Annotated in this window: 45 protein-coding genes and 1 riboswitch (1 of these 46 only partly in view); of the genes, 25 read left to right on the top strand and 20 right to left on the bottom strand. The window is 41.0% G+C overall.

The genetic code is table 11. The features are described from left to right. From KQP93_RS07470 to KQP93_RS07455, 4 genes are all read left to right on the top strand, one after another. Nucleotides 1–1,311 carry the 3' portion of a L,D-transpeptidase family protein gene (locus KQP93_RS07470; protein ID WP_217876513.1) on the top strand. It extends 306 nt beyond the left edge of the window, so 1,311 of the gene's 1,617 nt are visible here — the last part of the coding sequence; its start codon lies off the left edge, out of view; the stop codon is at nt 1,309–1,311. An 8-nt stretch (nt 1,312–1,319) separates the two neighbouring features. Further along, the gene (locus KQP93_RS07465) at nt 1,320–2,183 is read left to right on the top strand and encodes a D-Ala-D-Ala carboxypeptidase family metallohydrolase (protein ID WP_217876512.1); all 864 of its coding nucleotides are present in this window, start codon (nt 1,320–1,322) and stop codon (nt 2,181–2,183) included. A gap of 109 nt (nt 2,184–2,292) precedes the next feature. After that, nucleotides 2,293–3,255 (top strand): alpha/beta hydrolase, encoded by a 963-nt coding sequence (locus KQP93_RS07460; RefSeq protein ID WP_217876511.1) that lies wholly within the window; start codon nt 2,293–2,295, stop codon nt 3,253–3,255. Nucleotides 3,256–3,277: 22 nt separating this feature from the next. Beyond that, nucleotides 3,278–4,720: a serine hydrolase domain-containing protein gene (locus tag KQP93_RS07455; RefSeq protein ID WP_217876510.1), complete on the top strand. Its 1,443-nt coding sequence runs from the start codon at nt 3,278–3,280 to the stop codon at nt 4,718–4,720. 50 nt (nt 4,721–4,770) lie between these two features. On the opposite strand, the gene ribB is transcribed toward KQP93_RS07455, so the two are convergent. Next, the gene (ribB, locus tag KQP93_RS07450) at nt 4,771–5,424 is read right to left on the bottom strand and encodes a 3,4-dihydroxy-2-butanone-4-phosphate synthase (protein WP_105180530.1); all 654 of its coding nucleotides are present in this window, start codon (nt 5,422–5,424) and stop codon (nt 4,771–4,773) included. Between the two features lie 112 nt (nt 5,425–5,536). Next, a riboswitch (FMN riboswitch) is annotated at nt 5,537–5,684 on the bottom strand. A gap of 47 nt (nt 5,685–5,731) precedes the next feature. Then, nucleotides 5,732–6,670, bottom strand: coding sequence for a LysR family transcriptional regulator (locus KQP93_RS07445; RefSeq protein WP_217876509.1), 939 nt, complete (start codon nt 6,668–6,670; stop codon nt 5,732–5,734). Nucleotides 6,671–6,772: 102 nt separating this feature from the next. Here KQP93_RS07445 and KQP93_RS07440 point away from each other — a divergent pair, with 102 nt between their 5' ends. Continuing rightward, nucleotides 6,773–7,429 carry a nitroreductase family protein gene (locus KQP93_RS07440; protein ID WP_217876508.1) on the top strand — a complete coding sequence of 219 codons (657 nt, stop codon included), beginning with the start codon at nt 6,773–6,775 and terminating at the stop codon, nt 7,427–7,429. 36 nt (nt 7,430–7,465) lie between these two features. On the opposite strand, the gene KQP93_RS07435 is transcribed toward KQP93_RS07440, so the two are convergent. From KQP93_RS07435 to dapB, 5 genes are all read right to left on the bottom strand, one after another. Next, nucleotides 7,466–8,509 carry a S66 family peptidase gene (locus KQP93_RS07435; RefSeq protein WP_217876507.1) on the bottom strand — a complete coding sequence of 348 codons (1,044 nt, stop codon included), beginning with the start codon at nt 8,507–8,509 and terminating at the stop codon, nt 7,466–7,468. A gap of 118 nt (nt 8,510–8,627) precedes the next feature. Continuing rightward, complete coding sequence (gene greA / locus KQP93_RS07430) at nt 8,628–9,104, bottom strand: transcription elongation factor GreA (protein WP_054561700.1); 477 nt, start codon at nt 9,102–9,104, stop codon at nt 8,628–8,630. 51 nt (nt 9,105–9,155) lie between these two features. Beyond that, nucleotides 9,156–12,374 carry a carbamoyl-phosphate synthase large subunit gene (carB, locus tag KQP93_RS07425; RefSeq protein ID WP_217876506.1) on the bottom strand — a complete coding sequence of 1,073 codons (3,219 nt, stop codon included), beginning with the start codon at nt 12,372–12,374 and terminating at the stop codon, nt 9,156–9,158. A gap of 16 nt (nt 12,375–12,390) precedes the next feature. After that, on the bottom strand, nt 12,391–13,527 hold the full coding sequence (gene carA, locus KQP93_RS07420) for a glutamine-hydrolyzing carbamoyl-phosphate synthase small subunit (RefSeq protein ID WP_055020805.1): 1,137 nt from the start codon (nt 13,525–13,527) through the stop codon (nt 12,391–12,393). Between the two features lie 207 nt (nt 13,528–13,734). Further along, nucleotides 13,735–14,532: a 4-hydroxy-tetrahydrodipicolinate reductase gene (dapB, locus tag KQP93_RS07415; protein ID WP_217876505.1), complete on the bottom strand. Its 798-nt coding sequence runs from the start codon at nt 14,530–14,532 to the stop codon at nt 13,735–13,737. Nucleotides 14,533–14,812: 280 nt separating this feature from the next. Between dapB and KQP93_RS07410 the strand changes: the two genes are divergently transcribed. After that, complete coding sequence (locus tag KQP93_RS07410) at nt 14,813–16,126, top strand: Na+/H+ antiporter NhaC family protein (protein ID WP_054561704.1); 1,314 nt, start codon at nt 14,813–14,815, stop codon at nt 16,124–16,126. A gap of 92 nt (nt 16,127–16,218) precedes the next feature. Next, entirely contained in the window at nt 16,219–17,001 is a 783-nt protein-coding gene (locus KQP93_RS07405; protein WP_054561705.1) for an outer membrane protein OmpK, read from the top strand. 76 nt (nt 17,002–17,077) lie between these two features. Here KQP93_RS07405 and KQP93_RS07400 read toward each other — a convergent pair whose 3' ends face one another. Both KQP93_RS07400 and KQP93_RS07395 read right to left on the bottom strand, forming a co-directional pair. Then, nucleotides 17,078–18,991, bottom strand: coding sequence for a hypothetical protein (locus KQP93_RS07400; RefSeq protein ID WP_217876504.1), 1,914 nt, complete (start codon nt 18,989–18,991; stop codon nt 17,078–17,080). Nucleotides 18,992–19,072: 81 nt separating this feature from the next. Continuing rightward, nucleotides 19,073–19,870: a M48 family metallopeptidase gene (locus KQP93_RS07395; RefSeq protein WP_217876503.1), complete on the bottom strand. Its 798-nt coding sequence runs from the start codon at nt 19,868–19,870 to the stop codon at nt 19,073–19,075. A gap of 192 nt (nt 19,871–20,062) precedes the next feature. On the opposite strand from KQP93_RS07395, the gene KQP93_RS07390 reads away from it, so the two are divergent. Continuing rightward, the gene (locus KQP93_RS07390; RefSeq protein WP_217876502.1) at nt 20,063–21,253 is read left to right on the top strand and encodes a Bcr/CflA family efflux MFS transporter; all 1,191 of its coding nucleotides are present in this window, start codon (nt 20,063–20,065) and stop codon (nt 21,251–21,253) included. Between the two features lie 66 nt (nt 21,254–21,319). Here KQP93_RS07390 and grpE read toward each other — a convergent pair whose 3' ends face one another. Further along, on the bottom strand, nt 21,320–21,928 hold the full coding sequence (gene grpE / locus KQP93_RS07385; RefSeq protein ID WP_054551515.1) for a nucleotide exchange factor GrpE: 609 nt from the start codon (nt 21,926–21,928) through the stop codon (nt 21,320–21,322). A gap of 58 nt (nt 21,929–21,986) precedes the next feature. Next, nucleotides 21,987–22,931 (bottom strand): HrcA family transcriptional regulator, encoded by a 945-nt coding sequence (locus KQP93_RS07380; RefSeq protein WP_217876501.1) that lies wholly within the window; start codon nt 22,929–22,931, stop codon nt 21,987–21,989. 120 nt (nt 22,932–23,051) lie between these two features. Here KQP93_RS07380 and nadK point away from each other — a divergent pair, with 120 nt between their 5' ends. The 4 genes from nadK (at nt 23,052) to KQP93_RS07360 (ending at nt 26,782) form a co-directional block, all read left to right on the top strand. Further along, nucleotides 23,052–23,936 (top strand): NAD(+) kinase, encoded by an 885-nt coding sequence (gene nadK, locus KQP93_RS07375; protein WP_217876500.1) that lies wholly within the window; start codon nt 23,052–23,054, stop codon nt 23,934–23,936. 94 nt (nt 23,937–24,030) lie between these two features. Next, nucleotides 24,031–24,594 (top strand): hypothetical protein, encoded by a 564-nt coding sequence (locus tag KQP93_RS07370; protein ID WP_217876499.1) that lies wholly within the window; start codon nt 24,031–24,033, stop codon nt 24,592–24,594. Between the two features lie 68 nt (nt 24,595–24,662). Continuing rightward, entirely contained in the window at nt 24,663–26,336 is a 1,674-nt protein-coding gene (gene recN, locus KQP93_RS07365; protein ID WP_217876498.1) for a DNA repair protein RecN, read from the top strand. Between the two features lie 47 nt (nt 26,337–26,383). Continuing rightward, complete coding sequence (locus tag KQP93_RS07360) at nt 26,384–26,782, top strand: hypothetical protein (protein ID WP_217876497.1); 399 nt, start codon at nt 26,384–26,386, stop codon at nt 26,780–26,782. Nucleotides 26,783–26,857: 75 nt separating this feature from the next. Here the strand turns inward: KQP93_RS07360 and KQP93_RS07355 are convergent, their stop codons facing one another. Together KQP93_RS07355 and KQP93_RS07350 are read right to left on the bottom strand one after the other, a co-directional pair. Beyond that, nucleotides 26,858–28,453: a hypothetical protein gene (locus KQP93_RS07355; protein ID WP_217876496.1), complete on the bottom strand. Its 1,596-nt coding sequence runs from the start codon at nt 28,451–28,453 to the stop codon at nt 26,858–26,860. A gap of 333 nt (nt 28,454–28,786) precedes the next feature. Continuing rightward, nucleotides 28,787–30,382, bottom strand: a complete 1,596-nt coding sequence (locus KQP93_RS07350; protein WP_217876495.1) for a hypothetical protein — start codon at nt 30,380–30,382, stop codon at nt 28,787–28,789. A gap of 314 nt (nt 30,383–30,696) precedes the next feature. On the opposite strand from KQP93_RS07350, the gene KQP93_RS07345 reads away from it, so the two are divergent. Beyond that, a complete protein-coding gene (locus KQP93_RS07345) occupies nt 30,697–32,739 on the top strand; it encodes an ATP-binding protein (RefSeq protein ID WP_217876494.1) in 2,043 nt (680 codons plus the stop codon). Nucleotides 32,740–32,805: 66 nt separating this feature from the next. Further along, nucleotides 32,806–33,267, top strand: coding sequence for a hypothetical protein (locus KQP93_RS07340; RefSeq protein ID WP_217876493.1), 462 nt, complete (start codon nt 32,806–32,808; stop codon nt 33,265–33,267). 22 nt (nt 33,268–33,289) lie between these two features. On the opposite strand, the gene KQP93_RS07335 is transcribed toward KQP93_RS07340, so the two are convergent. The 4 genes from KQP93_RS07335 to gltB form a co-directional block, all read right to left on the bottom strand. Further along, the gene (locus KQP93_RS07335) at nt 33,290–33,982 is read right to left on the bottom strand and encodes a response regulator (RefSeq protein ID WP_217876492.1); all 693 of its coding nucleotides are present in this window, start codon (nt 33,980–33,982) and stop codon (nt 33,290–33,292) included. Nucleotides 33,983–33,995: 13 nt separating this feature from the next. Next, a complete protein-coding gene (locus KQP93_RS07330) occupies nt 33,996–34,208 on the bottom strand; it encodes a hypothetical protein (RefSeq protein ID WP_235575464.1) in 213 nt (70 codons plus the stop codon). Between the two features lie 262 nt (nt 34,209–34,470). Then, nucleotides 34,471–35,886: an FAD-dependent oxidoreductase gene (locus tag KQP93_RS07325; protein ID WP_217876491.1), complete on the bottom strand. Its 1,416-nt coding sequence runs from the start codon at nt 35,884–35,886 to the stop codon at nt 34,471–34,473. 9 nt (nt 35,887–35,895) lie between these two features. Beyond that, a complete protein-coding gene (gltB, locus tag KQP93_RS07320) occupies nt 35,896–40,353 on the bottom strand; it encodes a glutamate synthase large subunit (RefSeq protein ID WP_217876490.1) in 4,458 nt (1,485 codons plus the stop codon). 696 nt (nt 40,354–41,049) lie between these two features. On the opposite strand from gltB, the gene KQP93_RS07315 reads away from it, so the two are divergent. From KQP93_RS07315 to KQP93_RS07290, 6 genes are all read left to right on the top strand, one after another. Beyond that, nucleotides 41,050–42,303 (top strand): efflux RND transporter periplasmic adaptor subunit, encoded by a 1,254-nt coding sequence (locus tag KQP93_RS07315; protein WP_217876756.1) that lies wholly within the window; start codon nt 41,050–41,052, stop codon nt 42,301–42,303. Nucleotides 42,304–42,324: 21 nt separating this feature from the next. Then, complete coding sequence (locus KQP93_RS07310) at nt 42,325–43,032, top strand: ABC transporter ATP-binding protein (RefSeq protein WP_054551528.1); 708 nt, start codon at nt 42,325–42,327, stop codon at nt 43,030–43,032. 2 nt (nt 43,033–43,034) lie between these two features. Beyond that, nucleotides 43,035–44,348 (top strand): ABC transporter permease, encoded by a 1,314-nt coding sequence (locus KQP93_RS07305; protein ID WP_217876489.1) that lies wholly within the window; start codon nt 43,035–43,037, stop codon nt 44,346–44,348. An 11-nt stretch (nt 44,349–44,359) separates the two neighbouring features. Continuing rightward, nucleotides 44,360–45,565: an ABC transporter permease gene (locus KQP93_RS07300; protein ID WP_217876488.1), complete on the top strand. Its 1,206-nt coding sequence runs from the start codon at nt 44,360–44,362 to the stop codon at nt 45,563–45,565. 81 nt (nt 45,566–45,646) lie between these two features. Beyond that, nucleotides 45,647–46,975 carry a sigma-54-dependent transcriptional regulator gene (locus KQP93_RS07295; protein WP_217876487.1) on the top strand — a complete coding sequence of 443 codons (1,329 nt, stop codon included), beginning with the start codon at nt 45,647–45,649 and terminating at the stop codon, nt 46,973–46,975. Continuing rightward, nucleotides 46,975–48,267: a sensor histidine kinase gene (locus KQP93_RS07290; RefSeq protein ID WP_217876486.1), complete on the top strand. Its 1,293-nt coding sequence runs from the start codon at nt 46,975–46,977 to the stop codon at nt 48,265–48,267. Before KQP93_RS07295 ends, KQP93_RS07290 begins: the two co-directional genes overlap by 1 nt. Before the next feature lie 55 nt (nt 48,268–48,322). On the opposite strand, the gene KQP93_RS07285 is transcribed toward KQP93_RS07290, so the two are convergent. Then, nucleotides 48,323–48,661, bottom strand: a complete 339-nt coding sequence (locus KQP93_RS07285; RefSeq protein WP_054551536.1) for a Grx4 family monothiol glutaredoxin — start codon at nt 48,659–48,661, stop codon at nt 48,323–48,325. A gap of 264 nt (nt 48,662–48,925) precedes the next feature. On the opposite strand from KQP93_RS07285, the gene KQP93_RS07280 reads away from it, so the two are divergent. The 5 genes from KQP93_RS07280 (at nt 48,926) to KQP93_RS07260 (ending at nt 55,404) form a co-directional block, all read left to right on the top strand. Further along, nucleotides 48,926–49,507 (top strand): superoxide dismutase, encoded by a 582-nt coding sequence (locus tag KQP93_RS07280; RefSeq protein ID WP_054551537.1) that lies wholly within the window; start codon nt 48,926–48,928, stop codon nt 49,505–49,507. A gap of 238 nt (nt 49,508–49,745) precedes the next feature. Next, entirely contained in the window at nt 49,746–51,668 is a 1,923-nt protein-coding gene (locus KQP93_RS07275) for a PrkA family serine protein kinase (protein ID WP_054551538.1), read from the top strand. Between the two features lie 26 nt (nt 51,669–51,694). After that, nucleotides 51,695–52,981 carry a YeaH/YhbH family protein gene (locus tag KQP93_RS07270; protein ID WP_217876485.1) on the top strand — a complete coding sequence of 429 codons (1,287 nt, stop codon included), beginning with the start codon at nt 51,695–51,697 and terminating at the stop codon, nt 52,979–52,981. Between the two features lie 20 nt (nt 52,982–53,001). Next, on the top strand, nt 53,002–54,516 hold the full coding sequence (locus KQP93_RS07265) for a SpoVR family protein (RefSeq protein ID WP_054561728.1): 1,515 nt from the start codon (nt 53,002–53,004) through the stop codon (nt 54,514–54,516). A gap of 6 nt (nt 54,517–54,522) precedes the next feature. Then, nucleotides 54,523–55,404, top strand: coding sequence for a universal stress protein (locus KQP93_RS07260; RefSeq protein WP_217876484.1), 882 nt, complete (start codon nt 54,523–54,525; stop codon nt 55,402–55,404). 218 nt (nt 55,405–55,622) lie between these two features. Here the strand turns inward: KQP93_RS07260 and KQP93_RS07255 are convergent, their stop codons facing one another. Beyond that, on the bottom strand, nt 55,623–56,585 hold the full coding sequence (locus KQP93_RS07255; protein ID WP_054561730.1) for a sensor domain-containing diguanylate cyclase: 963 nt from the start codon (nt 56,583–56,585) through the stop codon (nt 55,623–55,625). Between the two features lie 3 nt (nt 56,586–56,588). Then, on the bottom strand, nt 56,589–57,593 hold the full coding sequence (locus KQP93_RS07250; RefSeq protein WP_054561731.1) for a response regulator: 1,005 nt from the start codon (nt 57,591–57,593) through the stop codon (nt 56,589–56,591). Between the last annotated feature and the right edge of the window lie 78 nt (nt 57,594–57,671).

Here is a 57,671-nt window from a genome sequence, read left to right as displayed (position 1 = left end):
ATAGATAAACGCGGAGCGGATGCCGTCAAAGCCCAGTTTGATGTACTAATGACAGATGCAGTCATGACCTATGCAAAACACTTAATTCGCGGAAAAGTAAACCCAAAACAACTAGCAGCCACATGGAACTATGAACAGTTTGATGTCAGCCCAGATGCCGCAGCGGCCTCATTACTTAAACATGTAAAATCCAAAAGCCTTGATAAGGGACTTGAAAACCTCAAGCCTGTTTTACCTCATTATAAGCGCTTAAAAGACGCCCTCGTGTTTTACCGAGAGCTTGATGCCACTGGCGAGTTACCAGACTTCGCACTGCAAAACAAAGTATTAAAACCCGGCGAATCAGACCCAGCAGTTCCGCTTTTAAGACAAAAGTTAAAACGACTAAAGTATTTTGAAGGCAGTAACAGTGACGCCACGGATTATAACGATGAGCTAGTAGCAGCAGTTAAACGCTTTCAAAATGCGCATCAAGTTGCTGATGACGGTGTGATTGGCAACGCCACTTTAAAACTACTCAATAAAGATTACAGTGAATATGTTGATGATATTTTAGTGAACCTAGAGCGTATTCGTTGGGTTGATAATACCCTTACAGAGCGCTTCTTAGTGGTAAATATCGCAGGCTATTTGCTGTATTTATTTGAAGACAATAAATTAAAATGGCAAACCAATGTAGTTGTAGGCAGAAACTACACCAAAACCCCAATATTTAAAGGGCAAATGAGCTATATCGTGATGAATCCAACGTGGACAGTACCGCGGAGTATTTCAGGTGGCATCATCAAAAAAATGAAAGAAAACCCAAACTACTTAAACGAGAAAGACTTTGTTGTGGTTGATAGTCGCCGTAACCCAGTTGATAGCGAGAGTATTGATTGGCCGAATGCTAGCCGCAAAAACTTCCCGTATTGGTTTGTACAACAGCCTTCAGAGAATAATTCATTAGGGCAAATCAAGTTTATGTTCCCAAATAAATACTCAATCTATTTGCACGATACCCCTGCAAAAAGTTTATTCCAGCAAGACCAACGTGCATTTAGCCACGGCTGTGTCAGAGTTGATGACCCCTTCACCTTAGCTGAGAAAATATTAGAAACATCAGATAATTGGAGCCGTAGTGAAATTGATGACGCCATTGCGGCAAAAGAAACTAAAAAAGTCAGCTTATCAAAACCGCTAGACGTACTTTTAATGTATTGGACCGTTGCGGGTAACGACGAGGGCCTACAATTTTATACCGACGTTTATAATCGTGATGGCGCGTTATTAAAAGCACTCACCACGCCATTAGCAAACAATACAATTTAGAGGTCACTATGTATTTCAGCCGTATTATTTTAAGTGTGTGCTTAGCGTTAACTACATGCTCTGTTGCTGCTATTGAATTAACTGACTCGCTGCACAGCCTAGTACTTGATGCAAAACAAGTGCTAATACTTGATAACACGGCTGATTTTGCTCCAACTGCAGTATCAGATGTTGAGACAGAGCGGTTAGGGCCAAATAGCATTGCCGTTTATGCCCCAGAAAATGCAGGGTTTTATAACCTAGTATTGAGCAACAATATTACCCTCAAACAGGTACTCGTTATAGTAAAAAAGCCATTCAATGCCAACAATAAGCAGTTGAATAATTACCAAATAGGCCTATACCCTGCACCTTATAAAGGCTACACACAATACAGTGCGCCAAACGGGTTTATAGAAATTTTTGAGAAAGACCTAACACGCCAGCTGACTCCTCATGTGCAAGTTAAAAATGTAATTTGTAAGCAAGTGAGTGGCTTTCCAAAGTATCTTTATGTCAACAACGATGGCTTGTTGATGCTCGAAGAGCTGCTCACGTTTGTACAAAATGAAGGGATTAAAGTAAGCAAATTTGCCTTTATCAGCGGCTATAGAACCCCCCATTACAATCGCTCAATTGGTAATGGTAAACACAGCCGACACCAATATGGCGATGCCTTTGACCTTTATATAGACGAAGATGGTGATGGCCGAATGGACGATTTAAATGGCGATGGTAAACTAACGATTGCTGATGTTGATGTGCTTTATAAGGCGTTCGAAAAATTTCAAAAACACAGTCGCTATACTGGCGGTATTGGCCGCTATAAACCCGCCTCCCACCACGGTGGTTTTGTTCACATAGATAATCGTGGATTTACCGCTAGGTGGTAATTGCAAGCTCCATATAACCCTTGAATAAATATTATCCAATTGCATTATTACTGCTTGATTGGTAAGTTGTTGTGATTAATGGAAATACTACAATAACAAAAAGGGAATTATGCGCTTTATCCTCTGCATTTTTTATATTTCAGTCCTCAGTGGTTGTCAGAGTTTTATTGCTTATCAAATCACTCAACCTGTACAAGAGATATCTTACGGTGGCCCTGACGACCCAATGTTGAATACCGTTTACGAAGGCATACCTCACAAAACATGTAACACTACACATGAATGTTTAGCAGGTAGAATATTTTCCCATAATGATTTAATCGAATATTTTGAGCAAGGTGAACAATTTGGCATAACTTTTCAACTTAAATCAAAAGAGGAAATGGAAACATTTGAAACAACTTTGACCTCTATAAATGGTGCCAAACAGAAAAACGATTCAGCGATTATAGTATTCCCAGGTTATGGTGTGAGTAGTTTGATTTATAGTTTTCAAGCTCGTTGGCTAAGCCATTTTACTGGCAAAGATGTCATCCTAATGCCTGCGAGCAATCAGTATAGTGAATTCAAATTTGGTTTAAACAGTCTTGATGTACTAAAGCATTTTTTAAATACCAACCAATACCAACAAATTGATATTTTAAGTTATTCAATGGGCAGTATTGCTGCTATGCAACTTGCAAAGCAAATGCCTAATGTAAATCAACAAATAATGGTTGCACCAATTGTGCATTTTAACACTGCATTAATGTCGGTAGCTAAAAATTATCACCCATCCTTAAGCTACTTTGTCGAAGATGATGATTTTAAAAACGCAGCAAAAGATGTAATTCAAGACAGTGGTATTGATGAGTCACAGCTTGATTTAATCGCCCTACTGAACGGCAAACAATCAGCTAATAGAACAACACTCTACGTTAGTAACGCAGACCCAATAAGCCCCGCTGGTTATTGGCTAGCACTTCAAAATAAGAGTGTATCTGTTGTGCATTACAGTAATTTAGACCACACCAGAATGGTAAGCCTTATCAACCAAGCCATGCGCAATGAGGTTTTACACCGATTAATGTAACCAACAAATAACAAGGACAGCAATGAACATATTCTTTAAGAAATTAAGATTGCTTGTAGTTTTTTATTTACTCGCAATTTCAAGCCTCGCATATAGCCAAAACATGCAAGCGGAGATGGCTGACTTTATTAATGGCTTTCATAACTTCAAGCAGTTTAATGGCAATGTGTTAGTTGCAAAAGATGGAAAAGTACTATTTGAACAAAGCGTTGGCTATGCAAACTTTGAATGGGATTTAAAGCATAGTGATAAAAGTAAATTTAGAATTGGTTCAATTACCAAACAATTTACCGCCATGCTAATCCTACAATTGGCACAAGATGGTAAACTTAAACTCGATGATCACCTTGCAACATATCTCCCTGATTACAGACAAGATATAGCCACTAAAATTACCCTTCGCCAAATACTTAATCACACCTCTGGTCTTGGAAATTATACTCAGGCAAAATCGTTTCGTGATGAGTTCAGCCGAAACCCTTACAGTGTTGATGAATTTATTCGCTTGCTATGTAGTGATGATCTCATGTTCGAACCCGGCACTGAATTTCGTTATAGCAATTCTGGCTACTTTATTTTGGGTGCGGTAATCGAAAAGGTAACAGGTCAAAAATATCAAGACGTATTACAGAAGAATATTTTAGATCCACTCGATATGAAGGATACAGGCTATGATTCTCACAATAAAATCATTAAATTTCGCGTATCGGGTTACGACAATGGCCTAGCAGGTTATAGCAATACTGATTATTTAGATATGTCTATCCCGTATGCTGCTGGGTCTATGTACTCAACAGCACGAGATTTACTAAAATGGGATCAAGCTCTCTACACGGATAAGTTATTGAACAAAGAGTATAAGAAGCAGATGTATCACGTTTCTGAGCAAAGAAATTATGCGCTTGGTTGGGAAGTAACAAACCTTGATAAAAGCACCTACGGAAAACCCCTAACACGTATTCAACATGGCGGTGGTATCAATGGTTTTAATGCATTTATAAGTAGAATAATCGAAGACAAATTACTGGTTATCATTTTAAATAATACAGGTGGTGCGCCACTCACCCCCATGACTAATGGCTTACTTGCAATCTACTATGGCAAACCCTACGAAAATGCGACAGAGCATGTAGATAGTAAACTTTATAACGTATTTAAACGTGAAGGTATTGCTGGACTGAAGAATACCTATCAGCAAATGGTGAGTGAGGGTAATACGCCTAGAGAAAGGTCGCTAAACTACTTTGGCTATGAATTGATGCAGATGAATGAGCTAGACGCGGCAATAACAGTGTTTGAACTCAATAATCAATCTTATCCAAAATCAGCAAATACATTTGACAGTTTAGGTGAAGCATATTTAGCAGCTGGTGATAAACAAAAAGCATTAACAAGTTACAAAAGTGCGTTAAAACTTAATCCTGACAGTGAAAGTGCTAAACAGGCAATTGAGAAATTAAAATAATTAAAGGCCACAAATAGTGGCCTCACTTTTTTACTTTCAGCTTAAAGCTTTTAACACGCCTGTTTTTGCGTTGCTTGGATATAAGCAACTAAATCTTCAATCGAAACAACGGGCATGTTGTGCTCACTGGCAAACTTGCTTACTTCCGGCAAGCGAGCCATTGAACCATCTGGATTCGTTAATTCACAAATAACACCAAACGGTGTTAAACCAGCTAACTGCATTAAATCAACCGATGCCTCAGTATGGCCACGGCGAACTAATACACCACCCGTTTGTGCACGCAGTCCAAACACATGTCCTGGGCGAGATAAATCTTCAGGCTTTGCATTGTCTGCTGTTGCCGCTTTAATGGTGGTTACACGATCAGCTGCTGAAACGCCGGTTGTCACGCCCGTTTTAGCTTCAATGGTCACTGTATACGCTGTTTTGTTCTGGCTGGTGTTATGCTCAACCATTTGTGGTAAATCAAGCTGTTTAACACGCTCATCGCCCATGCAAAGACACACAATACCGCTACCTTCACGGATCATCATGGCCATTTGCTCTGTGGTCAGGTGCTGTGCTGAATACACAAAATCACCTTCGTTTTCACGGTTTTCGTCATCTACTACAAGTACGCCTTCACCTTGCTGCAAGGCAGCAATAGCACGTTCAACGCGTTCAAGTGGTTCGCCAAATTGGCTGAGTAAAGAAGACTGAATCATCATTTTTAATACCTATTAAATTAAATATGAAAAGATTCAGGACATTGAAAGGCACAGCAAAAAAGACCACCCGCAGGCAGCCAATTACTGTTTTATAGATTTTCTACATCATCTTTCTCTTTCATCCGGACTATCACCGTCGGCTCTGGCCTCTCACCAGATCTGCTGACCTTTAACCGAAGTTAAAGCGCTCGCGGGCTCACTTAAATTCAAAGTATACCGCCGGTGGGGAATTTCACCCCGCCCTGAGAATGTTGCTTAATCAATAAGATGAAAAAGCTCAGCTATTCTATACCTAAAATAATTAGTTATCGAGTACCCGCTTATCTAATATGCCTTTTTCAATCAGTTGATTGAGGATCGCCTTGGTTTTTTCTCGGCATATATCACGCACTAGACGAACCGCGGGTGTAATGGATTGTCGACTTGGGCATATAAGCCAAAGCTCTGCACATAAGTGAGGATAATTTTGCATCACTGGCACTACCCGCCCACTTAATAAATCATCACTGATATCAATACATGATTTAACCGCTAGGCCTTTACCAGCCACACACCAACGCCTTACCAAATCGCCATCATTAGAAGCTCGACGGCCTTGCATTTTCACCTTAAAACGCTCGGTTCCATCGGTAAATTCCCAGACATTATTGATGATATCTTGCAGTTGATAAAATAGGCCTTGATACTGATTTAATTCATCTGGATGTGTCGGCGCGCCATGTTCGGCAATGTATTCTGGGGTTGCACATAACAGCCGCGGAACATTACAAATTTTAAAGCCATATAAATTTGAGTCGGATGGCGAGCCATACCTAAGTGCAAAATCAACGGAGTCTCGATAAAAGTCGACATTACTATCGCTAATATGCGGGCGCATACTCAGCTTTGGATACTCATCAAGCAACTCATCTAACCAAGGAATAATAATATTACGGCCTAAGTCTGAAGATAATGCGACTCTTAGCTCCCCTTCGATTTCATCATGCTCACCTTTTAACGCGAGTGTCGCTTGCTCAAGCATCAGCACCGCTTGCTGACACTGAGGCAAAAAGCGCTCTCCTGCCGCAGATAAACGCAAATGACGAGTAGTACGAACAAATAACTCAGCACCCAGCGCTGCTTCAACACGTTTAATAGCAGCGCTGGCGGTAGCGGCTCGCATGTCTAATTTGGCTGCCGCAGTTGTAATGCTACGAAACTCAGCAACCTTGAGGATTAATTTGAGATCTTCAACCAACATATTAACTAAAAATTTTTGATAATGTTTATTCGATTATGCGCTTTATCGCAAAGTATGCAAAGCGTAAACTGCACCTAATTGTTATACATGCGGGAGCAAATCATGACACACCCAATCATTTCTGACTTACAACGCCGTTATACAAGTAAACGTTACGACGCTTCAAAACAAATTAGCCAAGCAGACTTAGCTGTGATTTTAGAAGCATTACGCTTATCGCCATCGTCTATTAATTCTCAGCCATGGAAATTTGTGGTAATTGAATCAGAGCAAGGTAAACAGCGTTTGCATGATAGTTTTGCAAATAAGTTTCAGTTTAATCAAGTTCATGCAAAAGCGGCATCACACACCATTTTATTTGCTTATAACCCAAGCTATAAACGTGATGATTATGAAAAAGTAATTGATGCCGATATTGCTAACGGTCGTACAAAAGCAGAAAACAAAGAGCAAGCATTTGGCGCATTCGCCTTTGTTGATTTAAATACTGATGAGCAAGGTGTTAACGCCGCTTGGACTAAAGCTCAAACCTACATTGCATTAGGTAATACTATGCATACAGTGGCTCGTTTAGGTTTAGATTCAACACCGATGGAAGGTGTCGATAAAGACTTGCTCGGTGAGCTATTCGCTGATGAGTTAGATGGTTATGTATGTGAGGTGGCACTCGCTATTGGTTATCACGAGCCAGAGCAAGATTATAATGCTGCATTACCAAAATCACGTTTAGATAAAGATGCGGTGATTACTGTAGTTTAAAGCCTAAAGATTATGCAGGCTTGGCCTGCATAATTGTTATTTTAGGTCAGTCTTCACAACCACATTACTCGCCATACCTTCACACAAATCTGCTGTTATTGTGGCAACAGCTCCATTTATTAGTGCTAAATTTGGGGCTACGTGGCCAATGTCGGCATCAACGATAACTGGGAATAAATTACCTTTAAATGCGAGCTCTATTGCTTGGTATTCATCAAAGTAGCAGTCGTTATTAATTGCAGGGCTGCGGCCAAATACCACCGCATTTACATCAGTAAAAACATTATTCAACTTTAACGATAACAAACAACGTGCAAGGGCCATCGGACTAAGCTCTGCATTTTCTAGGTATAAAATTAACCCCTCAGGCGCATACTGCTTTTTAAATTCATGCAATGAATAGTAATTTGAGGGTAACAACAGACCTAACGTATCTAAACAGCCGCCAATTAAGCGCCCAGACACTTCAATTTGGCGTTTATCTTTATAGTTAATACAGCGCCATTGGCTTGGAGCGGTATAGTCAAATTGAGCCTCAGGCTTAGCTTTATAATCAATAGGTTTTTGCTGATAAAAAGGCGACGCGACTTGATGCAGTTGCTGTTTTTCTTCAAGTGACATGGCACTGAATATATTTGCTAAATAAACATCGGGATCGTCAGGATGAATTTGCATTAAATTTGCAGCGTGCAAGGTTGCCCAGCCACAACGAGTTGTTAATGCACATGCAAACGTGCTGATATCTGAAAAGCCAACCAACCATTTAGGCCTTGCTTTACTTATGGCATTGAAATCCAGAAGAGGTAAAATTTCCATGGTGAGGTCGCCCCCCCATGGCGGCATGATGGCTGCGATTGAATCATCAGTTAAATACTGCATTAGCTCATCAGCACGTTGCTTTGCACTGTTGTGTGACTGACGTAAGCAGGCACCTTCAATAACAGTAAAACCTTTGGCTGTTAAGCCATTAAGTACTATGTCTAAGCGCTCATGAAAGGCTTTATCAACACCAGATGAAAAAGCACATATGGCTATTTTATCACCTAGCTCAAGCGGTTTAGGATACTGAATTTTCGCCATTATTACTCCTTCATTACGACTGTCTTGTAGCCAACGTACCGAATAAATTCACGCCTGTAAACAGGCATAAAAAAACCGCAGTATGAACTGCGGTTTTTCTCAATGCTTGGTTAAGCTACTAAATATACTCAACTTCAATGATTTCGTACTCTACTTCACCGTTTGGTGTTTTAATGATAACGGCATCATCTACCTCTTTACCAATTAAACCACGCGCGATTGGTGAGTTAACAGAGATCAGATTGTTTTTGATATCTGCTTCGTCATCGCCTACGATTCGGTATTTTACTTCAGCATCGGTTTCAACATTAACGATAGTAACCGTTGTGCCAAAAATAACTTTACCTGTATTAGGCATTTTAGTTACATCAATGATTTGCACATTTGAAAGCTTCGCTTCAATTTCTTGAATACGGCCTTCGCAGAAACCTTGTTGCTCACGAGCAGCATGGTATTCAGCGTTTTCTTTCAAATCACCGTGCTCACGTGCTTCAGCGATATCAGCAACGATTTTTGGACGGGTAACTGTTTTTAATTCGTTAAGTTCTTCGCGCAGTAATGCTGCACCACGAACTGTCATCGGAATTGATTGCATATTATTCTCACTTAATCCCAAGGGCGATTGCCTCGCCCTTGGCACATTTCCTTAGTTCATTCGCTGATGTAGTTCCTGAACTGACGTCACCTTGCTACGGTCGTCTGCTTGGTTTGCAGTACAGTTAGCAAATGCCGCGTTCAGAGTCGTTGTGTAGTTAGTCTTATGCTGTAACGCACCACGACGTAACACCTTCGAATCTTCAATCGCTTGGCGGCCTTCAGTAGTGTTTACAATGTAGCTGTATTCACCATTTTTAATTCTATCAAGAATATGAGGACGACCTTCGTATACTTTATTCACGCGACGAACTGCAATGCCTGCTTCTTCAAGTGCTTTTGCAGTGCCACCTGTCGCATCTAGCTCGAAACCAAGATCAGTCATGGTTTTAGCTAGTTCAACGATACGTGGTTTGTCACTGTTGCGTACCGATAGTAACGCGCGACCACCGCGTGGTAAAGTGTTGCTTGCACCTAATTGTGCTTTAGCGAATGCTTCGGCGAAAGTTTCACCAACACCCATTACCTCACCCGTTGAGCGCATTTCTGGGCCACGGATTGGGTCAACACCTTGGAACTTAGCAAATGGCAGTACCACTTCTTTTACGCTGTAGTAAGGAGGGATTACTTCTTTTGTAATACCTTGGCTTGCTAGCGACTGACCCGCCATACAACGTGCCGCTACTTTAGCAAGTGCGATACCTGTCGCTTTAGAAACAAACGGTACTGTACGCGCAGCACGTGGGTTGACTTCGATTAAGTAAACTTTACCGTCTTTCACAGCAAACTGTGTATTCATTAGACCTACTACGCCAAGCTCTAGTGCCATATCTGTCACTTGCTTACGCATTACGTCTTGTACTTCAGCAGTTAGTGAGTGAGCTGGTAATGAACACGCTGAGTCACCTGAGTGAACACCTGCTTGCTCAATGTGCTCCATGATACCACCGATGATTACTTGCTCACCGTCACAGATAGCATCAACGTCAACTTCGATTGCGTTATCTAAGAAGTGGTCAAGTAGTACAGGCGCTTCATTTGACGCTGATACTGCTTCAGTCATGTAACGACGTAAATCGTCTTCATCATAAACCACTTCCATCGCGCGACCACCTAGTACGTACGAAGGACGTACAACCAGTGGGAAGCCAATTTCAGCAGACTTAACAATCGCTTCTTCCATTGAAGTTACTGTTGCATTCTCTGGCTGAAGAAGGTTTAGACGCTCAACAAGTTGTTGGAAACGCTCACGGTCTTCTGCACGGTCGATTGCATCAGGTGAAGTACCAATAACTGGCACACCATTCGCTTCAAGTTCACGAGCAAGTTTCAGTGGTGTTTGACCACCGTACTGAACGATAACACCTTTTGGCTTTTCAACGCGTACGATTTCTAGTACATCTTCTAGCGTGATTGGCTCGAAGAATAAACGATCAGATGTATCGTAGTCAGTTGAAACAGTTTCAGGGTTACAGTTAACCATGATTGTTTCGTAGCCGTCTTCACGTAAAGCTAATGCTGCGTGAACACAGCAGTAATCGAATTCAATACCTTGACCGATACGGTTAGGGCCACCACCGATTACCATGATTTTATCTTTGTCAGATGGGTTCGCTTCACACTCTTCATCATAAGTTGAGTACATGTAAGCTGTGTCTGAGCTAAATTCGGCAGCACAGGTATCAACGCGCTTGTAAACAGGCACGATATCTAACTGGTGACGCTTCTTACGAATTTCTGCTTCAGAGACACCGGCAATTTCTGCGATACGCGCATCAGCGAAACCTTTACGCTTAAGCTTACGTAAGAACTCAGCATTTAAACCAGCCATACCAACTTCGCTGATTGTTGCTTCGTCTTTTAAGATGTCTTCGATTTGTACTAGGTACCAAGGGTCAATCTTAGTTAGTTCGAAAACTTCTTCTACGCTCATTCCGTGACGCATTGCATCTGCTACATACCAAATACGCTCAGCACCTGGCTCACGTAATTCACGGATGATTTTTTCTTTCGCTTTCGGATCATCAAGGGCAACAATTGGGTTGAAGCCCGTTGCGCCTACTTCAAGGCCACGTAATGCTTTATGCAGTGACTCTTGTTGGTTACGACCAATTGCCATAACTTCACCCACAGATTTCATCTGTGTTGTTAGGCGGTCGTTTGAACCTGCGAATTTTTCGAAGTTAAAACGTGGGATCTTAGTAACAACGTAGTCGATTGACGGCTCGAAAGACGCTGGTGTTTTACCGCCAGTGATGTCGTTTTGTAGCTCATCAAGCGTGTAACCTACAGCTAGTTTTGCTGCGATTTTCGCAATTGGGAAGCCCGTTGCTTTTGATGCGAGTGCAGACGAACGAGATACACGAGGGTTCATCTCGATGATAACCATACGGCCATCAACTGGATTCACACCAAACTGTACGTTTGAACCACCTGTTTCAACACCGATTTCACGAAGTACCGCCATCGATGCATTACGCATGATTTGGTATTCTTTATCAGTTAGTGTTTGCGCTGGTGCAACCGTGATTGAGTCACCTGTGTGAACACCCATAGGATCAAAGTTTTCGATAGAACATACGATGATACAGTTGTCGTTTTTGTCACGAACAACTTCCATTTCGTACTCTTTCCAACCGATTAATGATTCATCGATTAAAAGTTCATTTGTTGGTGATAAATCTAAACCACGCTCACAAATTTCATCAAATTCTTCTTGGTTGTATGCAACACCACCACCGGTACCACCCATAGTGAATGATGGACGAATGATACATGGGAAACCGATGCGGCTAAGTACATCGTGTGCTTCTTCCATTGAGTGAGCGATTTCTGCACGCGGACACTCAAGACCAATGTTCTTCATTGCTACGTCAAAACGCTCACGGTTTTCAGCTTTATCGATTGCATCAGCAGTTGCACCGATTAGCTCAACACCGTGTTTTGCCAGTACGCCGTGCTTATCTAAATCAAGCGCACAGTTTAATGCTGTTTGACCACCCATAGTAGGCAGTACTGCATCTGGCTTTTCTTTTTCAATGATTTTCTCTACCACTTCCCAGTGAATTGGTTCGATGTACGTCGCATCCGCCATTTCAGGGTCAGTCATGATAGTTGCAGGGTTCGAGTTTACAAGAATTACTCGAAAGCCTTCTTCTCGTAGTGCTTTACACGCTTGTGCACCAGAGTAGTCAAATTCACAAGCTTGACCGATTACGATCGGGCCTGCGCCTAAGATAAGAATGCTTTTTATGTCGGTACGTTTTGGCATTGTTACTCCGGTTAAATTAGTTAGAACGTGCTTGCATCAAATCGATGAAGTGGTCAAATAATGGCGCCGCATCATGTGGGCCTGGGCTTGCTTCAGGGTGACCTTGGAAGCTAAATGCAGGCTTATCTGTGCGGTGAATACCTTGTAGCGTGCCATCGAATAATGATACGTGAGTTGCACGTAAATTCGCTGGTAATGTTGCTTCGTCAGCTGCGAAACCGTGGTTTTGCGCTGTGATCATTACAACATTGCGGTCAAGGTCTTTAACTGGGTGGTTACCACCGTGGTGACCAAACTTCATTTTCACCGTTTGTGCACCTGAAGCAAGTGCAAGTAATTGGTGACCTAAACAGATACCAAAAATTGGCGTGTCTGTTTCTAGGAAAGTTTTAATTGCTTCAATCGCGTATGTACACGGCTCAGGGTCGCCTGGGCCATTTGATAAGAAGATACCGTCTGGGTTTAATGCCAGTACGTCTTCTGCAGATGTTTGTGCAGGAACAACAGTTAATTTACAACCGCGGTCAACTAACATACGTAAGATATTACGTTTAACACCGAAGTCATAAGCAACAACGTGGAACTTCTCGTCTGCTGCTTCTAGCGTTTTAAAGCCTGAACCTAACGTCCAGCTTGATTCGCGCCACTCAAAATTTTCCTTGGTTGAGACAACTTTTGCTAAATCCATGCCTTTTAAGCCTGGGAAGGCTTGCGCAGCTTCAAGCGCTTTATTCTCATCTAACTCGTCGCCTGCAATGATACAACCATTTTGAGCGCCTTTATCACGTAAGATACGTGTTAATTTACGAGTGTCGATGTCAGCAATACCTAAGATATTGCGTTCTTTTAAGTAATCACTTAACGATTGCTCGTTACGGAAATTACTTGCTAGCAGTGGCAAATCACGGATCACTAGGCCTTTAGCCCAGATTTGACCCGCTTCTTCGTCTTCGCTGTTAGTACCCGTATTACCGATATGTGGGTACGTCAAAGTTACGATTTGTTCCGCGTATGAAGGGTCAGTCAAAATTTCTTGATAACCAGTCATAGACGTATTGAATACTACTTCACCGACTGACATGCCGTCAGCGCCGATTGCAGTACCGCGAAACACTGTGCCGTCTTCTAGGACTAACAGAGCGGATTTAGTCAAGTTAACCTCCTAACAGTAAAAAACGGGAGTAAAGTCATTTGCTCTACTGCCCGTTTATAGCGATTGGAAACACGCATTTATGAATTTTTGGCAAATTGGCGCTATTCTACAGTAAATTAACTTTCAGATCTAACCTTAATTAATAAAATAGTAAAAATAAGCGTTATTAACTAAAAATTCACTGAAACTGCCAAAAAAGAAACTAAACTACTTCAAGTCAAGCACATCTTGCATGTCATAAAGTCCTGCTGGTTTATTTTTCAACCAGCCCGCAGCTCTTACAGCACCTAATGCGAAGGTCATTCTTGAACTTGCTTTATGAGTTAATTCTAGCCTTTCGCCAGAAGTTGCGAAATATGCGGTGTGTTCACCTACTATATCTCCGCCTCTCATGACTGAATAACCGATTTCATTTTGTGATTTTGCGTGTTCGTCATTGCTTCTATCAAAACGCGCGACTTCATCATGCTGCCAACCTTTTGCCTCGGCAATTGCCTCACCAATTGCCAATGCAGTTCCTGATGGTGCATCGATTTTATGACGATGATGAGCTTCAAATATTTCGATATCCATATCATCGCCAAACTTCACAGCCGCAGTCTGCACTAAGTTAAGCAGTAAATTCACACCTACGCTATAGTTGCGGGCAAAAACAATCGGAATGTGTTTCGCCGCATCATTAAGCGCATCAAGATCATCTTGGTTAAGGCCCGTAGTACCAATTACCATGGCGATATTTTTTTCGACCGCTGTTTTTAGGTGGTTGCGCATTCCTGCTGGTAAGGTGAAATCAATCAATACATCAGCATCTTTTATGTCGGTTTCTTTACTAAATGTTATAGCTGCTGATGCAGCGCTGTTTAATTGATTAACCGCTATATCTAAAAGTGGCGAATTCTCGCGTACGTACGCGCCCGTTAATGTTGCGTCATCTTTTTTTGAGACAGCTTCTAAAAGTGCAAGCCCCATGCGGCCGTTTGCGCCAAATACACCTATGCGGTTCATATAGTTACCTTATCTATTCTTCTTAGCTGGCTGGATTTTATCGAAAACTCATGTAATAGTCAGGTTAGCTTATAAAAAATACAGAGCTAATTTTAGATTTATTAATAGAACAACAATAATAACAGATAGTCTTTGCATTTAGCCATCTATACATTTAAACTTCTTCCTTTGCGCCGATTTGGTCTTTGGCTTGCGGGCGCTGTTGTTGTCTTTTAGACACAACTAAATACAGCTAAAAGAAGTGTTTGGCTGTGTTATTGGTTATCTAACGAGGAATATGATGCAGCCATCATTTAATAAAACAAAAGCAAAACTTTCTTTGCTGCCGCTTTTGGTGTTTGTCGGCTTATTTTTAGGCGCTGGCTTATACTTACAGTCTCAAGGTGTCGATTACGCCTTCTATCAATTGCCTGCCCCTGTGGCAATTTTACCTGCCATCATGCTGGCGTTTATCTTAAACAAAAATACCATCAACCACAGTGTTGAAACCTTTATTAAAGGTGCGGGCCATAGCAACATCATCACTATGTGTTTGATTTATCTGCTTGCCGGTGCGTTTTCTGCGGTTGCTGGTGCAACCGGTGGTGTTGATGCCGTTGTTAATGCGGGTTTATCACTTATTCCGCCCGCTTTATTACTACCAGGGTTATTTCTAATTGCTGCGGTAGTGTCAACTGCAATGGGTACTTCAATGGGTACTATCGGTGCGATTGGCCCGATTGCTTATGCTGTCGCTCAAAAAACAGGCATAGATCCATCACTGATGGCAGGCACGATTGTATCGGGTGCCATGTTTGGTGATAACTTATCAATCATCTCTGACACAACTATTGCTGCAACCCGCACGCAGGGCTGTGAAATGAAAGATAAATTCCGTGAGAACTTAAAAATCGCCTTACCTGCTGCGGCATTAACTATCGGCTTGTTATTCTTCTTAACGCCTGCTGCAGAAGCTGTAGAGACACAAGACTTCGATATTTTATTAGTGTTACCTTATGCCTTTATCTTAGTGCTAGCGGTAATGGGCTTTAACGTATTCGTGGTGCTGTTTAGCGGTATAATATTCGCTGCACTTATGGGCTTTACTGGCAGCTATGAAGGTGCAAGCTTTGTAAAAGATGTTTATAAAGGCTTTACTGATATGCAGGAGATTTTCTTGCTATCGATGTTTATTGGCGGCCTTTCAGAGTTTATCCGTATTAATGGTGGTCTTGATTATATTGCTAACAAAATTCAAGCAATTACAAAAATCATTGCAAAATGGCACCGTAAAGTAGCTGATCAATTAGGTATTGCGGCACTGGTTATGACTAGTAACTTATGTATTGCCAATAATACCGTGTCTATTATTGTTGCAGGCCCAATTGCTAAAAAATTAGCAGATGATGGTGAAATTACAGGAAAGCGTTCAGCAAGCTTACTTGATATTTTTGCTTGTGTAACGCAAGGCTCATTGCCGTATGGCGCACAAGCACTTCTACTCGGCGCAACCTTCAAAATTAGCCCATGGGAAGTCTCTACCTCTTCTTACTACTGCTTTATTCTTGCCTTTACTGCCGTTGCAGTAATTTGCTTACGCCGAAATAAAGCATAAGTTAAATAATTTTTCTCAAGATACGCCCAAATATGGGCGTATCTGCTATAATCCAACCTTTGTATCCCCCTTTACACCATCAATATTGAGATATGAACTTGAAAAAGATCCTTTCTGTTGCTGCGCTTTGTGCAGTAAGTACTTCGAGCTATGCCGCTAATTGGAGCTCTACGCAATTACACGTTAATAACGGTGAACACAAAAACCCGTTTTCATTAACTAAGTCAAATACCACGGTTGTATCACTACAGCATGCGTCTGGTTATGACTATGGCGACAACTTCTTTTTTATTGATTACAGCAATGACGACCGTCAAGATGGCTATCAAGATAAAGACTTTTACGGCGAGTGGTATTCAACATTTAGCTTATCAAAAATCTCTGGCAGTGATTTTTCATACGGCGCAATTGCTGATGTAGGTTTAACGGCAGGTTTTAATGCCGCAGGCGACTCTAAAGTTCTTAAGTATTTACCAGGTGTAAAGCTTAGCTGGCAAGCACCGGGCTTTAGCTTTTTATCTACTTTATTTACCGCTTACATCGATGACAGTGAAGGCGTAGCACGCGGTGGTGCACCAACTGAAACAAACAGCTGGATGATTGATGTTGCTTGGGGCTACCCATTTACTATTGGCTCACAAAAGTTCAACGTAACGGGCCACGTAGAATACATTGCTGAGCGTGAAAATGAATTTGGCGAAGACGTTAAAGCGTGGATTTTAGCGCAGCCAATCATTACGTGGGATTTAGGTCATGCAATGAGCATGAAGGAAAACACCTTACTGCTAGGCCTTGAGTGGCAATACTGGCACAACAAGCTAGGTACAGACACAACTGAGTCAGTACCACAACTTCACGTTGAGTGGACGTTTTAAACAGTCTAAAAAACTGCGAAATAGCTAATTATTTCGCAGTTTAGTATTCGTAAATAAATTTTTAGTAATACAAATTTTATAGGCAGTCTAACGAAAAGTAGTCATCTAAAATTTCGACTTTTAGCTGCGGAAAATGCTTGGTCAGTGCATCATATGCGTCTGGCTCAGATTTTTTCCGTTCAAATACTGCCCGCATGTGCTGAGGTTTAACTTCCACACCTTGGCTCTTAAAATAGTTTATAAATGCTGTATTGTCTTTCTTTTCTTGGGCACTAATATCACCAAAGAATAATGACATATTTGAATAGTTTTTTATAAAAAAATAAAACGGGTCTAGCTCTGTATCTCGGTCAAATTCAACTTCTGGGTAAGCACTGCTAAGTTTGGAAAATGGTTCAAATATTCCATTACTGGCAAATTCATTTAAAATCCCTTTAACATACTCTGGCTTTTCAAAAGGTATACTATCAAGCCAAATGGTATACCCTTTTAATTTAGCTAACCCCGAAAACAATGCCAAGTCACCATCTGACGGTTTAAACCCGGCATTACTAAGCTTCGTTATAATTTCCTGCTTACTTAATGAAGTTGCCTTTAAATAATCACGAGCTAGGATGACCCCCAACACTGAATTAGTTTCAGGTAGTAATTCAGGTAATTCTAAAGTCATTAAATCAAGCTCTTCAATTGAGATACCTTGATTAGCTACCGTTTGGTTGATCAACTGATTTGTGCGAGTAAACTGGCTTTTTATAGTTGGCAAATTTTCTGGCTGCCGGTTACGTTCACAAAAGCTAAATTCAGGTGATGATCTTACCAAGTCAGTAAATGAATCTCTTGTATAGATATCTAGATCATCTAAGCTGAATTGACGTTCTTCAAGCCACTGCTTTGTTGCATTGCATTTATCTAAACTACGTGCTTCAGCTTCTGTCAATTCATCTGCTTTAATATTTAATTGCAATATAGGTTCTGGCTTTGCCAAATCAGTTGCTGAGATTAAGTTAACATTAATACCTTTATCACTTAATTTTTTCACCGCTATTTTAATCTCTTTATTATTAAAAAGCGGATGACTAATATCCTGATAGTAAATATCTTTTTCAGTAACCCCAGACAACTCCAAAAAATGTCGGTAAGTTTGCGGATCGTCAATTTCATAGCCTTCATTACCAATAATACTAAGAAGCGAAGTTGCAGCTTCATTATCAAAAATAACCTCTGAAAATGCCAAACCCGGGTATTGTTGTAACAACATAATTGCTGCTGGAATTCTTTTTTTTGTGACTAAATGGCTTAAAACGGATTGTAATGGAGAAATATGTCTATTATTGAGTATGTCATAAGGGAACTGTGAAAAAATTCGTTCAATCTCATTAACAACTTCAACAGGTGAAGTATTCGTGGATGTAGCTTTTAAAGTAAGCGCCTTAGAAGGTAATCCTTGCCAAATTTCATCTAATGACTCGGAATAATCAACTACTTTTTTTATAGGTGAATTTTCTTTATTGACGAAAGTATATTGATCTAGGAATTGCTGGTTATTTGGAAGTAATTTTATACTAGGCATTAGCTTTGTTACAGCTTCATGTATTATTGCTTTCTTATACCAAACTTGTGCCGGCGACCAACTTGAAGTAGACCATATCGCATTTGCTACTTGCTCTGCAGTGTAGCCATTTTTAAAGGCGTTTGATGCGACTAGCTCAATATCATCATAATAGTCATTTTGGAGACGATTTTGTTTGCTCCTTAAATCTATACACTGCTGTTGATCAGGTGTATTTGTTGGAAACGAGCGTTTAGTATAAGTTTTTTTTAATGTGGTGCTTTGAGGCTTTTCGGAGTTTTGTGGTAAAGAACGTATAACTGTCGATGTATTAACAGCTTTTTTGGATTTATTAGCTACATCCTTCTCAGTTTTCAATACATAGTAAGTGGTAGCCATAGCTAGCATAGCAGCGATAGCCAATAAAGTTATTCGTTTCATCCTTGATAACCTATTTGGTTTAATTTAAAAAGGCTAAAAATAGTTTTTAGCCTTTTTAAAAGCGTAATCAGTAGTGTAGGTTTACAGTTTACACTGTGGGGTTTTGCCTTTTGCTTTGGCAGCTTGCTGGGATTTTAATGCATCCGACATGTGCTTTTGAAGCTCTTTGATGCGGTTACCCGGTGCTGGGTGAGTCGACATGAACTCAGGTGTACCGCTACTACCAGCTGCACTCATATTTTGCCAAAGCGACACTGATTGCTCTGGGTTAAACCCTGCTTTTGCCATTAAATCTAAGCCAACAATATCTGCTTCTGATTCATGTGAGCGGCTAAATGGTAAAACAACACCATACTGCGCGCCTAAGCCTAAGGCTTGCATAATTTCGCCGCGATATTGCACATTACCCATATCAAGCGCTGCACCACCAACTTGCAGACCTGTTTGTAACAGTGCGTTTTGTGATACACGCTCATTAGAGTGCTCAGCAATAACGTGTGCAACTTCGTGACCTAGTACCGTTGCCAACTGATCTTGATTTACAGCAACTTTTAATAAACCTGTATGAACGCCAATATAACCCCCCGGTAATGCAAATGCGTTTGCTGAGTCTTCTTCAAACACAACAACTTCCCAAGACTGCTTTGCATACTCATTAGGTAAAACGGCAATAACATCATCGGCAATACATTTCACATAAGCATTGACGCCAGGGTCGGTATTAACAGGCTGTGTTTTTTTCATTTCAGCAAAGCTTGCTTGACCCATTTGGCTCATTTGTTGGTCTGAATAAAGCGCGATTTGTGTACGCCCTGTTGGAGAGGTTTTACAGCCAGCTAAAACAGCGGAGGCTAACACTGCCATGATTAACTTTTTCATACTAGTCCTTCAAATACTTAGTGCAATTGTGGCTAATATAGCAAAGCATTGCTTAATTTTATATGAAAATGAACAATCACCCGCTCTGTTGTTATCATTTAGTTAATTCTTTTACTTAGCAGGCAAACTAAGTTCACCACAGTGACTCACACTGCTACAATAGTGACCTAATGTTTGATGAATGAGTAAACAATGCCTTCCCCTGAGACTTTAAATAAACGCATTTTATTACCTTTACTGGCAAGTATTGTCGCGATTACGCCTTTAGCAATTGATTTATATTTACCGGCAATGTTGGTGATTGCCAACGACTTGCAAACTACCATGCCAAATGTACAAATATCACTCAGTATTTATTTGGCGGGTTATGCCTTGGGTATGTTGTTTTTTGGCCCGATAGCCGATGAACTTGGTAGGCGATTACTCGCAAAGGTGGGTTTAGCGCTATTTGGCATCAGCTCATTAGCACTGGCATTTTGTACTAACATCGAATTATTTTGGTCTTTAAGAGCCGTGCAAGCATTCACAGGTGCCGCTGCGACAGTCGTAGTGCCGGGTATTATTCGCCATATTTACCGAGAGAACACCGCCAAAGGCATGTCTTATGTATCGATGATCATGATGGTTGCCCCCTTAATTGCCCCTACTCTAGGCTCATTGATCATGGGAGTTTCAACATGGCAGGTTATTTTCATCGCATTAGCTGCTTACAGTTTTGCCATTTTAGCTTTGGTGCAAATTCATTTAATCGATATTCCAATCTTTAAAAGTCAGCAACGTGGCTTGGCACTGTTCTTTAATAGTTATAAAACGGTATTTTCCCGTCGGAGTGCCCTTGCCGATATTGCCAGTTCAATGTTTGCCTCATTCGCATTCTTTTGCTTTTTAACATCGGTACCTTATGTATATCTCGATTTCTTCAAAGTAGATGAGCAATTGTTCGGTGTGTTATTCGCCTTTAACGTGCTGGCTTTAATGTTCGGTAACTTTATGAATACACGTTTAGTGCCGCGCTTAGGTTCTCGTAAACTGTTATTTATTGGGCTAGGTATTGGCTTTGTGTCTGGTGGGGCATTGTTGTTATTCAGTGTGATGCATTTATCGCTGTATTTTATCGTTGCCACCATCGCACCATTGATGATGAGCTTGGGTATTGTCGCCAGTAATGCAGACTCATTAATACTTATGCAATTTGAGGAAAAGTCAGGGACTGCAACAGCTGTTATTGGTACCCTGAGATTCGGCAGTGGCGCTTTAGTTGGGCCTATCCTTGCTTTTGTTCAACCACAAAGTGCCATTCCATTTTCTGCGATGATGTTCAGTGCACTCATACTTATCTTACTCGTGCAGCTTTGGCATCGGAAACGATACCAAACGAGTTAAATACTTAACATAATTGGTAAAAAAAATGCCTGTAATTAACAGGCATTTTTTATATCTCTTTAAAACTTATTCAGCTTCTTTTGATACCATAACCATTGCAGGGCGTAATAAACGGCCATTTAATGTATAACCTTTCTGCATTACTGCAAGAACAGTATTAGGCGCTACATCATTGCTTGGCTGAATTGACATTGCTTGATGGAATTCAGGGTTAAATTGTTCACCCTGTGGGTTAACAATTTCAACACCGAATTTTGATACCGCATCATTAAAGCTCTTAACAGTCATTTCGATACCTTCAAGCACAGGCTTAAGCTGCTCATTTTCTTTATCAGAAAACTCAATCGCACGCTCTAGGTTATCGATAACAGGTAGTAATTCGTTAGCAAACTTTTCAAGTGCAAACTTATGCGCTTTTTCTACATCTTGAGCGGCACGACGACGCATGTTCTCAACATCTGCAGCAGCACGAACAACACTGTCTTTTTGATCGTTGATCGTTTGTTTAGCCGCTTCTAATTCGCTGTGTAGTAGTGCGATTTCAGCTTCAGGGCTCATTTCTTCGCCGTCAACTTGTTCAGCCGCTTTTTCTGCAGCTTCTACTTCAGCTTGCATTTGTTCAAATTCTTCGTTTAGTTCAACTTCTTGCTCTGGTGATTTTGTCTGCTCAGACATAGCTTACATGCTCCAATTCTTTACAACTGCGGTAATTATGGGGATTGAATTAAAAGATTCAAGAGGCTGATGAGCCGATTAACTTAAATTCTTGGATGATTGCTTCTATTTGCGCTGATTTTGGACAAATTACGCAAAATCGGCTCTGGTATTCATGGTTATTAAAATAAGGAACGCTGATCACCATCAACTCATTACAGTCGGTAAATGGCAATTGCTCTGTGTTTAACACCGATATCCCATTTTTAAATGCGAGTTTATCTTCAACAAAATTTAAAAACGATACACCAATGTTTAAACTGGTTTGGCAATCAACTTGGCGGTAAAGGTAGTTTTCACCTACCACAATGCTGTTGTCTGAGCCGAGCTTTTGACTTAATTGCCGAGTCCATTGTGTTAAAGAGTCATGGCAATTATGTGGTGCAGTGCCCGCCATTGCCTGCATTCGATATAAGCCTTCCATTAAGGTTTGCTGGCTAAATACAGTGTTAAGCCAAGTTGCAAACTGGTAACGAACGGCATCGGATGAATCTGCTGGTTTACTAATACAAATATTATGGCTTTGCCCTGCTCTATCTATCAGTAGAATAAGCCAATTGCTACCATCAAAATCAAGCACCTCTACTCGAAATACTAGCTGTGAGCTGACTTGAGGTAAGCCCACACAACAACACACTTTATAGCGCTGACTCAAACCATGGGCGAGCTCAACTAATTGTGCTTGCTCTGGCTGCCAATATGTTGCGATTTCAGGCAGAGCAAAAAACTCAGTAAGCCAATAATCAAACCCAGCATTGGTAGGTACGCGGCCAGCTGAAGTATGCGGTGAATAGAGTAAGCCCACTTTTTCTAGCCGAGCCATTGCATTGCGCACAGTCGCTGAGCATACCGCCATGCCTTTTTGTTTGGCAATACGGGTAGAGGCAACAGGCTGACCTTCACCGTTACAGTAAAGGCTCATTACAGCTGAAAAAATTTGTTGGTCACGCGGATTTAATTTCATAATTTATACATCTTGGTACTTGCCTGTGGATATTTGGGCGCAGCAAGTTTATTTCAAGTTATTTTCAAAGCATTAATTTTTAATGTAATCTAGCGATATGAAAGTTTAAGTGCAAATAACATGGATTCACCGTTTAAAACCATAGGTTTAATTGGCAAACCTAATCACAGCGGGGCAGCTACCACACTTGCTCGCCTGCACACATTTTTGCGAGCCTTAGGTTTTGAAGTGCTAGTAGAACAGCGCACCGGCCGCCAACTTGAAGACCTTCCCCAAGAAAACCTAGTTAAATTGGTAGATTTAGGTGAACGTGCAGACTTAGCCATAGTCGTCGGGGGTGATGGCAATATGCTTGGCGCAGCAAGAGTTTTAGCGCGTTTTGATGTTGCCGTAATTGGTGTAAACCGTGGCAACTTAGGCTTTTTAACCGACTTAAACCCAGAAGGTTTCGAAGCTAGCCTTGAACAAGTGCTAAGTGGCCAGTTCCTCGAAGAAAAGCGCTTCCTGCTTGAAGTTGAAGTATATCGTCACGCCGAACTTAAAAGTGCAAACTTGGCAGTGAATGAAGCAGTACTTCATGCCGATAAAGTGGCTCATATGATTGAGTTTGAAGCATTTATTAATAACGACTTTGTATTCTCGCAACGCTCAGACGGTTTAATTGTCTCAACACCGACCGGCTCAACTGCTTATTCATTATCTGGTGGCGGGCCTATTTTGACCCCTGAGTTAAACGCGATATCACTTGTGCCTATGTTCCCGCATACTCTATCAAGCCGCCCTCTGGTGGTTGATGCCGATAACGAAGTACGCTTAAAGCTTAGTCTTGAAAATACCGACAGCCTGCAAGTGAGCTGCGATAGTCATGTGGTTTTAGCTGTATTACCTGGTGACGAAGTGGTGATAAAAAAAGCAGATAAGCGTCTACGCTTGATCCACCCTAAAGAATACTCTTACTACAATGTATTAAGGAAAAAGTTGAACTGGGGAAGCCGCTTATTTTAAGCGGCTTTTTTATCTCAATTGATTGCCAAGGCAGATTGAATAGCGCAAAATAATCAAACTTAATGCTGTACTTTTTTAAGGATTCTAAGGCGAAATGAGCTATATCGTTTTTCTTGCTCTGTTATTACTTATCACCTTGCTAGGTTGTTACTGGATGGTTGAGAGCAACCGTCGTAAGGCTATTGAAGCTGAAAAAAAACGTTTTAATCAACGAGTAAAAGAAATCAATAATGATTTTAAAGACAAGTTAATTGATTTCAGCGAAGGGAAAATCATTCGTCCGAAGAACATCTCGCGTTTGAGCATGATCACTAGCAATTACTTTGTAGTGCAAGCCCACAATGAAGAAAACCTCGTTTATCTTGAGTACATCAGCGATCTACTTATAAATACAATCATGATGGAAGCCAGTAAAGCACAGAGTCCAGAGCATATTGATCAGCTTGCAGACAGATTACAGTATTTTATGGCCGAACTTCCTTATAATGGCATTGAATACAACAAAGCCTTTTACCAAGAAACCCTACCATCACTCATTGAAGTAATTAAATATCAGCCCCCCACCGATTTACAAGACGATCAGTCGCCAGCCCAGAGCACACAAGCGCCAGATGATTCGACTCAAATAACTCAGCAGTCAGAATTAAGCAAAGCATAAAAATTTAATTTGCAAAACCCGAAAACACTGTATAAATTAACAGTTAATTAGCTGGATGGATAAACAGTATGTTAATCGGGTTAGAAATTAAAAATTTTGCCATTGTAAGTAATTTAAGTACTGAGTGGCACAGTGGTATGACAGCCATTACAGGTGAAACAGGCGCAGGTAAATCAATTGCAATTGATGCCCTCTCTTTATGCTTAGGTGAACGTGCAGATGCTGGTGCCGTTCGCCCTGGTACTGATCGTGCAGAAATATGTGCACAGTTTGATATAAGCCAACTCCCTCTTGCCCAACACTTTTTAGAGCAACATTTGCTTTCAAACAACGAAGGTGAATGTTTACTACGCCGTGTTATTTGCAAAAATGGCCGTAGCAAAAGCTATATCAATGGCAGCTCAGTTACCGCTGCACAATTAAAAGAGTTAGGTCAGTATTTAATTTCTATCCATGGACAACACGCCCATCAGCATTTATTAAAAGCTGAACATCAGTTACATCTGCTTGATGCCTATGCTGGCCACAATAAGCTATTAACTGATGTTAAAGAGCGCTACAAAGCTTACCAAGCATTACTCAAAGAATTTAACCAGCTTGAACAACAACAGCAGCAACAGGCAGCTCAAAAGCAATTACTTGAGTATCAAGTAGCCGAACTTGATGAATTTGCTCTGCAACCGGGTGAGTTTGAAGAGATTGAAACTGAGCATCATAAACTAAGCCATAGCCAAACAATCTTAGAATCATGTCAGCGTGAGTTACAACTCTTATACGAAAGCGATGAGCAAAGTGCATGTTCATTGTTGCAGCATAGTGCTCAACAATTTGCAGAGCTAGCAAGCTACGATGAAAGCTTATCTAGCATAGCATCTCTACTGAGTGAAGCTGCCGTTCAAGTTGAAGAAGCAAGCCGCGAGATACGCAGTTATGTTGATGTTACCGACTTAGACCCCGCTCGCTTAGACGAAGTTGAAACTCGTTTAACCGGTGCTATGGACCTTGCCCGTAAACATCACATCAAACCAGAGGAGCTCGTTGAGTTTCACCAATCAATCGCAGAAGAATTAGCATCAATTAGTTATAACAGCGACCGCCTTGTTGCACTTGAAAACGAAATCAGCGATGCCCTTGAGCAATATAAGCATGCCGCTCAATTGTTGAGTGAAAGCCGTCATAGCTACGCAGATACGCTTAACCAGTTAATTAGTGATAGCATGGCGAATTTATCGATGGAAAACGGCAAGTTTGCGATTGATATTCAACAAACTAGCGATAAAGCACCAAGTGCAATGGGTTTTGATACTGTATCGTTCTTGGTATCGACCAACCCGGGTCAACCGATGCAAGCACTGTCTAAAGTGGCTTCTGGTGGTGAGTTATCGCGGATTAGTTTAGCTATTCAGGTAATTATTGCTCAGCGTGTTACAACGCCGACTCTTATTTTCGATGAAGTTGATGTGGGTATTTCAGGCCCTACTGCTTCTGCAGTCGGCAAGCTATTGCGCCAATTAGGTAAATCGACCCAAGTTATTTGTGTAACTCACTTGCCACAGGTTGCAAGTTCTGGACATCAACAATTTTTTGTAGCCAAAGAAATTGCAAACGGCGAAACATTTACGCATATGAATAAACTGTCAAAAGATGGCCGTATCGATGAAATTGCCCGACTACTTGCTGGCGACAACATTAGTAAAATGGCAAGAGCGAATGCTAAAGAACTTATTAGCGCACATGCATAAGTAAATAATTAATACTGTTGAGAGTTTAAGTTGGTTAGATTTTAGAAATGAATATTAAAAATATGTTTACCGCTTTAGTGCTTGGCTTGATTGCACTGAGTTCAAGTCATTCACAGGGGGCAACAACTGATTCAGCTTATCAAAGTGCGCAATTAATCGTTACTATATTTGAATGTATTTTAATTGCCCTCCCAACTGCCGGATTATTTTTGGTTGTTTGGAGTCGCTGGAAACATTTACGTTTTAAGCAGTTGCTACAAACTGCGTTAAATTCATCGTTAGTTTTAATGCTAATTAGCATGTTAACAATTAATCAATTAACACATGACTTTTCGTCATGGTTAATAATATTAGCAATCAGCCATACATTGCTTGTTGGTGTTAATTATTTACTTGTTAAGCAGCACACTAATAGAGTGAAAAGCACCCTCACAGGCTGTTGGTAAAAAATCATAGTTAAATATAAAAATCGCGAAGCAAAAATACTTCGCGATTTTTATATAATAATTTATATATTAAGCTTACTCAATTTCGCTGGCGAAATTAATTAAGTTCATAAATAAACGTTCAGTCATGCTTGAAACTGCTGTTCCGTCAGTATAATTACCTTCTTTATTTTGCGAGTTAACTATACCGTTATCAGATAGAAGAATATCGCCAGTTTCTGAGTCCATAACAATCGTAGGCAAGCCATCTTGATTAATTGCTAAGACTTGTGTACCTGCAGGCATCTCAGAAAAATACCCTTTAGCACCACCTGCTTGATAAAAACTTGTGACACCACCAAAAGGGCCAGCAAAAATAGCTTGTTGAGCTTGAGTACCCACACCATCAGGGTTTTGTGTATTTGGACCATCTACATAACCATCACGTGTAACCGTATAACCCCATTTCGCATACACTTTTTCATTAGGCATATCCGGATCAGCGGCAATAATAGTGACGTTTCCTGATTTTTTTGACCAATTGTAAAGCTCTGAGAGTTCAGCATCGGTGAAATCTGTATCGTTAAAGCTTCCTACAAAAAAGATATCTGTATCATAAGAATCAATAGCTGCTTCTGTAATAGAATTGGCAGCTGCAAAATCATGATTAATTGAAAGTGTTTTATTTACAATTCCACCTTCACCAAAGTTTGCAGAACTAGTCAGTTTTGCTATTGGCTTATCAAATAAATAAGCATTCATTGTATAATTTTGCCAAGTCGCTTTTCGTTGTTTATCAATACTCGTGATAACAAACGACTCTGCACCCGTGCTACAGGTTGGCTGGGCATAACACGCAACTGGTTTTAATGTATTAAGTGCCAAATCGTTAATACGCATAGGGTAAGTACCCATTGCACATGTTTTCCCCGTTTCAATCGACGCTTTATAAAGCTTAGTTATATTGTAATTACCTTGATCGTTTATTACTTCGCGAGAAATAAGGAGCTCACCATTTTGATCAAGTGCTGCACCCGTTACAGTTGTTAAGCCATGTTCAGACTTTTTCGATAACGTAAGTGTAGAAAGGTCCAAAGAGAAAATACTGGTTGCAGACACTAAATAGACTTCACCATTTTTAACAACCATATCACCACGGAAAATATCTAAGCTACTTCCGTAACCAGTCATATTGCCTACAAATTGGGTTTCACCAGAATCTGGATAAATAACATAGAACTTACTGCCTTTAGAGCCGTAAATAACATCACGGTTTGGGTCATATGCTAATCGAGTCATCGGGCTTGTTCGAGCAACTTCTGTATGCTCGCCTGTTTCCATGTCAACAAAAGCTAGTTTAGTATATTTATACTTTTCGCCTTTAATTGGTAAGTCTTTTAATTCATCATCTGATAAGTTCAAAGAGCTCGGATCTAGCTTATAAGTTAAAGCTCGTGGGGCTGAAACATAGTATAAACGATTACGAGTACTATCGAACGCCATTGCTGCTGAAGAAAACTTCGCTTTTGAATGAATAGCTGCTGTTTGAGCTTGTTCATCAAGCGAAAAAACAACGCCTAAATGACCTCGACCAGAGTTAATACCATAGAGCTCGCCTGTACAGCTAGTTGCCGAAGCATCAGCAGCAACTGATCCGCATACCATCAATACAGATAGGATAGATTTTTTCATTGTATTTTCACCTGAAGAATTAATCAAAACTTTATCACTAGTAAAAATGATAAATAAATTATTAATCATTAATAAAACTGCGTATAAATTATGTTCACGTTGATTTTAGGCTTCCGTAGATTAAATACAATCAGAAACTTTTGATAATTAGACAAAAAGGTGGGAAATAATAACAACTCAGGCTTTACTGCATTAAGAATAAAACTTTATCACTAAGCGGTATTAAATTAAGATAAACATTAACTAAAAACTCTATTTTATAACTTGGTGAACCTTGCTCGCAGGATTTAAAAAATCGCGAAGATAAATACTTCGCGATTTTCAAATAATTACCTACTCAATTTCACTTGCAAAATTAAACAAATTCATTAGTAATCGATCTGCCATACTTGTAACACCTGACCCTTCTGTAATATTTTCTGATTTGGTCTGATTCGTTAACATGCCACTATCAGCCAAGATGATATCACCTGTTGTAGGGTCTTTTACGATAGTTGGTAAGCCTTGTTGATTTACAGCCAAAACTTGTGCTCCAGTAGGCATCTCAGAAAAATACCCCCTAGCACCACCTGCTTGATAGAAATTAGTCACACCACCAAATGGGCCTGCAAAAATAGCTTGCTGAGCTTGGGTATTCAGCCCGTCAGGATTCGGCAAATTTGGCCCATCAATGTAGCCTTCATTTGTTACTTTATAACCCCATCTTGGGTATATTTTTTCTTCTGGGTAATCAGCATCACCAGCAATGATAGCTACATTACCTTTCTTTAATGACCAATTATATGCTTCATTTAGTTCTGCATCAGTGAAATTGCTTAGTCGGAAGCTGCCTATAAAAAAGATATCTGTATTATATTTATCGAGTGCTTCTTCAGTAATTGAATTTGACTCTGCAAAATCATTATTTATTGATAATGGCTTACGAACTACGCCATTTTCACCAAAGTTTGCTGTACTTATCAATTTTTCTAAAGACCATTCCATTAAAGAACCATTAAGCGTATAACCAGCCCAAGTAGCTTGCCTAGCTTGATCAATACTAGTAACAATAATTGGCTCGGCCTCTGTACTACAGGTTGGCTGGGCATAACATGCAACCGGCTTTAATGTGTTAAGTGCTAAGTCATTAATACGCATTGGGTAAGTACCCATTGCACACGTTTCACCTGTTTCAATCGAGGCTTTATAAAGCTTAGTTATATTGTAATTACCTTGATCGTTTATTACTTCGCGTGAAATAAGCAGCTCACCATTTTGGTCAAGTGCAGCACCTGTTACCGTTGTTAAACCATGCTCAGACTTTTTCGTAAGCTGCAATGAATCTAAATCTAACGAAAATATACTTGTTGAAGAAACTAAATAGACTTCACCATTTTTAACAACTATATCACCACGAAGAATATCTGAGCTATTACCATAGCCAGTCATATTACCTACAAACTGGGTCTCGCCAGAATCTGGATAAATAACATAAAACTTACTGCCTTTAGAGCCATAAATAACATCACGGTTAGGATCATACGCCAAGCGAGTCATTGGATTAGAGCGACTAAGCACTGTGTGCTCCTTTGTATCCATATCAACATAAGCTAGACGCGTATATTTATACTTTTCGCCTTTGATTGGCAGGTCTTTTAATTCATCATCTGACAAATTAAATTCACTCACATCTAGTCTATAAGAAAGTGGTCGCGGGGCTGCTACGTAGTAAAGTCGGTTTCTTGTACTATCAAATGCGATAGCTGCAGATGAAAAAGCAGCTTTTGAATGAACAGCAGCGCTTTGCGCTTGCTCATCAAGTGAAAATACGAAACCTAAGTGGCCTCGACCAGAGTTAATACCATAGAGCTCGCCTGTGCAGCTATTTGCAGAAACATCTGTAGCAACAGCTCCGCATACCATTAATATTGATAAAATAGATTTTTTCATTTTATTTTCGCCTGAAGAATTAATTAAAACTTTATTATTAGTAAAAATGTTAAATAAATTATTTATCATTAATCCAGTTATGTATAAATTATGTTCAGACTAATTCTAGGCTTCATTTAATTGAATACAATCAGAAATTTTTGAGAATGATACAAAAAGGTGAAAAATAATAACAACTCAGGTCCCACCTGATTTATAGCAATCCTATATAACTAGGTGAAATTTGGTCGCCATAAAACGCTAGCTAGTAGCTCCATAATTTGCACACATTTGCAGGTTAGTATTAACACACATTAAGCTTGTTCAAACCACAAATGAAATACTCTTTACTTATCGCCACGTGTTTACTGTCTTTTTCGTGTGTAGCAACCTCACTACCTAGCTCTCTATTAAATCAAGTCACTGACCTTGAGAACCAAGGTAAGCTCAGTGAAGCTCTCTCTATTCTTGAGCAATACAAAGATGTAAATAACGCTACATCAAGCCCCGAAATTGCTATGGCACAAGCGCCTCTTTTACGTAAACAAGGTCATTACAGCAAAGCGATTGAACTGTTATCGCCAATACAAAAGCTTGCAAGTCTGAGCAAAAAGGACCAATACCACATCCAAAAAGAGTTGGGGATCAACTACCGTCGCCAAGTAAAAACGATTGAAGCAAAGAAGCACTACATGGCAGCCTTAGCGCTTGCAAACGAACTTGAAGACAAAAACCTACAAGCACAAAGCCATAGCAATTTAGGTTCACTATACGACACGCTGAATGATCTTGAGCAATCAATGCATCATCAGGTAAAAGCGCAAGCGTTATTAGAAAGCAGCGATAATTTTGAACTAGTTGCCACTAACTTTTATAACTTAGCTAACCTTGCTCACAGGCTTGATGACCTCTCGCAATCTGAGTACTTCTATAAAAAAGCACTCGAGTTTGATATTAAAACCAAAAACCAAATGAATATTGCTGATACCAGCTTACAGCTTGCCAAGCTGGTATATAAACGAGGTGATTTAGAGCAGGCTCTTCCCTTATTAAATAACGCCTATACCCGTTTAGCCGATATCAATGCCTATGAGAATATGGCGACGGCGAAGCATACGTTAATGCAACTGTATTTGAAAATAGGCAACCAACATATGGCATTAAGTAGTGCAGAGTCTGGGCTTAACGCAGCGCTTGAATCTGGCTCGGCGTTAAGTAAGATTTACTCTTACTTTAACTTAATTGAACTGCATTTAGCACTTAAAAACTCTGAGCTAATTGGTCTTTATTTAAGTCGAACAAAAGAGTTGTTAACTGATATTGATAACCGTTTATTGAATCAAAAACAGCATGGCTATACCGCAATTTATGCTGAACTTATTGGTGATTACAAGCTAGCTGCCGAGCAGCTAAAGCTTGAAAATAAACTGGCCGAGTCTTTATTTGAAGAGCATTTAAATCAAGCTGTTGAAAAGAACAAAACACAATTAACAGCAATCGAGCAACAGCAGCGCATTGATGATGAGATACAAAAAAACAAACTCGCTACAGCTCAAATGAATAATCAGCGATTAGAAAAACAGATATGGCTGTTATCAGCCGGCATTGTTTTATTGTTCAGTACGCTTGCCTTAGTGCTGTATTACTTTAAGCATCGAAAAGCACTATTTAAAGCAAAGCTGTATCAATATAGCTTGATTGAAAAAGACAAAATGCTTGCTGATATCTCTCATGAATTACGCACACCATTGAGCGTATTGAAGCTGCATATAGAAGCCCTTGAGCTCGATATTCAGGAAAACCGCGATCTCGCTTACAGCAAAATTAATGGCAAAATAGCACAACTTAATAACTTAATTTCAGATGTGTATCAGTTATCTCAAGCTGAAAACAAAACCCTGACATTGAACCTTCAACAATATAATGCCGCGCAAATTTTTGCTGAATATGAGCAAGATATGCGCCGTTATGTTTGCAGTCATCAGCTCACATTTTTCACTGACATTGTTATTGCTGATGATGTTGAGATTACGGTAGATAAACAAAAAATAGACCAAATCCTCAACAATATTTTTACTAATGCGTGTCTATATACAGACACGCCAGGCCATGTTCGCCTAAAGGTGAGAGCGAACAAACAAGAGCTGTTTATTCAAGTTGATGATACTTCTCCGGGTGTAGGTAAAGCTCATATAGGCAAGCTCTTTGACCGTTTATATCGTGTTGAAGAGTCTCGTAGCCGCGCATCAGGGGGGTCTGGTTTAGGGTTATCAATTTGTCAGAGTTTTGTCGAGTTGATGTCAGGTAATATTAACGCGTTACCAGGTAAGTCAGGTGGCTTATGTATCAGAATCTTACTGCCTTTAGGCAATAAATAAGCCTCTCCATTTTTCCACCACATTTTATTGCTTAAATAGCACTATAAACTACTGTGGAATGGAACCATGTCAGAGTCATTAAAGCACGCTCAATGGGCAAAATCTGTTGAGCGTAAACACCGCCAAAGCAAAGTTAAAAAAACCAAAAAGTCGCCACTGCCAATTTACGCGGCCCTTGCCAGCATACTGTTAAGTGCATGGCTCTATTATGCAAGCTACGAAAAGCCAATAGAGTACCCTCCACTATCTGAAGCTGCTAAACAACGTATCTCCCAGTTCTTTGCAAAGCAATTCTTAATGGGCCAGTGGCGCTTAAATAAAATTAACTACTCAACTAATGCGATTCAGGTCTATGTACAAACGCCTACTGCGATAGCCCTTGAAGGTGAAGCGTTAAGTCAATATTTACATTATGCGTTGTGCCCTAGTCCTAGCAAACGCATTTGGCAAGATATTCAAGCAAGAGAATTATCAGTGTATGTGTTCAGCCATTCTATTCGAAAAGGTGAAAGTACTTTGTGTAACTGATATGAAAGCGATGAACGCCAAATCAATCGATTTGACGTTCATCATAGCGATAGCCTGCACCGTAAACGGAAGCGACTATCTTAGGAGAGAACTGTAAATTCTTTAGTTTTTTGCGAATATTTTTGATATGACTGTCGATTACGCGGTCGGTAATATCAAAGTTATTGGGTTGGATATGATCAAGTATCTGCTGTCTTGAAAAAACGCGCTTAGGGGCTTTATACAAAAGCTTAAATACGTCAAATTCCACTTTAGTTAAACCCAAAGACACGCCTTTAATCTCAACTTCAAGCGCATCTTCGTTTAAACAAATAGTAGCTGCCGTTTCAACAGCTTCATTGCTATTAGATACCGGCGCGCAGCGCCTTAAAATAGCTTTAACACGCATCACCAGCTCTGCACCGCTAAAAGGTTTACAGACATAGTCATCAGCACCATGTTCTAACCCTTTTAACCTATCAGCCTCTTCGACTTTAGCGGTTACCATAATAATAGGTACCATAGAAAAAGCGCGGATCTGCTTCATGCACTCCACGCCATCTAAATTGGGTAACATTACATCTAGAATTATTGCATCCGGACTATTTTCTTTAACCCACGACACCACAGCACTGCCATCAGTGATGTGGTGAGTGGTAAAGCCAGATGCATTGAAGAACAACAGCACTTGTTCTGCAATATCTAAGTCGTCTTCAACGACTAATATCTGCGGCATTTTTATTTCCGTTTTATATTTTTTTTATTGTTTTTAGTTGTTGCTTCACCATCGCTTTAAGGGCGTCTGATAAGGTCTCATCTAGTAAAACCATTGTCAGAATATCGTGCAAGTCTTCACTATTCATGACCTCATTGAGTAAATCATTTTCAGATTTTGAACTTGGCTGAAAAAAGCTTAACTGCTCGTTATTTGTGTGTTCGCAAAACATTTTCTTTTTATCCATGTTGTTAGCATCAAATATTCAGATGGGCTTCTGCCTCTGATAAATATTAAAACGCAACAATATGGAGCAAATATGGAGTTAGTACGAAATAATGAATTTTTTCTGTTCAACTGTAAAATTCATTCGTAGATTGTAGGTAATAAGCGTTATTTTTTCATTATTTTTCTGAATCTTGATTAGATTCTCAAGACAGCTAAAAAGTAGGCAATAAAAAAGCAAGCTAGGCAGCTTGCTTTTAAAAATGGTGAATGGTGCCTTAGAATTATACGTCTAAGTAATCCATAATCCCTTCAGCGGCATTTCGGCCTTCGAAAATAGCCGTTACCACTAAGTCTGACCCGCGGACGATATCGCCACCGGCAAAGATTTTCGGGTTAGTTGTTTGGTGTGTGAATTCACCTTTTTCTGGTGCATTGATACCGCCCCAATGATTGATTTCAACACCGTAAGGTTCTAACCAATCCATTTTATGAGGTTTAAAACCAAACGCCATGAGCACTTTGGTTGCTTCAATAACATGCTCAGAACCAGCGACCTCTTCAGCGCGACGACGACCATTTTCGTCCGGCTCACCAAGTTGCGTTTTTACCATTTTAACGCCAGCAACCTTACCTTGCTCGTCAACCACAATACCTTTAGGTTGAACGTTAAAGGTAAATTCTACGCCCTCTTCACGGGCATTTTTAACTTCGCGCTTTGAGCCAGGCATATTTTCTTCGTCACGACGATAAGCACAGGTAACCTGTGTAGCGCCTTGTCGAATAGAGGTTCTTACACAGTCCATTGCTGTATCACCACCGCCTAACACAACAACCTTTTCGTTCGCCATATCAAGGTAAGCTTGTTTGTCTTCGGCATAGCCCATAACACGGTTTGTGTTACCAATTAAGAACGGTAGTGCGTCGAACACACCATCCGCATCTTCGTTTTCAAGGCCTGCACGCATACTTTGATACGTACCAACACCTAAGAACACGGCATCATATTCAGCCAAAATTTCATCAAGGGTAATGTCAACACCAACTTCAGTGTTTAGCTTAAACTCAACACCCATTTCAGTGAAAATTTCACGACGCTTTTGCATTACTTCTTTTTCAAGTTTGAATGAAGGAATACCAAACGTAAGAAGACCACCGATTTCTGGATGACGGTCAAACACCACAGGCTTTACACCGTTACGTACTAAAATATCTGCACAACCTAAGCCCGCAGGGCCTGCACCAATGATAGCTACTTTTTTGTCAGACCAAACCACATACGACATATCTGGTTTCCAGCCCATCTTAAAGGCCGTGTCAGTGATGTACTTTTCGATATTACCGATAGTGACAGCACCAAACTCTTCGTCAAGTGTACAAGAGCCTTCACACAAACGGTCTTGTGGACAAACTCGGCCACACACCTCTGGTAAGCTGTTTGTACGGTGAGACAGCTCTGCCGCTTCTAAAATACGGCCAGTACGAATGAGCTTTAACCATTGTGGAATATAGTTATGTACTGGGCATTTCCATTCACAGTACGGGTTACCACAATCTAAACAGCGATCCGCCTGTGAGTTAACTTGTGTCTCAGAAAACGGCTCGTAGATTTCTACGAAAGATTGTTTACGTGCTGAAATTGGCTTTTTACGCGGATCAACACGTTGCACATCGATAAACTGGTATACATTTTCGCTCATACTACCCCCTTACTGAGCCTGAACACGAAGCTCTGCGCTGCTGCGCGCTCGGTGTCCGAGTAAACTTTTTACATCACTAGATTTTGGCTTAACTAATTTAAACATCGGCATGTATAAATCAAAATTAGCTAAAATCTGCTCAGCGCGGTTTGAGCCTGTAAGCTCTAAATGCTCAGCAATTAGACCGCGTAAATGTTCTTGTTGCGATGCCAATCCTTCTAACGTAACTACTTCAACAAGCTCTGGGTTAATGCGTTTTTCAAAGTCGTTGCCTTCATCAAGAATATAAGCAAAACCACCTGTCATACCTGCACCAAAGTTGATACCTACTTTGCCAAGTACGCAAACCACACCACCTGTCATATATTCACAGCCGTTGTCACCAACACCTTCTACTACCGCTTGTACGCCTGAGTTACGCACTGCAAAACGCTCACCGGCACAGCCTGCTGCAAATAATTTACCGCCCGTTGCACCATATAAACAGGTATTACCGGCAATGGTCGCTTTGTGGCTTTCGAAAGATGAACCCAGTGGCGGGCGAATTACTAACTTGCCGCCAGCCATGCCTTTACCAACATAGTCATTGGCATCACCAACGAGGGTCATTTCAAGACCACCAGCATTCCACACACCAAATGATTGACCCGCTGTACCATGAAGCTCAATAGAGACAGGATCTGCAGCCATACCTTGGTTACCATGTTTAGAAGCGATATAGCCCGATAACATAGCGCCCACTGAGCGGTCTGTATTGCAAATACGGTTAACCAGCGAGATACCCGATTTTTCGTCAATTGCTTGCTTGGCTTTTTCAAGCAAGGTTTCATTTAGCTGGCCTAAGTAGTGCGAGCTATTAGGAACGCTACAATACAGTGTTTCACCCGTTGGGTTGTTAGGCACAGCAATCACAGACGACAGATCTACTTTCTTTTGTTTCTCTGTGTTGCCTTCAATTGCTTCAAGTAAGTCTAAACGACCAATTAAGTCTGTTAAACGAGTTACACCTAAGCTTGCCATAATTTGGCGTGCTTCTTCGGCAATAAACTTAAAGTAGTTCATCGCCATTTCTGGCAGGCCATGATAATGCTTTTGGCGCAGCGTATCGTCTTGCGTCGCAACACCGGTCGCACAGTTGTTTAAGTGACAAATACGTAGGTATTTACAACCAAGAGCCACCATAGGACCCGTACCAAAGCCAAAGCTTTCAGCACCTAAAATAGCCGCCTTAATGATATCTAGACCTGTTTTCAGACCACCATCTGTTTGCAGACGAATACGGTGACGTAAACCATTTTCTACCAGCGCTTGTTGGGTTTCAGCAAGACCAAGCTCCCAAGGGCTACCTGCATACTTAACAGAAGTAAGCGGGCTTGCACCTGTGCCACCATCATAACCAGCAATGGTAATTAAATCGGCATAGGCTTTAGCTACGCCAGTTGCGATAGTACCTACACCCGGTTCAGAAACGAGTTTCACCGAGATCAGTGCATCTGGGTTTACTTGCTTTAAATCGAAAATAAGCTGGGCTAAATCTTCAATCGAGTAAATATCGTGATGTGGCGGAGGTGAAATCAAGGTCACACCCGGCACTGAATAACGTAATTTTGCAATATACGGCGTTACTTTTTCACCCGGTAATTGACCACCCTCACCTGGTTTTGCACCTTGCGCCACTTTAATCTGAATTACATCAGCGCTGCGTAAGTAATGTGGTGTTACACCAAAACGGCCTGAAGCAACTTGCTTAATACGTGAGTTTTTCTCTGTACCGTAGCGAAGCTTGTCTTCACCACCTTCACCAGAGTTTGAACAACCACCTAAGCGGTTCATTGCAATCGCGAGTGCTTCATGTGCTTCTGGCGATAATGCACCAATACTCATTGCTGCTGAGTCAAAACGTTTGTAAAGCTCAGTTGCAGGTTCTACGTCGTCAACACTCACACCTGTATCAGGGATTTTCACCGCTAGCATGTCACGTAAATTGGTGATCGGGCGGTTATTTACTAAATCAGCATATGCTAAGTAATCTTTATAATCCCCAGAGCGCACTGCTTTTTGCAGTGTTTGAATAACATCTGGGTTATACGCGTGGTACTCACCACCGTGAACATATTTTAGTAAGCCACCATGACTTAATAACTTACGTTTACTAAATGCCAGTTTATGAAGTTTACGTTGGTCATCATCAAAATCAGTGAAACAGGCCCCTTTGATACGACTAGCTACACCGTTAAAACAGGTTTCTACAACCGCATCTGATAAACCAACTGCCTCAAATAACATTGAGCAGCGGTACGAAGCGACAGTACTGATACCCATTTTCGACATAATTTTATACAAACCCTTATTAATCGCATTACGATAAGCAAGCGTTACTTCGCAATAGCTCTTGTTCAGGGTCTTTTTGTCACTCATTGCAACTAATGATTCATAAGCAAGGTACGGATAAATTGCCGTTGCACCAAAGCCAAGTAATACCGCAAATTGGTGCGCATCACGGACACTGCCCGATTCGATGATGATATTAGATTCACAACGTAAGTTATTATCGACTAAACGCTTTTGAATTGAACCAACCGCCATCGCAGCCGGGATCGGCAAATGCGTTTCACTAAAGTTACGGTCACTTAAAATAAGCATGACACAGCCTGACGCTGCTTTTTCTTGTGCTTCATCACAAATACGTGTGATTGCGTTTTCTAAGCCTTCTTCTAGTGTGTAAGTGATATCAATTTTACAGTAGCTGTAATGCTCATCGTCAGCATTGATCAGTTGTTGCATATCAGCGTACATCAAAATCGGCGTATCAAACTGTAAACGCTTAGCGTGGCCGGTTGTTTCGTTAAATACGTTTTGCTCACTACCAATACAGGTTGCCAATGACATAACATGGTTTTCGCGAAGCGGATCAATTGGTGGATTGGTTACTTGCGCAAATTTTTGTCGGAAGTAATCAAACAGTGACCGATGGCCTTCTGACAGTACCGCAAATGGCGTGTCATCGCCCATTGAACCTGTTGCTTCTTGACCATTTTCACCCATTACACGAATCACGCTATCAAGCTCTTCGTTGGTGTAGCCAAACATTTTTTGATACTTAAGCAGTGTTTCGTCATCAAAAGAACGGTTACCCGCATCTTTTTCAGATAACTGTTCAAATGGCGTTAAACGCTTAACGTTTGCTTCAAGCCATGCTTTATATGGATGGCGTGACTTAAGGTCTTGGTCAATCTCATCTGAATGCCAAATTTTACCTTGATGAGTATCAATAACTAATAACTCACCAGGACCAACACGGCCTTTCTCAACCACTTCGTCTGGCGCGTAGTCCCAAATACCTACTTCTGAGGCAAGGGTAATAAAACCATCTTGAGTGATTACATAGCGCGCTGGGCGTAAACCGTTACGGTCAAGGTTACAAGCAGCAAAACGACCGTCAGACATTACAATACCAGCTGGGCCATCCCATGGTTCCATATGCATTGAGTTAAAGTCATAGAATGCACGTAGGTCATCATCCATGGCGCGGTTTTTCTGCCATGCTGGCGGCACAAGCATACGCATTGCACGGAATAAATCCATGCCACCTGCTAAGAACAACTCAAGCATATTATCTAAGCTAGAAGAGTCAGAGCCGCTTTCGTTAACGAATGGTGCTGCTGATTGCAAATCAGGAATAAGTGGTGAGGCAAACTTATACGCCCGGGCACGTGCCCATTGGCGGTTACCTTGAATCGTATTAATTTCACCATTATGCGCTAAATAGCGAAATGGTTGCGCCAGTGGCCAACGAGGTTGTGTATTAGTAGAGAAACGTTGGTGAAATACACAAATCGCACTAGTCATGCGAATGTCAGCTAAGTCCAAATAAAAGTTAGGTAAGTCTACAGGCATCATTAAGCCTTTATAGACAGTAACTAAACCAGATAAACTGGCAATATAAAAATGTTCATCGTTTTCGAGACGCTTTTCAGCACGACGACGCGCTACATACAGGCGACGTTCTAAATCTTTTGGACGCCAGCCTTCTGGTGCGCTAACAAAAATTTGTTCAAAGCCTGGTAGTTGTTTTTTTGCAATTGGCCCTAAACATGACGCATCGGTAGGTACTACGCGCCAGCCTTGAATGCTCAAGGTTTCTTTTTCGAGTTCTTCACTCAACACATCTTTAGCTGTTTGCGCAAGTACAGGATCGGCATTTAAAAATACCATGCCTACGGCGTAGTTCTTTCCTAGGTGCCAATCATGTTCGCTGGCAATAGCACGAAAGAAACTATCAGGTTTTTGCATTAATAAACCACAGCCATCACCTGTTTTACCATCAGCAGAAATACCACCACGGTGTTCCATGCGATCTAAGCCAGTGATTGCTGTTCGAATCAAGCGGTGACTCGCCTGACCATTGACCTGGGCTATTAAGCCAAAGCCACAATTATCTTTTTCTAATTTTGAGTCGTATAACATAGACCCCTCCCCTTGCTACAACGACTAGCGGTTCAGTCTTTTGTGACAGTGCTAGCAGACGAACAAAACTATCGCCAAATACCTCATGAGTCAATAGAGTTTTGAATACATATTCATATTCATGAATATTTCTCACTTAAGGCACTTTTTAAATTCTATGCTATTTTTTTACATTTAGTCGTGTTTTACCCGTTATTTTTTTATGACACTGGTGTCAAATTTAACAACTTGTAAAAAAACAATCTAAAAACCCACTTCTTTACGTTAACGTAAACTGCACTTTATTTTGAATAATTATTCAACTTATGAATATCAATGCAGTTTTTTACGGGGTCTCGCCTAGCCTAACTGCATCATTATTTACTCTTGGCTTTAGCATAGTTACAAACTATGTATCTGAGCAGGCTACCTTAGTCGCAATGACTGAGTTTCTTTACCCTTGCGTCAACAATAAACAACCTAAAAGTGTCCGCTGCGGACACTTTTTCTGTCCGCGGACAGACATTAATTCACTGACTGAACATAAAACCATTAAAAATCAACAAATTAAAAACTGGCACGCTACTGGTATAGATAAGACATCAGCGAAATTGAGGATTTCAAAATGTTCACTATCAGTTTGTTTATGGCTTCTCCACTTACCATGCTTGCCGTTGGCTTCATGATTGTGTGTTTTGAGAATCGTAAGGAGTTATGATGATTAAGGATACCAGTGCCCAAGATATTACCGTGGCTAAGAAAAACACCATTAAAAAGCCACTAATAATTGCTGCAGGTGTAATACTTGTTGGTGCTCTCGGCTTTCAAGCATTGTTTGCCAGTAACGATGGCAGCATTTCGGTTGATGCAGCAAGCCTACAAATTAGTGAAGTAAGCCAAAAGACACTCACCAGAGATGTAGCAGCAAGCGGTAAAATCGTTGCAGCTAATGCGCCAAAGGTTTACAGCCCTGAACGCGGCTTTGTCGATTTAAAAGTAAAAGCCGGTGATAGCGTTGAAGTAAATGAAGTGATCGCAACCGTAACCAGCCCTGAGCTAACCAACGAGCTAAAACAACAACAATCAGTATTAGCGCGATTAGAAGGCGAATTACAGCGCAAGCAACTTGAAGCGCGTAGACAAAAACTAAGTCTGACTAAAGCGCTCGATTTAGCGCAAGTTGAACTCAATGCTGCAGATAGAGAAAACCGCCGAGCTAAAATCTCAATCGAAAAACATTTAATTAGCCAAATAGATTTAGAAAAAGCGGTTGATGACTTAGCCCGTGCCAAGCTTTCATATAAGCACGCCGAGCAAGAAGTCAGCTTAGCTAAAGATACCCTCGCATTTGAGCTAAAAGCAGCAGAGCGTGATCTGGCACGTCAGCAACTAATTGTTGATGACTTACTCAGACAAGTAAATGAACTCACTATTACCGCGAGTGTAAGCGGCATTGTGGGTAACTTATTAGTGCAACAAAAAGAAGCGGTCACACAAAGCCAACCATTAATGACATTGGTCGATTTAAGTAACTTTGAAGCAGAACTGCAAGTACCAGAAAGCTACGCCAATGAGCTGGGTCTTGGTATGCAAGTTGAGCTTACTTTAGGTGCTCGTCATGTCACAGGCACCCTATCGGCTATTTCGCCTGAAGTGAATAACCGCGAGGTCACAACCCGCGTACGCTTTGACAATGAGATTTCTGGAATTCGCCAAAACCAACGCTTAACCGCACGTATTTTACTAGAGAATCGCGACGATGTATTGCAAGTAAAACGCGGCGCTTTCTTACAACAAGGTGGCACCCATGCTTATAAAGTTGATGGTGACATGGCTTATTTAATCGATATAAAAACCGGTGCAAGCAGTATCAATGCTGTGGAGATAATTGAAGGTGTAGAGCCTGGCGATAAGTTAATTATCTCAAACTACGATCGCTTTAAAAAAGCATCCACACTGGTTTTACGCTAACAAATAAAAGGAATAATCAACATGCTTACAATGAACAACATCAGCAAAGTGTATCAAACAGATATGGTACAAACGCACGCCCTTCGCGACTTTAATCTACAAGTTGAAGAAGGTGAGTTTATCGCCGTAACGGGCCCAAGTGGCTCAGGTAAAACCACATTTTTAAACATCGCCGGTATGTTAGAACCATTTAGCGAAGGCCAATACATGTTAGATGGTATTGACGTGGGTAAACTAAACGACAACCAGCGTGCAGATCTTCGAAACCAAAAAATTGGTTTTATTTTCCAAGGTTTTAACCTGATCCCAGATTTGAACCTCTATGAAAATATTGAAGTACCACTGCGTTATCGCGGTATCAAAGCTGCTGAGCGTAAACGCCGAATCGAGCAATGCTTAGAGCAAGTTGGTTTAGCATCACGTGCTAAGCACTTACCGCAACAACTTTCTGGTGGTCAACAACAACGTGTGGCTATTGCCAGAGCCCTTGCTGGTGAACCGCGCTTTTTACTTGCCGATGAGCCAACTGGTAATTTAGATAGCTTAATGGCGCGTCAAGTGATGGAGCTACTTGAGCAAATCAATCGTGATGGCGCAACCATCATCATGGTTACCCATGATCCTGAACTTGCCCGCAGAGCACCACGTAACATCCAAGTTGTTGATGGCCAACTAGCTGACTTCACCTTGTATCAAGGCACTCAAAACCTTAAAGCGGCTGGAGTGTAACCATGTTCCTTCATTATTTAGATTTAAGCTGGCGCAGCTTTAAGCGCACGCCACTTGTGAGCTTTTTAATGGTATTGGCCATTGCCATTGGTATTGGCGTAACCATGACCAGTTTATCTGTGTATCACATGATGTCGGCAGACCCTATTCCTGAAAAAAGTAGCGACCTTTATTCTGTTCAGTTACAAACCATGGATGAAGGCCGTACGTGGTGGACAGTCGATAACATGCCACTGCAATTAACTTATCAAGATGCAGTTAACCTTAATCAAGCCAAAGCTGGTGGCAAGCGTGTCACTATGGTTAGAACGGGTTTTTCGGTTTACTTAGACTCAGACAAAGTTAAACCATTTATTGGTCAAGCTCGCCTTACCACCCCAGACTTTTTCGATATGTTCAACTTATCGTTTATTTATGGTGGAGTTTGGAGCGAGCAACAAGAAGCCGATGCAGCACCTGTTGTAGTGATCAATAAAGAATTAAACGACAAACTCTTTGCTGGTGAAAACCCAGTAGGCAAAATGGTGTACCTCGATGATGCTAGTTACGAAGTCATTGGCGTGATTGATGATTGGAATATCACCACCAAATACTATGACCTAAATAACGGTGCATTTAATAAAACCGAACAACTGTTTTTACCCTTTAGCTTAATGAAAGCACGCCAGCTTGAGAACTGGGGTAATACCAATGGTTGGAAACACGAAAAAACCAATACCTTTAACGACAAGCTCAATTCTGAAATGGTGTGGTTACAATTTTGGGTTGAACTAAAAACACCTGCAGAAAAACAAGCTTACCAAGACTTTTTAATGGCCTATATGCAAGAGCAACAAAAGCTAGGTCGTTTTAACCGCGAAAAATTAACCGCTACTTTACGCGATGTAAATGAGTGGATGCAGTACAACAATGTCGTTAGCGAAGACAACGAAATTCTGGTTGGCCTAAGCTTTATGTTTTTAGCGGTATGCCTTGCCAACATTTTAGGTTTATTACTAGCGAAGTTTTTACGCCGCGCTCCTGAGGTTGGTGTTCGCCGTGCATTAGGTGCCAGCAAACGCCAAATATTCTTTCAACATATTGTTGAGGTAGCGATGTTAGGTTTCTTAGGTGGCATCTTGGGTATTATTTTGGCGCAAGTGGGCTTATTAGGCGTTCGTCAAAGCTATAGCTACTACCAAAGCTTAGCCACTATGGATTTAACCATGCTGCTCAGCGCACCGGTGATTGCAATAAGCACCTGTATTATTGCGGGTCTGTACCCTGCTTGGCTGGTATGTAAAACCAACCCTGCTATTTATCTTAAGAGCCAATAAGGAAGACACCCATGTTAGAAATTAAACCTATCTTTCACGCCTTATGCCGCTCAAAAGTTGGCGCTATTTTATTACTGATCCAAATTGCCATCACCACTGCAATTGTTAGTAATGCGGCGTTTATTATTCAAGACAGGATTAGCTATTTAAGCCAAGAAACAGGCTACCCTGAACAAGACATTTTCGTTTTTAATGTCATGATGTTTGGCAAAGATGTGTCACCGTCTCAGCAATATGAGCTTGATGAAGCCATGCTTCGTCAAATACCTGGGGTAGTCGATGCTGCTTATTCGAGCAACACACCGCTTTCGGGCAGTGGTTCTTCGTCTGATTTTAGCTTAAAACCAGCACCTGAAGAGAGTAAATCAGCCCGTACTTCATACATGTTTATCGATGAGCATGGTATCAATACCTATGGTGTAAAACTCATTGGTGGGCGTAACTACACCGAAGATGAAGTGATTGTCACCGATAACTATGATGAGCTTTCAAAAGTAACCGTTGTCACTAAAACTCTACTCGATGAGCTATTCCCTGACGGCAATGGTTTAGGCCAAACTGTCTATTTTGGTGATATTCCAATGAAAATAATTGGTGTAATTGATCTTATGAAGGGCCCATGGCTTAAAGACAGCCGCCCAGATAACGTAGCACTGCTGCCTTTTATTAAGCCTGGTACAAATGCACGTTTTGTGGTTAGAACAGAGCCTGGTCAACGTCAATCAGTCATGAACCGTGTTGAAGAAGCCATGCTGAAAAACTACAACAAACGTGTAATTTCTCGCATTCGTGGCTTAGATGACGATAAAGAGTCATACATGGCAGAAGATACATTAATGATGCGCATGCTGATTGTACTTATTACTATTTTAGTGTTGGTGACGGCCCTGGGTATTTTCGGCCTAACGCTATTCAATATTAGTAAGCGCACTAAACAAATAGGTACTCGCCGCGCTTTAGGCGCCAGAAAATCTGCCATCATCAGCTACTTCTTAGTTGAAAACGCCATGATATGTGTTGTTGGCTTGGTGATTGGTGTGATTGCTGCCGTGTATTTAGGGCAATTACTGATGCAGCACTTTTCAATTGCTCAGCTTGATATTAGTTACGTACTTGCTACAGCGCTGGCAGTGTTCGTTATGAGTTTATTAGCGGTACTTGCCCCTGCAAAACGGGCTGCGAATATCTCACCGAGCATTGCAACTCGAACAATTTAGTTCTCCCAACCTATGCTACACTGGATTAACAGTGTAGCATTCATCTTGCACCCTTATTAGGAAAATAACTAAAACAATAATATGGAAAAAATACTGATCGTCGACGATAACCCAGCCATTTTGGATGCATTGTCGTTATTACTCGAAATTCACGGTTTTGATGTTGTTACAGCAAGTAACCCGTTTGAGGCAATTCAAGCCGTACAATACCAACGCATAGCGCTTGTTATTCAAGACATGAACTTCACCGCCGACACCACTTCCGGCGAAGAAGGCAAAGAACTTTTTTATGCCTTACGAGACATTAATCCTCACCTACCGATTATTTTGATCACCGCATGGACAGAGCTTTCTACTGCCGTTGAACTTGTCAAAGCAGGGGCTGCTGATTATTTACCAAAACCATGGGACGACGCCAAGCTACTTACTTGTGTAAATAACCTAATCGAGCTGGGTAAAGCAAAACAGCAAAACGAAACCTTTACACGCCACCAGCAAGAACGTGACGCATCCGTGCAACAAGCAGATTTGGTGGGTTTGGTTTATAAAAGTACCGCTATGGAGCACATTGTTAATCTTGCTATTCAAGTTGCTAAATCAGATATTTCAGTGCTGATCACAGGCCCCAACGGCAGTGGTAAAGAGCGCATTGCACACATAATACAGGCCAATTCATTATTAGCTGATAAACCCTTTATCACTGTTAATGCCGGTGCTTTACCAAGCGAGCTTATTGAGGCCGAGTTATTTGGTGCCGAAGCTGGCGCCTATACCGGTATTACAAAACAGCGTATTGGTCGTTTTGAAGCGGCCGATGGTGGCACTCTATTTTTAGACGAAATTGGTAACTTGCCACTTTCTGGGCAAATGAAATTATTACGCATTTTACAAACCGGTGAATTTGAACGTTTAGGTTCAACGCAAACACGTAAAGTGAATGTGCGGGTGATTTCAGCCACCAATGAAGATTTAAACCATGCAATTAAAGCAGGTCAATTTCGAGAAGATCTTTACTACCGCTTAAATGTAATTGAGTTAAATTTACCAAGCCTTGCCCATCGCCCAGATGATATTTTAGCTTTGGTCGCACACTTTTTACCTGAGCGCACACTGTCGCTTAGTACAGAAAAAGCCCTGCTCGCCCATAGCTGGCCGGGTAATGTTCGTGAGCTTGAAAATGCCTGTAAACGTGCTGCAGTTTTAAAACCCACAGGGGTGATTGAGCTTGCAGATTTTGGCTTACAAGTTGAAACAAACACCCCAACACAAACAAGAGCTGAGCCTAACAAACAAGAGATTGAGCTTGCCATGCGTGAGTACAAAGGGGTGATTGCTAAAGTGGCTCGCCATTTTGGCTTAAGCCGCCAAGCACTCTATCGCAGGCTTGATAAATTTAAGATTGAGTACTAATGCGTTTTTCGTTTCGATATAAAATCATAACTTTGTGTATTGCAGCATCTGCATTACCGCTTGTGTTGGTGTGTTATTTTGCGGGCATAAGCTTACTTTATAGCCTATTAGCGCTGCTCGCTTGTGCCTTGATAAGCGGATTTTTTGCCGCGCAATTATCAGCCCCGCTCATTGATGGTATGAACTCGCTCGAAACCGGACTGCTTAATTTTAAAGATGGTGAGCTGGCCACATTATTAGCCTATGATGGCAGCGATGAGCTTGGCGATTTATGCCGGCTTTATAACCAAACCGCAAAACAGCTTCGCCAAGAAAAACAATGGATTTATCAGCGTGAGTTGATGCTCGACAAAGTACTGCAAAGCTCCCCACAAGCTGTGCTTTTGACTAACGACCAAGGCTTTATTGTGTATAGCAACCACAGTGCCCGCAGCTTACTCGATGCTAAATCAGCCCTTGAAGGCGCCAAGCTTGAAAACTTATTAGATTCAAGCTGCGAGCAATTAACGCGTGCGATTCACAAAGGCGTTGATGGTTTATTTACCCTCGACAAAGCAGATCAAGAATCACAAACTTGGCATATGGCAACAGGGCGATTATTACTTAATAATCAGTTTCACCAACTATATGTTTTTAAACAACTGACCCGTGAACTAAGCCGCCAAGAAGTAGAGGTTTGGAAAAAAGTTATTCGTATTATTAGCCATGAGCTTAACAACTCACTAGGGCCTATGTCGTCTATGCTTCATAGCGCGCAACTATTAACAAAAGAAGTCGACGAGCCACGTTTAAAACGGGTATTTACCACCATTGAAGACCGCATAAAACACCTTAATGAGTTTGTGCAAGGCTATGGTAAATTTGCCAAGTTACCCACCCCTCAACTGTCGACGATTAACTGGCAGACACTCATCGAGCAATTAAAAAGTCAGTGGCAGGTTGAGGTCTCACTTGATGAGCGAGTGGCAACTGATGCTGATCACACACAACTCGAACAGTTACTTATTAACCTATTAAAAAATGCCTATGAATCGGGTTCAAACCCCGAAGATATCAGCTTAACTGTGCAACAAGAAGTAAGTGGCACACACATCACTGTGAGTGATAAAGGCAAAGGCATGAGTGAAGCTGTAATGGCAAACGCACTTATCCCCTTTTACTCAACTAAAGCAACAGGCAGTGGTTTAGGGTTAGCACTTTGCAGAGAAATAGTTGAAGCACATCACGGGCAAATAAGCTTACATAACCGTGAGCAAGGTGGGTTAAGCGTGCATGTTTTGCTGCCAGCTTGATAAATTTGATATAAAAAAAGCCGCAATCAGCGGCTTCTTTCTACACTAAATATAATTATTCAGCGTCTTTTTCTTTGTACTTTGCAGCTGTTTCAGTGATTAGTGGCTGTAATTCACCACGTTGAAACATTTCGATGATAATGTCACAACCACCGATAAGCTCGCCTTCTACCCATAGTTGTGGGAATGTTGGCCAGTTTGCGTATGCAGGTAACTCTGCACGGATATCTGGGTTAAGTAGAATGTCAACGTAAGCAAACTGCTCACCACACGCCATAAGTGCTTGTGATGCTTGTGAAGAAAAACCACAGTTAGGTAACTTTGGTGATCCTTTCATGTAAAGAAGGATAGGATTTTCAGAAATTTGCTGTTTAATTTTATCGATGGTTTCCATTTACAACCTCAAAAAAGACATTGGCTTACTACATTGGCCTTGAAAAAGTTTCACTGTGGCCTCAGATATATAACTTAAAATCGGCATTCGTAGCCACAATTTTAAATAGTCTTTAGCAATAGCATTGCTGTTTGCTAAAACTTGAGTAAAATACTCAACAATTATAGTAACACTATAATACCACTTGGTATAGGGAAGTGCGCGGTTTACCTTGCTATTACCTATAACTGAGTGGACTATCAACCAAGAAGATGGAGATAAAAAATGGCATTTGAACTACCGTCACTACCATACGCAATCGATGCATTAGAGCCACATATTTCAAAAGAGACTCTAGAGTTTCACCACGGTAAACACCACAACACTTACGTTGTGAAATTAAACGGTCTGATCCCAGGCACAGAATTCGAAAACAAATCTCTAGAAGAAATCGTATGTTCTTCAGAAGGTGGCGTATTTAACAATGCTGCACAAATCTGGAACCACACGTTCTACTGGAACAGCCTATCTCCAAACGGCGGTGGCGAGCCTACTGGCGCAATCGCTGACGCTATCAACGCTAAATGGGGTTCTTTCGACGCATTCAAAGAAGCGTTAAACGACAAAGCAGTAAACAACTTCGGTTCAAGCTGGACTTGGTTAGTTAAACTAGCTGACGGCACACTTGATATCGTAAACACATCAAATGCTGCAACGCCATTAACTGATGAAGGTGTTACACCAATCCTAACTGTGGATCTTTGGGAACACGCTTACTACATCGATTACCGTAACGTTCGTCCAGATTACCTAAAAGGTTTCTGGGCATTAGTTAACTGGGACTTCGCGAACGCTAACTTCGCTTAATCTTCTGTTACACACAGTAATCAAAAAAGACGCTTCGGCGTCTTTTTTATTGCCAGTGCACGCCCCTTCTAAGTCGCAGCCAAGCCCTCAGCCAAAAAGCGTAATCAAGATGAGCTTTTTTCAATTAAATTCTTAATTTTCTTGCGCAAAAATTCAAAATCGTGACTAAGCTTTAAATAACCTTTGCTTTTCTCTTAATCTAATTACACGTCATTTTAGCGGGTTTTCGGAGGTCTCTATGAGTATTTTTGAGCATTACCAATCACGATACGAAGCAGCGCAAGAAGAAGAATACAGTATTGAGGAATTTCTCGAGATCTGTAAGAAGGATAAATCAGCTTATGCCAGCGCACCTGAACGGCTATTGATGGCCATCGGTGAGCCGGAAATTATAGACACATCAACCGATGCACGCTTAAGCAGACTGTTTTCAAATCGCGTAGTCGCACGCTACCCTGCATTTCACGATTTTTATGGTATGGAAGATGCCATTGAACAAATCGTCTCTTATTTAAAACATGCTGCGCAAGGCTTAGAAGAATGTAAGCAAGTACTGTATTTACTTGGTCCGGTAGGTGGCGGTAAATCATCTATTGCTGAAAAGCTAAAATATTTAATGCAGCAGGTACCTATTTACTCAATCAAAGGGTCGCCTGTTAACGACCACCCTTTAGCGTTATTTGACCCAAATGAAGACGCTGAACTTTTAGAAAAAGAATATGGCATTAAACCGCGTTATTTAAAAACAGTGATGTCACCGTGGGCTGCAAAACGCTTAAGCGAATTTAATGGTGATATTAGCCAATTCAGAGTGGTTAAGCGCTTCCCATCTATTTTAAATCAAGTTGCGATTGCGAAAACTGAGCCGGGCGATGAAAACAATCAAGACATTTCAGCGTTAGTTGGTAAGGTAGATATTCGCCAGCTTGAGCACTTTGCACAGAACGACCCTGATGCCTATGCCTATTCAGGTGCACTTTGTTTAGCGAACCAAGGCTTAATGGAATTTGTAGAAATGTTTAAAGCGCCAATCAAAGTGCTACATCCACTGCTTACAGCTACGCAAGAAGGCAATTATAACGGCACAGAAGGCATTAGTGCCCTGCCGTTTAATGGTATGATTTTAGCTCACTCAAATGAATCTGAGTGGCAAACATTTAAGAACAACAAAAACAATGAAGCATTTTTAGACCGTGTTTACATCGTCAAAGTGCCTTATTGTTTACGTGTTTCTGAAGAAGTTAAGATTTACAACAAACTACTCGAGAACAGTGAATTACATGATGCGCCTTGTGCACCGGGCACATTAAAAACACTGGCGCAATTTACCACCCTTTCGCGTATTAAAGAGCCAGAAAACTCAAGTATTTATTCAAAAATGCGGGTGTATGACGGCGAAAGCTTAAAAGACACCGATCCGAAAGCGAAGTCGTATCAAGAATACCGCGATTACGCGGGTGTTGATGAGGGCATGACAGGGCTTTCTACTCGCTTTGCGTTCAAGATCCTATCGCGGGTATTTAACTTCGATACCACTGAAGTGGCAGCCAACCCAGTGCACTTATTCTATGTTCTTGAACAGCAAATTGAGCGAGAGCAATTTACCGCCGATGTTGAAGAGCGTTACTTAAGCCACTTAAAAGGATACCTCATTCCTCAGTATGTGGAGTTTATCGGTAAAGAGTTACAAACAGCCTATTTAGAATCGTACTCAGAATATGGGCAAAACATCTTTGACCGCTACGTCACTTATGCAGATTTCTGGATCCAAGATCAAGAATACCGTGACCCAGATACAGGCCAGTTATTTGACCGTGCAGCTCTTAACGCAGAACTTGAGAAGATTGAAAAACCTGCGGGTATTTCAAACCCTAAAGATTTCCGTAATGAGATAGTTAATTTCGTACTGCGGGCGCGTGCCCACAACCAAGGCAAGAATCCGCTTTGGACCAGCTACGAAAAACTTCGCACAGTTATTGAGAAGAAAATGTTCTCAAATACTGAAGATCTGCTGCCGGTTATTTCCTTCAATGCGAAAACCTCGGCTGAAGATCAGAAAAAACACGAAGACTTTGTCAATCGTATGGTTGAGAAAGGCTATACCCAAAAACAAGTACGTTTACTTTCTGAATGGTATTTACGCGTTAGAAAATCGCAGTAAAAAACGTTTGTTTTAAGGGGGTTGTTATGGCGCATTTTATTGACCGACGCCTGAATGGAAAAAACAAAAGTACCTTGAATCGTCAACGGTTCATCAGGCGTTATAAAAAACAGATTAAAGAAGCGGTATCTGATGCCATTAATAAGCGCAGTGTAACCGATACCACCAGCGGCGAGAGTATCTCTATTCCGCAACGTGATATCAGTGAGCCTATTTTTCATCAAGGACGTGGTGGCGACCGTGAACAGATCCACCCAGGCAATGACCAGTTTTCTACGGGCGACAAAATCAAGCGCCCGCAAGGAGGCGGTCAAGGTGGTGGTAGTGGCGAAGGTGAAGCCAGTGACTCTGGTGAAGGACAAGACGACTTTGTATTTTCTATTTCAAAAGATGAATACTTAGATTTACTGTTCGAAGATCTTGAACTGCCCAACCTGCAACAAAACCAGCTCGATAAACTGGTGCAGATGAAAACCCATCGCGCTGGTTTTTGTAACGACGGCATGCCAAGTAATATTGATATTGTTCGCTCATTGCAAGGCTCGCTTGCTCGAAGAGTGGCAATGACTGCAGGCAAAAAACGTCACCTTGCTGAGCTTGAGGGTCAGCTCGCTCTGCTACAAGCTGAAGAGCAGCCAGACAAGGCGGCAATTGCTTTACTTGAACGACAAATTGAGGAGCTGCAAAACCGCATTAAAGCAGTGCCATTTATTGATAATTACGACTTACGTTTTCGTAATTATGAAAAGCAACCACACCCAACAAGCAAAGCAGTCATGTTTTGTTTAATGGATGTGTCTGGCTCGATGGATCAAGCAACGAAAGACATGGCAAAACGCTTTTATATTCTGCTTTATCAATTTTTAACTCGTAGCTACAAAAATATAGAGGTTGTCTATATTCGTCATCATACCCAAGCTAAAGAAGTCGATGAGCAAGAGTTTTTCTATTCTCAAGAAACGGGTGGCACCATAGTATCTAGTGCATTAAAACTGATGAACGAAATCATCGCCGAGCGCTATAACCCTGAAGAGTGGAATGTTTACGCAGCGCAAGCCTCTGATGGTGATAACTGGGCTGATGATTCGCCAAACTGTGGCGAAATTTTACGTAATAAACTATTAAAGGCGGTGCGCTATTACGCCTATATCGAAATTACTGCCCGTGCTCATCAAAGTTTATGGCGAGAGTATCAATCAATAGTGCAAACCCACGACAATTTTGCCATGCAACACATTCGTGGCGTTGAGGACATTTACCCTATTTTCCGTGAATTATTTAAAAAGAATCGTCAGCAGCAAGGCGCCGCATAGCCTTGCCAGTGAGGTAAAGTATGGCCGATAAACGTATTAGCGACGGTCCTGATTGGACATTTGATCTACTAACAGAGTATCAAACTGAGATTGAGCGGGTAGCGAAAATTTATAAACTCGATACCTACCCGAATCAAATTGAGGTGATCACTGCTGAACAAATGATGGATGCCTATTCGAGTGTGGGTATGCCGATTGGCTACAGCCACTGGTCGTATGGTAAAAAATTCATTCAAACAGAGCAAAATTATAAGCGTGGGCAAATGGGCCTTGCTTATGAAATTGTTATTAACTCAGATCCTTGCATTGCCTATTTAATGGAAGAAAACACCCTGCCAATGCAAGCCTTGGTAATGGCCCACGCCTGCTATGGTCACAACTCATTTTTTAAAGGCAATTACTTATTCAAAACCTGGACTGATGCCAGCTCAATTATCGATTACTTATTATTTGCCAAAAATTACATTGCCAAGTGCGAAGAGAAATACGGTATTACCGAGGTCGAAAACCTGATTGATTCATGCCATGCGTTAATGAATTATGGTGTAGACCGCTACAAACGCCCGCAACGTATTTCACTTTTTGAAGAACAAAAACGCCAACAAGAACGTGAAGACTACCTACAATCGCAAGTCAACGAGTTGTGGCGCACGATACCGACTTCGCAGCAAGAGTCGAAAAAACGTGAGCGCCGTTTTCCAGAAGAGCCACAAGAAAACATTTTGTACTTCATCGAAAAAAATGCGCCGCTGCTAGAGTCATGGCAACGAGAAATAATTCGAATTGTGCGTAAAATTTCGCAATATTTTTACCCACAAAAACAAACTCAAGTGATGAATGAGGGCTGGGCTACGTTTTGGCATTACACCATTTTGAACCACCTGTACGACGAAGGTAAGCTCACCGATGCCTTTATGCTCGAGTTTTTACAAAGTCACACCAATGTGGTGTATCAACCGCCCTACAACAGCAATTATTATTCAGGGATCAACCCCTATGCTCTTGGCTTTAACATGATGGTTGATATTCGCCGTATTTGTGAAAACCCAACAGAAGAAGACAAGAAATGGTTTCCAGAGTATGCTGGCAGCGATTGGTTAGAAACCCTGCACTTTGCAATGCAAAACTTTAAAGACGAGAGCTTTATTAGCCAGTTTTTATCGCCAAAAATTATTCGTGATTTTAAGTTGTTTACCATTATTGATCATGAAAAAGAGCCGACCCTCAATGTCGGTGCCATTCATGATGAAATGGGCTATCACCAGGTTCGTGAAACCCTGTCGGCACAATACAATCTAAGTAATCACGAACCAAATATTCAAGTCTATAATGTTGATATTAGAGGAGATCGTTCACTTACTCTGCGTTATGTGCCGCATAACAATATTCCGTTAGCTAAATCAAAAGATGAAGTGTTAAAACACCTTTACAGGCTATGGGGCTTTAAGGTAAAACTGGAACAAGAAACCGCAACAGGTGAAGTTTCATTATTGGGTGAATGCCCAAGCAGTGATACCCGACACACAACAGAGTAGCCAAAAATGAATAAAAAAATACTGGTGATCATCGACTCAACAGCAGATGCTAAAACGTCTATATTACATGCAAAGCAAAAAGCCAAAGGCTTGAAGCATATTGATATTGTTGCTTTTAGCTACGAAGACACCAATAACATTTTATTCTCTATTCCACCTGATGAAGCGCTCGCTATTCAAGACAAAGAGCTCGCTAAAGTCCGTGCAGCACTTGCTCCACTTATCAGCGAGCATTTAGATGATGATAGCTATACTTTGCAAACCCTGTGGCATGAAAGCCCAGTACAGTGGCTAGCTAATGAGCTTGATACGTCAGACTATGAAATGGTGATTAAAACTCGCCACATCGACGAAGAAACGCAATTTACAGAGCTAGACTGGCAACTTATTCGCTTTAGCCCACTGCCACTTTATTTGGCCGCCGATAACAAGTGGCGTAACAATACTAATGTACTGGCAGCCCTTGATTTAGGCAGTGAGAAGGCGACTAAATACTGTTTAAACGAAGCAATTATCAAAGCAGGCTTAGCCTATGCTAAAGACTACGACAGCGAGTTTTATGCCTGTTATACCGTACATGTATCACCGTTTTTACGTGATTTAGGCATTGTATTTTCAGATGAGCAAGTGATTAACGCCTTTGAAAAGCTACCCGTAGCACAGCGTACCTTAATAGAAGCGCACGACTTAAAAGAAAAACTTAAAATCAAAGCTGGTGTCGTTGAGCAAGTGATCCCAAGTGTTGCAGCTAAATTAAATGCAGACTTAGTGATTATGGGTTCGGTGGGTAATACAGGTATTAAAGGTCATTTAATTGGTAATACCGCCGAAAAAGTCATGAAGCTACTTAAAACAGATATTCTTGTTTTACCGCCACTTGGGGTTTAATACCAATTCGCTTAATTAAGTGGTCTATTTTGAGGCAAGGAAACCTCGTTGATAACAAGGCAAAAATTTCGTTATTTAGTTGTTCTAAATCAGAAATTTTTAACGCAGGTAGCGACCGGTTTAATCCCTCAAAATGATTAAGTATTATTGCGGGTTGGTATAGTCCTCAAACTTAATCAAATAAATATCAAAAAGGGGCTTATTTGCCCCTTCTTTATTTATAAATCTGTATAAGCTGTGACCTTGTTACGGCCGTTTTCTTTTGAGTGATATAAGGCTTTATCGGCTGCTTCAACCCACTTTTCGTAGCGATCAAACTTCTCGTCGAAGCACGCAAAACCAATACTGACCGTCAGTTGAATTTGTTTGCCATCAAAGTAAATTGATGAGTTCTCAATCAGTGTTCTTAGTCGCTCAGCAAAGATATGCGCACCTTCATGATCAGTATCAAGCAAGGTTACCGCAAACTCTTCACCGCCATAGCGACCTGCTAAGTCTGTTTCACGCAGCGTCTTACGCAGTAAGTCTGCAATATGACGCAATGCCTCATCACCGCCGCGATGGCCATGCTCATCATTAACCTTTTTAAAGTGGTCAATATCAAACATCAACAAGCTGCTACATCCGCCACTGCGCACAATGCGCATATATTCTTTGCGTAATTTTTCTTCCCAATAACCACGATTAGTAAGCTTAGTCAGTGCATCTGTACGGCTCATTTGTTCAAGCTTGCTGTTGGCTTCTTCTAGCTCTTTTTTATTCACCGCTTCATCGGTTACATCGTAGATAATGATACAGATATGCGATACTTCACCTGTGGTCGTTGTCAGTGGGATAAAGGTGGCATTTTGATACATATGATCCGCTTTACCGGTAATTGGACGGTAATTTTTAAAACGAAAAATATACGGCTGCTGCTCCCAAATAGTAAACGAGCGATTATTTAGAATGAATACTGACTCAGATTTACTGCGAAACCACTTTTCATCGATTGATGGAAATAAGTCAAACAGGTCTTTATCTTTCACCGCGCTTGGCAATAAGCCGGAATGGTTTTCCATAAACCCATTCCAGATGCAGACTTTGTAGTCTCTATCGAGCACCACTAGGCCTACATCAACGGTATTAAACATATCCATTAACCAATGGAGTTCATTCATATTAAAATCGGCTGCAGGCATAGTTTAGTCTTCTAATAAATAAGCTACTTTGTACTTAAGGGTTTTTAATGAGTCCTCGGTGAACAGCAACATCAAATCACAGTTAATGTTGTGATTTTCGATGCCATAGCTGATCTCAATCGCCAGCGTTCGTTGCCAGCGAGATTTATTGGCTTTTACTAAATCGGTCACATCACAATGCTGTCCTAGCACCACAGGATGACCTTGGCTAAAGCGCATATCGAGCTGTTTAGAAAGCCCAGATAAAATCGCGCCAATTAGAATGTTGCTGACATCCATCAGCAGCTCAAGCTCAACTTTATCGTTAAGCTCGCCTTCGTAATTCATTAGTGACGCAATTTCTTTAAAACTTGAATCATTTAATAGCAATAAGGCTTCACCAGATACACCACCACCGATAAAACCTTGGCACACACCAGATGTAGTGGCATTCGCATCAATAGAACGTAAAGCCATATCGAGCTCATTTACCTCTAATACATTTACATTAGGAATAGGAAGCTTTACGAATACATTAAGAAGACGCGCTAATAAGTCCCCTGCTTGCCCCATAGCCACGTTTGTGAGCTCTTGATAGATGTCACGCACATCAGGGTCAACTTGCTCACCTAGCTTATTAGCAAGGCGCTCACGCATGGCTTTATCTTTAATGCCATGGTGCTCGATGATATTAGCAAGCTTTTCTGCAGAGCAAGGTTTTTGAATAAAGTCGATAGCGCCTAACTCAAGAACACGTTGGTGAGCGTTAGGTTGGATATCGCCAGACACAACCACGGTGAGAACATGAAGGTCTTGTTCTTGAATAGCTTGAAGTACTTCGTAGCCATCCATTTCAGGCATGTTTAAATCGAGAAACAGTATTTCAGGCTGAATTTTTTTGATTTGCTCAATACAGTGAACACCGTCTTCAGCAAACTCAACTTTAATATCCCAATCATCGGGTAAAGAGCGTGCTAATTGTCGACGAGCTAACTTTGAATCATCACAAACTAATACCGAAGTTGACATACTCTCTCTCTAAATCCGTACTTTTTAACTAGGCGTAAATTAGCCTAGCAACTTTATTCTTATTTTTATATATAAAAA

The sequence above is a fragment of the Pseudoalteromonas shioyasakiensis genome (assembly GCF_019134595.1).
Classification (GTDB): domain Bacteria; phylum Pseudomonadota; class Gammaproteobacteria; order Enterobacterales; family Alteromonadaceae; genus Pseudoalteromonas; species Pseudoalteromonas shioyasakiensis_A.
The sequence above is the reverse complement of the archived record's forward strand: the minus strand, read 5'-3'. Positions and strand labels throughout refer to the sequence as shown.

Bases quoted from the DNA above. Each gene is read 5' to 3' on its own strand.
- KQP93_RS07350 (WP_217876495.1), bottom strand. From the start codon at position 30,382: ATGAAAAAATCTATTTTATCAATATTAATGGTATGCGGAGCTGTTGCT.
- KQP93_RS07290 (WP_217876486.1), top strand. From the start codon at position 46,975: ATGCGTTTTTCGTTTCGATATAAAATCATAACTTTGTGTATTGCAGCA.
- KQP93_RS07305 (WP_217876489.1), top strand. From the start codon at position 43,035: ATGTTCCTTCATTATTTAGATTTAAGCTGGCGCAGCTTTAAGCGCACG.
- KQP93_RS07250 (WP_054561731.1), bottom strand. From the start codon at position 57,593: ATGTCAACTTCGGTATTAGTTTGTGATGATTCAAAGTTAGCTCGTCGA.
- KQP93_RS07270 (WP_217876485.1), top strand. From the start codon at position 51,695: ATGGCGCATTTTATTGACCGACGCCTGAATGGAAAAAACAAAAGTACC.
- KQP93_RS07310 (WP_054551528.1), top strand. From the start codon at position 42,325: ATGCTTACAATGAACAACATCAGCAAAGTGTATCAAACAGATATGGTA.
- KQP93_RS07330 (WP_235575464.1), bottom strand. From the start codon at position 34,208: ATGGATAAAAAGAAAATGTTTTGCGAACACACAAATAACGAGCAGTTA.
- KQP93_RS07370 (WP_217876499.1), top strand. From the start codon at position 24,031: ATGAGCTATATCGTTTTTCTTGCTCTGTTATTACTTATCACCTTGCTA.
- nadK (WP_217876500.1), top strand. From the start codon at position 23,052: ATGGATTCACCGTTTAAAACCATAGGTTTAATTGGCAAACCTAATCAC.
- KQP93_RS07255 (WP_054561730.1), bottom strand. From the start codon at position 56,585: ATGCCTGCAGCCGATTTTAATATGAATGAACTCCATTGGTTAATGGAT.
- gltB (WP_217876490.1), bottom strand. From the start codon at position 40,353: ATGTTATACGACTCAAAATTAGAAAAAGATAATTGTGGCTTTGGCTTA.
- recN (WP_217876498.1), top strand. From the start codon at position 24,663: ATGTTAATCGGGTTAGAAATTAAAAATTTTGCCATTGTAAGTAATTTA.
- KQP93_RS07340 (WP_217876493.1), top strand. From the start codon at position 32,806: ATGTCAGAGTCATTAAAGCACGCTCAATGGGCAAAATCTGTTGAGCGT.
- KQP93_RS07400 (WP_217876504.1), bottom strand. From the start codon at position 18,991: ATGAAACGAATAACTTTATTGGCTATCGCTGCTATGCTAGCTATGGCT.
- KQP93_RS07410 (WP_054561704.1), top strand. From the start codon at position 14,813: ATGCAGCCATCATTTAATAAAACAAAAGCAAAACTTTCTTTGCTGCCG.
- greA (WP_054561700.1), bottom strand. From the start codon at position 9,104: ATGCAATCAATTCCGATGACAGTTCGTGGTGCAGCATTACTGCGCGAA.
- KQP93_RS07455 (WP_217876510.1), top strand. From the start codon at position 3,278: ATGAACATATTCTTTAAGAAATTAAGATTGCTTGTAGTTTTTTATTTA.
- KQP93_RS07345 (WP_217876494.1), top strand. From the start codon at position 30,697: ATGAAATACTCTTTACTTATCGCCACGTGTTTACTGTCTTTTTCGTGT.
- KQP93_RS07405 (WP_054561705.1), top strand. From the start codon at position 16,219: ATGAACTTGAAAAAGATCCTTTCTGTTGCTGCGCTTTGTGCAGTAAGT.
- KQP93_RS07390 (WP_217876502.1), top strand. From the start codon at position 20,063: ATGCCTTCCCCTGAGACTTTAAATAAACGCATTTTATTACCTTTACTG.
- KQP93_RS07280 (WP_054551537.1), top strand. From the start codon at position 48,926: ATGGCATTTGAACTACCGTCACTACCATACGCAATCGATGCATTAGAG.
- KQP93_RS07265 (WP_054561728.1), top strand. From the start codon at position 53,002: ATGGCCGATAAACGTATTAGCGACGGTCCTGATTGGACATTTGATCTA.
- KQP93_RS07335 (WP_217876492.1), bottom strand. From the start codon at position 33,982: ATGCCGCAGATATTAGTCGTTGAAGACGACTTAGATATTGCAGAACAA.
- KQP93_RS07380 (WP_217876501.1), bottom strand. From the start codon at position 22,931: ATGAAATTAAATCCGCGTGACCAACAAATTTTTTCAGCTGTAATGAGC.
- dapB (WP_217876505.1), bottom strand. From the start codon at position 14,532: ATGAACCGCATAGGTGTATTTGGCGCAAACGGCCGCATGGGGCTTGCA.
- KQP93_RS07275 (WP_054551538.1), top strand. From the start codon at position 49,746: ATGAGTATTTTTGAGCATTACCAATCACGATACGAAGCAGCGCAAGAA.
- KQP93_RS07325 (WP_217876491.1), bottom strand. From the start codon at position 35,886: ATGAGCGAAAATGTATACCAGTTTATCGATGTGCAACGTGTTGATCCG.
- KQP93_RS07395 (WP_217876503.1), bottom strand. From the start codon at position 19,870: ATGAAAAAGTTAATCATGGCAGTGTTAGCCTCCGCTGTTTTAGCTGGC.
- KQP93_RS07295 (WP_217876487.1), top strand. From the start codon at position 45,647: ATGGAAAAAATACTGATCGTCGACGATAACCCAGCCATTTTGGATGCA.
- KQP93_RS07315 (WP_217876756.1), top strand. From the start codon at position 41,050: ATGATTAAGGATACCAGTGCCCAAGATATTACCGTGGCTAAGAAAAAC.
- KQP93_RS07445 (WP_217876509.1), bottom strand. From the start codon at position 6,670: ATGTTGGTTGAAGATCTCAAATTAATCCTCAAGGTTGCTGAGTTTCGT.
- KQP93_RS07440 (WP_217876508.1), top strand. From the start codon at position 6,773: ATGACACACCCAATCATTTCTGACTTACAACGCCGTTATACAAGTAAA.
- KQP93_RS07435 (WP_217876507.1), bottom strand. From the start codon at position 8,509: ATGGCGAAAATTCAGTATCCTAAACCGCTTGAGCTAGGTGATAAAATA.
- KQP93_RS07460 (WP_217876511.1), top strand. From the start codon at position 2,293: ATGCGCTTTATCCTCTGCATTTTTTATATTTCAGTCCTCAGTGGTTGT.
- KQP93_RS07355 (WP_217876496.1), bottom strand. From the start codon at position 28,453: ATGAAAAAATCTATCCTATCTGTATTGATGGTATGCGGATCAGTTGCT.
- KQP93_RS07260 (WP_217876484.1), top strand. From the start codon at position 54,523: ATGAATAAAAAAATACTGGTGATCATCGACTCAACAGCAGATGCTAAA.
- carB (WP_217876506.1), bottom strand. From the start codon at position 12,374: ATGCCAAAACGTACCGACATAAAAAGCATTCTTATCTTAGGCGCAGGC.
- KQP93_RS07360 (WP_217876497.1), top strand. From the start codon at position 26,384: ATGAATATTAAAAATATGTTTACCGCTTTAGTGCTTGGCTTGATTGCA.
- KQP93_RS07465 (WP_217876512.1), top strand. From the start codon at position 1,320: ATGTATTTCAGCCGTATTATTTTAAGTGTGTGCTTAGCGTTAACTACA.
- KQP93_RS07300 (WP_217876488.1), top strand. From the start codon at position 44,360: ATGTTAGAAATTAAACCTATCTTTCACGCCTTATGCCGCTCAAAAGTT.
- grpE (WP_054551515.1), bottom strand. From the start codon at position 21,928: ATGTCTGAGCAGACAAAATCACCAGAGCAAGAAGTTGAACTAAACGAA.
- KQP93_RS07285 (WP_054551536.1), bottom strand. From the start codon at position 48,661: ATGGAAACCATCGATAAAATTAAACAGCAAATTTCTGAAAATCCTATC.